This window comes from Microcoleus sp. D2_18a_B4, from assembly GCF_036702475.1.
Lineage (GTDB): Bacteria > Cyanobacteriota > Cyanobacteriia > Cyanobacteriales > Microcoleaceae > Microcoleus.
On record NZ_JAUBTL010000045.1, the window covers coordinates 1 to 57,671 of the forward strand.

At 45.0% G+C, this 57,671-nt stretch carries 48 protein-coding genes, 1 pseudogene and 2 riboswitches (1 of these 51 running past the window's edge); of the genes and pseudogenes, 23 read left to right on the forward strand and 26 right to left on the reverse strand.

Annotated features, from left to right (window positions below):
- Window positions 1–168: 168 nt before the first annotated feature.
- Both QUB04_RS22755 and QUB04_RS22760 read left to right on the forward strand, forming a co-directional pair.
- Complete coding sequence (locus QUB04_RS22755; RefSeq protein WP_333287838.1) at window positions 169–639, forward strand: tetratricopeptide repeat protein; 471 nt, start codon at window positions 169–171, stop codon at window positions 637–639.
- A 122-nt stretch (window positions 640–761) separates the two neighbouring features.
- Entirely contained in the window at window positions 762–1,718 is a 957-nt protein-coding gene (locus tag QUB04_RS22760) for a glycosyltransferase (protein ID WP_333287921.1), read from the forward strand.
- A gap of 232 nt (window positions 1,719–1,950) precedes the next feature.
- On the opposite strand, the gene QUB04_RS22765 is transcribed toward QUB04_RS22760, so the two are convergent.
- Both QUB04_RS22765 and QUB04_RS22770 read right to left on the reverse strand, forming a co-directional pair.
- Entirely contained in the window at window positions 1,951–2,457 is a 507-nt protein-coding gene (locus tag QUB04_RS22765) for a DinB family protein (RefSeq protein WP_333287840.1), read from the reverse strand.
- 53 nt (window positions 2,458–2,510) lie between these two features.
- Window positions 2,511–2,792, reverse strand: coding sequence for an antibiotic biosynthesis monooxygenase (locus QUB04_RS22770; RefSeq protein WP_333287842.1), 282 nt, complete (start codon window positions 2,790–2,792; stop codon window positions 2,511–2,513).
- A gap of 202 nt (window positions 2,793–2,994) precedes the next feature.
- On the opposite strand from QUB04_RS22770, the gene QUB04_RS22775 reads away from it, so the two are divergent.
- Window positions 2,995–3,693, forward strand: a complete 699-nt coding sequence (locus QUB04_RS22775) for a diacylglycerol/polyprenol kinase family protein (protein ID WP_333287844.1) — start codon at window positions 2,995–2,997, stop codon at window positions 3,691–3,693.
- A 155-nt stretch (window positions 3,694–3,848) separates the two neighbouring features.
- Here QUB04_RS22775 and QUB04_RS22780 read toward each other — a convergent pair whose 3' ends face one another.
- From QUB04_RS22780 to QUB04_RS22825, 10 genes are all read right to left on the reverse strand, one after another.
- On the reverse strand, window positions 3,849–4,727 hold the full coding sequence (locus QUB04_RS22780; RefSeq protein WP_333287846.1) for an ABC transporter ATP-binding protein: 879 nt from the start codon (window positions 4,725–4,727) through the stop codon (window positions 3,849–3,851).
- A 297-nt stretch (window positions 4,728–5,024) separates the two neighbouring features.
- The gene (locus QUB04_RS22785) at window positions 5,025–5,891 is read right to left on the reverse strand and encodes a methyltransferase domain-containing protein (protein WP_333287847.1); all 867 of its coding nucleotides are present in this window, start codon (window positions 5,889–5,891) and stop codon (window positions 5,025–5,027) included.
- Between the two features lie 19 nt (window positions 5,892–5,910).
- Window positions 5,911–6,351 (reverse strand): hypothetical protein, encoded by a 441-nt coding sequence (locus QUB04_RS22790; protein WP_333287849.1) that lies wholly within the window; start codon window positions 6,349–6,351, stop codon window positions 5,911–5,913.
- A gap of 156 nt (window positions 6,352–6,507) precedes the next feature.
- Window positions 6,508–6,652: riboswitch (cobalamin riboswitch) on the reverse strand.
- A 38-nt stretch (window positions 6,653–6,690) separates the two neighbouring features.
- Complete coding sequence (locus QUB04_RS22795) at window positions 6,691–7,269, reverse strand: Uma2 family endonuclease (protein ID WP_333287851.1); 579 nt, start codon at window positions 7,267–7,269, stop codon at window positions 6,691–6,693.
- A gap of 207 nt (window positions 7,270–7,476) precedes the next feature.
- On the reverse strand, window positions 7,477–8,889 hold the full coding sequence (locus tag QUB04_RS22800) for an ABC transporter substrate-binding protein (protein ID WP_333287853.1): 1,413 nt from the start codon (window positions 8,887–8,889) through the stop codon (window positions 7,477–7,479).
- 296 nt (window positions 8,890–9,185) lie between these two features.
- Entirely contained in the window at window positions 9,186–10,283 is a 1,098-nt protein-coding gene (locus QUB04_RS22805; RefSeq protein WP_333287855.1) for a DUF2207 domain-containing protein, read from the reverse strand.
- 377 nt (window positions 10,284–10,660) lie between these two features.
- On the reverse strand, window positions 10,661–11,656 hold the full coding sequence (locus QUB04_RS22810; protein WP_333287857.1) for a DUF2207 domain-containing protein: 996 nt from the start codon (window positions 11,654–11,656) through the stop codon (window positions 10,661–10,663).
- Window positions 11,657–11,964: 308 nt separating this feature from the next.
- A complete protein-coding gene (gene cbiQ, locus QUB04_RS22815; RefSeq protein ID WP_333287859.1) occupies window positions 11,965–12,765 on the reverse strand; it encodes a cobalt ECF transporter T component CbiQ in 801 nt (266 codons plus the stop codon).
- Complete coding sequence (locus QUB04_RS22820; RefSeq protein ID WP_333227820.1) at window positions 12,762–13,094, reverse strand: energy-coupling factor ABC transporter substrate-binding protein; 333 nt, start codon at window positions 13,092–13,094, stop codon at window positions 12,762–12,764. Before QUB04_RS22820 ends, cbiQ begins: the two co-directional genes overlap by 4 nt.
- Window positions 13,095–13,097: 3 nt before the next feature.
- Complete coding sequence (locus tag QUB04_RS22825; RefSeq protein WP_333047166.1) at window positions 13,098–13,817, reverse strand: energy-coupling factor ABC transporter permease; 720 nt, start codon at window positions 13,815–13,817, stop codon at window positions 13,098–13,100.
- A 61-nt stretch (window positions 13,818–13,878) separates the two neighbouring features.
- Window positions 13,879–14,025, reverse strand: a riboswitch (cobalamin riboswitch).
- Window positions 14,026–14,199: 174 nt separating this feature from the next.
- Here QUB04_RS22825 and QUB04_RS22830 point away from each other — a divergent pair.
- Both QUB04_RS22830 and QUB04_RS22835 read left to right on the forward strand, forming a co-directional pair.
- On the forward strand, window positions 14,200–14,940 hold the full coding sequence (locus QUB04_RS22830; protein WP_333287861.1) for a Uma2 family endonuclease: 741 nt from the start codon (window positions 14,200–14,202) through the stop codon (window positions 14,938–14,940).
- Between the two features lie 247 nt (window positions 14,941–15,187).
- Complete coding sequence (locus QUB04_RS22835; protein WP_333287863.1) at window positions 15,188–16,762, forward strand: FAD-dependent oxidoreductase; 1,575 nt, start codon at window positions 15,188–15,190, stop codon at window positions 16,760–16,762.
- A gap of 166 nt (window positions 16,763–16,928) precedes the next feature.
- On the opposite strand, the gene QUB04_RS22840 is transcribed toward QUB04_RS22835, so the two are convergent.
- Window positions 16,929–19,061, reverse strand: coding sequence for a pentapeptide repeat-containing protein (locus QUB04_RS22840; protein WP_333287865.1), 2,133 nt, complete (start codon window positions 19,059–19,061; stop codon window positions 16,929–16,931).
- A 500-nt stretch (window positions 19,062–19,561) separates the two neighbouring features.
- Window positions 19,562–19,864 (reverse strand): hypothetical protein, encoded by a 303-nt coding sequence (locus QUB04_RS22845; protein WP_333287867.1) that lies wholly within the window; start codon window positions 19,862–19,864, stop codon window positions 19,562–19,564.
- A 97-nt stretch (window positions 19,865–19,961) separates the two neighbouring features.
- Between QUB04_RS22845 and QUB04_RS22850 the strand changes: the two genes are divergently transcribed.
- Window positions 19,962–20,411, forward strand: a complete 450-nt coding sequence (locus tag QUB04_RS22850) for a hypothetical protein (protein WP_333287869.1) — start codon at window positions 19,962–19,964, stop codon at window positions 20,409–20,411.
- 23 nt (window positions 20,412–20,434) lie between these two features.
- Window positions 20,435–21,868, forward strand: a complete 1,434-nt coding sequence (locus QUB04_RS22855; RefSeq protein ID WP_333144534.1) for a serine hydrolase — start codon at window positions 20,435–20,437, stop codon at window positions 21,866–21,868.
- Between the two features lie 121 nt (window positions 21,869–21,989).
- Here QUB04_RS22855 and QUB04_RS22860 read toward each other — a convergent pair whose 3' ends face one another.
- From QUB04_RS22860 to folK, 4 genes are all read right to left on the reverse strand, one after another.
- A complete protein-coding gene (locus tag QUB04_RS22860; RefSeq protein WP_333287871.1) occupies window positions 21,990–22,637 on the reverse strand; it encodes a Uma2 family endonuclease in 648 nt (215 codons plus the stop codon).
- A gap of 114 nt (window positions 22,638–22,751) precedes the next feature.
- Entirely contained in the window at window positions 22,752–24,203 is a 1,452-nt protein-coding gene (locus tag QUB04_RS22865) for an FAD-binding domain-containing protein (protein WP_333287923.1), read from the reverse strand.
- A 150-nt stretch (window positions 24,204–24,353) separates the two neighbouring features.
- On the reverse strand, window positions 24,354–24,902 hold the full coding sequence (locus QUB04_RS22870; RefSeq protein WP_333287926.1) for an NUDIX hydrolase: 549 nt from the start codon (window positions 24,900–24,902) through the stop codon (window positions 24,354–24,356).
- Between the two features lie 180 nt (window positions 24,903–25,082).
- Window positions 25,083–25,571, reverse strand: a complete 489-nt coding sequence (gene folK, locus QUB04_RS22875; RefSeq protein WP_333287873.1) for a 2-amino-4-hydroxy-6-hydroxymethyldihydropteridine diphosphokinase — start codon at window positions 25,569–25,571, stop codon at window positions 25,083–25,085.
- A 394-nt stretch (window positions 25,572–25,965) separates the two neighbouring features.
- Here folK and QUB04_RS22880 point away from each other — a divergent pair, with 394 nt between their 5' ends.
- Together QUB04_RS22880 and QUB04_RS22885 are read left to right on the forward strand one after the other, a co-directional pair.
- Complete coding sequence (locus QUB04_RS22880; RefSeq protein WP_333287875.1) at window positions 25,966–26,433, forward strand: hypothetical protein; 468 nt, start codon at window positions 25,966–25,968, stop codon at window positions 26,431–26,433.
- A 289-nt stretch (window positions 26,434–26,722) separates the two neighbouring features.
- Window positions 26,723–29,071 carry a PhoX family phosphatase gene (locus QUB04_RS22885; protein WP_333287877.1) on the forward strand — a complete coding sequence of 783 codons (2,349 nt, stop codon included), beginning with the start codon at window positions 26,723–26,725 and terminating at the stop codon, window positions 29,069–29,071.
- A gap of 331 nt (window positions 29,072–29,402) precedes the next feature.
- Here the strand turns inward: QUB04_RS22885 and QUB04_RS22890 are convergent, their stop codons facing one another.
- Window positions 29,403–29,639, reverse strand: coding sequence for a Uma2 family endonuclease (locus QUB04_RS22890; protein ID WP_333287879.1), 237 nt, complete (start codon window positions 29,637–29,639; stop codon window positions 29,403–29,405).
- A 152-nt stretch (window positions 29,640–29,791) separates the two neighbouring features.
- A complete protein-coding gene (gene larC, locus QUB04_RS22895) occupies window positions 29,792–31,201 on the reverse strand; it encodes a nickel pincer cofactor biosynthesis protein LarC (RefSeq protein WP_333287881.1) in 1,410 nt (469 codons plus the stop codon).
- Window positions 31,202–31,276: 75 nt separating this feature from the next.
- Between larC and QUB04_RS22900 the strand changes: the two genes are divergently transcribed.
- Window positions 31,277–31,942, forward strand: a complete 666-nt coding sequence (locus tag QUB04_RS22900; RefSeq protein WP_333287883.1) for an L-threonylcarbamoyladenylate synthase — start codon at window positions 31,277–31,279, stop codon at window positions 31,940–31,942.
- 332 nt (window positions 31,943–32,274) lie between these two features.
- Here the strand turns inward: QUB04_RS22900 and QUB04_RS22905 are convergent, their stop codons facing one another.
- A complete protein-coding gene (locus tag QUB04_RS22905; protein ID WP_190738299.1) occupies window positions 32,275–32,559 on the reverse strand; it encodes a DUF427 domain-containing protein in 285 nt (94 codons plus the stop codon).
- 97 nt (window positions 32,560–32,656) lie between these two features.
- On the opposite strand from QUB04_RS22905, the gene recQ reads away from it, so the two are divergent.
- Window positions 32,657–34,852: a DNA helicase RecQ gene (gene recQ, locus QUB04_RS22910; RefSeq protein WP_333287885.1), complete on the forward strand. Its 2,196-nt coding sequence runs from the start codon at window positions 32,657–32,659 to the stop codon at window positions 34,850–34,852.
- 139 nt (window positions 34,853–34,991) lie between these two features.
- On the opposite strand, the gene QUB04_RS22915 is transcribed toward recQ, so the two are convergent.
- Entirely contained in the window at window positions 34,992–35,720 is a 729-nt protein-coding gene (locus tag QUB04_RS22915; protein ID WP_333287887.1) for a DUF72 domain-containing protein, read from the reverse strand.
- A gap of 185 nt (window positions 35,721–35,905) precedes the next feature.
- On the opposite strand from QUB04_RS22915, the gene QUB04_RS22920 reads away from it, so the two are divergent.
- The 7 genes from QUB04_RS22920 (at window position 35,906) to QUB04_RS22950 (ending at window position 43,734) form a co-directional block, all read left to right on the forward strand.
- The gene (locus QUB04_RS22920) at window positions 35,906–36,868 is read left to right on the forward strand and encodes a hypothetical protein (protein WP_333287889.1); all 963 of its coding nucleotides are present in this window, start codon (window positions 35,906–35,908) and stop codon (window positions 36,866–36,868) included.
- Window positions 36,869–37,122: 254 nt separating this feature from the next.
- Window positions 37,123–38,238: an AAA family ATPase gene (locus QUB04_RS22925; RefSeq protein ID WP_333287891.1), complete on the forward strand. Its 1,116-nt coding sequence runs from the start codon at window positions 37,123–37,125 to the stop codon at window positions 38,236–38,238.
- Entirely contained in the window at window positions 38,238–38,927 is a 690-nt protein-coding gene (locus QUB04_RS22930; protein ID WP_333287893.1) for a hypothetical protein, read from the forward strand. The genes QUB04_RS22925 and QUB04_RS22930 overlap by 1 nt, the downstream gene beginning before the upstream one ends.
- Window positions 38,928–39,070: 143 nt before the next feature.
- A complete protein-coding gene (locus QUB04_RS22935; RefSeq protein ID WP_333287895.1) occupies window positions 39,071–41,020 on the forward strand; it encodes a long-chain fatty acid--CoA ligase in 1,950 nt (649 codons plus the stop codon).
- A 154-nt stretch (window positions 41,021–41,174) separates the two neighbouring features.
- Complete coding sequence (locus QUB04_RS22940) at window positions 41,175–41,615, forward strand: YlqD family protein (protein ID WP_015179467.1); 441 nt, start codon at window positions 41,175–41,177, stop codon at window positions 41,613–41,615.
- Between the two features lie 173 nt (window positions 41,616–41,788).
- Window positions 41,789–43,084: a dihydrolipoamide acetyltransferase family protein gene (locus QUB04_RS22945; RefSeq protein WP_333287896.1), complete on the forward strand. Its 1,296-nt coding sequence runs from the start codon at window positions 41,789–41,791 to the stop codon at window positions 43,082–43,084.
- Window positions 43,085–43,377: 293 nt separating this feature from the next.
- Window positions 43,378–43,734: a hypothetical protein gene (locus QUB04_RS22950; RefSeq protein ID WP_333287898.1), complete on the forward strand. Its 357-nt coding sequence runs from the start codon at window positions 43,378–43,380 to the stop codon at window positions 43,732–43,734.
- Between the two features lie 69 nt (window positions 43,735–43,803).
- Here the strand turns inward: QUB04_RS22950 and QUB04_RS22955 are convergent, their stop codons facing one another.
- From QUB04_RS22955 to QUB04_RS22965, 3 genes are all read right to left on the reverse strand, one after another.
- Window positions 43,804–45,264, reverse strand: coding sequence for a DUF3370 domain-containing protein (locus tag QUB04_RS22955; RefSeq protein ID WP_333287900.1), 1,461 nt, complete (start codon window positions 45,262–45,264; stop codon window positions 43,804–43,806).
- 381 nt (window positions 45,265–45,645) lie between these two features.
- Window positions 45,646–50,946, reverse strand: a complete 5,301-nt coding sequence (locus QUB04_RS22960; protein WP_333287928.1) for an AAA family ATPase — start codon at window positions 50,944–50,946, stop codon at window positions 45,646–45,648.
- A 77-nt stretch (window positions 50,947–51,023) separates the two neighbouring features.
- Window positions 51,024–52,997: a carotenoid oxygenase family protein gene (locus QUB04_RS22965; RefSeq protein WP_333287901.1), complete on the reverse strand. Its 1,974-nt coding sequence runs from the start codon at window positions 52,995–52,997 to the stop codon at window positions 51,024–51,026.
- A 682-nt stretch (window positions 52,998–53,679) separates the two neighbouring features.
- Between QUB04_RS22965 and surE the strand changes: the two genes are divergently transcribed.
- The 5 genes and pseudogenes from surE to QUB04_RS22990 all read left to right on the forward strand — a co-directional run bounded on the left by surE (window position 53,680) and on the right by QUB04_RS22990 (window position 57,577).
- The gene (gene surE / locus QUB04_RS22970; RefSeq protein ID WP_333287903.1) at window positions 53,680–54,357 is read left to right on the forward strand and encodes a 5'/3'-nucleotidase SurE; all 678 of its coding nucleotides are present in this window, start codon (window positions 53,680–53,682) and stop codon (window positions 54,355–54,357) included.
- A gap of 156 nt (window positions 54,358–54,513) precedes the next feature.
- Window positions 54,514–54,762, forward strand: coding sequence for a hypothetical protein (locus QUB04_RS22975; RefSeq protein WP_333287905.1), 249 nt, complete (start codon window positions 54,514–54,516; stop codon window positions 54,760–54,762).
- A 386-nt stretch (window positions 54,763–55,148) separates the two neighbouring features.
- A pseudogene (locus tag QUB04_RS22980) lies at window positions 55,149–55,782 on the forward strand (IS607 family transposase).
- 45 nt (window positions 55,783–55,827) lie between these two features.
- Window positions 55,828–56,904: an RNA-guided endonuclease TnpB family protein gene (locus QUB04_RS22985; RefSeq protein WP_333287907.1), complete on the forward strand. Its 1,077-nt coding sequence runs from the start codon at window positions 55,828–55,830 to the stop codon at window positions 56,902–56,904.
- 61 nt (window positions 56,905–56,965) lie between these two features.
- Window positions 56,966–57,577: a DNA methyltransferase gene (locus QUB04_RS22990; RefSeq protein WP_333287909.1), complete on the forward strand. Its 612-nt coding sequence runs from the start codon at window positions 56,966–56,968 to the stop codon at window positions 57,575–57,577.
- Here QUB04_RS22990 and QUB04_RS22995 read toward each other — a convergent pair.
- Window positions 57,543–57,671: the 3' portion of a hypothetical protein gene (locus QUB04_RS22995; protein WP_333181587.1), read on the reverse strand. The gene runs 57 nt beyond the window's last position; 129 of the gene's 186 nt are visible here — the last part of the coding sequence; its start codon lies beyond the right edge, outside the window — the gene reads right to left on this strand; it ends in the stop codon at window positions 57,543–57,545. The genes QUB04_RS22990 and QUB04_RS22995 overlap by 35 nt on opposite strands.

Sequence of the window (57,671 nt, forward strand, 5' to 3'; positions counted from 1 at the left end):
TACTTGTTTAGGAACAGGCTTTTCGGCCTGTTCCACAAAGAGTGAATTTTCTTGTGGAACAGGCCGAAAAGCCTGTTAAGCGAGAATGGTGCAAGATGTGGAATAAATAAAGTTGCCGCTTGCGCGATAAAATTGATTGATAAAATCTTTTTAACAATCTTCGCACCTATGGACGAATTATCTCTTAAGGCGCTGCTCGAAGACTTGAAAAAGCCCGACCAAAGCGTGCGCGATCGGGCAACTACTGAACTCTGGCACACTTGGTTTAACCAGAAAGGTGACTATGGGATGCAAATTCTCAGGCGATCGCAAGTTTCGTTAGATGCAGGCGATGTTCACCACGCTTTGGATTTGCTGACGAATCTGATTGCGGAAGCGCCGGATTTTGCTGAAGCTTGGAACCGACGCGCCGTACTTCACTATACCCAAGGAAATTATAAAAAGTCGATCGACGACTGCGAAATCGTCCTCAAACTGAACCCGGTGCATTTTGGGGCGTTGCACGGTCTGGGTTTGTGCTACGCTGCCTTGGGAGAATACCTAAATGCTATTCAAGCTTTTCGTCGCGCTTTGGAAATTCAACCGTTTGCTTTGGTGAATCAAAAGTTAATTCTCGAATGTACGGCTCGTTTAAATTAAAATACATAGGGCATTGGGAATTGGGCATTGGGCATTGGGCATTGGGCATTGGGCATGGGTGGTTTATTTTCCTGGACTCAATTGCGAATTTTTTCCACAATCTAAAATTGAAAATAGTCGTAGTGCCGAAAATTAGTGTTTGCATTCCTACTTACAATCGAGTGAATTTGCTAGCTAGTGCGATCGCCAGCGTGCTAGATCAAACTTATACAGATTTTGAATTAATTATCTGTGATGACGGTTCTAATGACAGCACTCCTCTGTTGATGTCGGAATTTGTCGATCGCGGGATTCGCTACATTCGCCACCCGCAGAATATCGGCAAGAGTAATAATATGCGATCGGGCTTTGCGGCGGCAAGGGGCGAATATTTTATCAAGTTTGACGATGACGATCGCCTGAGCGCGCAATTTTTAGAGCGGACATCTGCTATTTTAGATAAAGACCCCAGCATCGATTTTGTCAGTACAGATCACTGGGTGATCGACATTAACAATTATATTGATGAAAACCAGACGAAACTGAATTCGCAGCGGTGGGGCCGCACCGAGTTGTCGGCTGGAATTATTGAAGATTTGCTCTCCGCAGTTTTTCTCAGACAAAGTTTGCAAATAGGGGCGACTCTGTTTCGGCGCCGCGCCCTGGAAGAAGTCGGATTTCTGCGGCCGAATTTGCAAAATTGCGAAGATAACGATTTGTTTGTGAGGCTTGCGATTGCTGGCAAAAAGTGCTATTACTTGCCGGAGCTGTTGATGGAGTATCGAGTTCATGCAGGACAGCAAGGAGTCGATCGGGCAATTCCGTATTTAAGCGATAAATTGCGCTATTTGCTCGGCTACGAATTTGATTCCGATAAGTTGGAGAAAGTCAGGCTCCAAAGGATTGCAGAAACTCAATTAGCGCTAGGTTTGCGACTGATTGAGGTTGGTGAAACTCAAAAAGGGCGCCTGATGGTGCGGGCTGGAAAGTCAGTTTCGGAGGCGAAAATGTGGGCTGCTTTGGGATTGTCGCTGCTGCCAGTGGAGTTACGTCCAAGGGCGTTTGAGTTTGTGCGGGAGTTGTTGAAACGGGAGTTGTGAAGGCGTAGGATTTCTACAGAATACCCGGCGGTTGAAACCGCGTCTATACACAGCAAACTCACAAGGCAAGGGTTGAAAAGTCGGGGGTTAAAATCACGTTTATACAGACAAAACCCACCGAAACAGGTTTAAATTCTTGATTTTCTTGAGTCCCCCTCTGCTGGGACGAGAGGCAAGTGTAGACCAGGTTTTAACCGCCGAGTTTTCTGGCGTGTCGGTTTACAACCAGAAATTATCCGATTGATATAGCGGGTAGCCACGGAATATCTGTAACCCCTGGGTCGTAGCCAAGTTGTTTGAGTAGTGTGGTAATTTGCCCTCTATGGTGAGTTTGATGATTGAACATATGTGTCACCAGAACCCAAGTCGGTAGCACGCGGCATTTACCATCTACATTGCTTGTGTACTCAAACGGTTGACTCAACCAGTCAGAATTAAGGTGTCTAGACCACTCTATAATTTGCCGATCCGTTGTCTCCCGTTCTGCTCTCAAAACCTCAAATTCAGCATACAGTTCTTGACCGATAACGGTACCCGAAAATGGGTGAAGAGTGAAACGACCCATCCATGCTTTGTCACCATAGAGTAAGTGATTCAAAGTGCCATGAATCGACTTGAAAAAAGCACCCATATCCTGTTTGCGCTGTTCATCAGGAATTGCCGAGCATACAGAATATATATTTTGATTCATCCAGAAATTGTACTCTGCCATTAGCTGGTAGTAGCCACCGTCGTACATACTCAAAACTTAACCACATAGTTTGAACAACTTACATTATACAAATATGTCTTTCACAATACTCCTGACTCTAATTGATCTAGATAAATAAACTCAGGAGCTTTAACTCCGGCTTCTTCTCTAATTTTAACCAGTCTAGGCGACTCAAAAAACGCCCTAGCATCTGCGATTGATGTCCACGCGGAGAAATGAACAATTTTGTTTGGTTCATTGTCATAATTCAAGAGCTGATAGGATCGCTCGCCAGCTTCTTTTCGGATGCTTTCAGCACGAGCGAATACCTGTTTCCAAGCGTCATAATTTTCTACTTCATGAATAATTAAGACATACTGCATAGTAATCAGATTCTCTGAGCCTCTCAAAACTTCAAACGACTAATTTTATTAGACTAACTCACTTTGTCTCCAAAGCCGACCACAGGAGAGCGAGTAAATTATACCGTAGCGACGGTTGAAAATCCTCGCAACACCGAACAGAGCGATCGCGCTTTCCACTAAAGTAGTAAACAGTGCTCCATCTAAGTTTTTCCTAAATATCGTGTCTATATTTGCTGAAATTCCGACTGTGTGGCTGCAAATTTCCCTCGTGGGAGTCTGGCTGGGTTTGATTTTACTGGTAGCTGAGGGCTTAAATCGCTTTACTTCTGTCGATGCTGAGGTATCGCGGAAGGTGGTTCACATGGGTAGTGGAAATGTGATTTTGCTGGCGTGGTGGCTGGAAATACCCGGTTGGGTGGGGATTTCGGCGGGAATTTTAGCAGGCGCGATCGCCCTAATTTCTTACCAAGTTCCGATTTTGCCCAGTCTTAACAGTATCAACCGGAAGAGTTTGGGGACTTTTTTCTATGCTGTTAGTATCAGCGTTCTCGTGGCTTGGTTTTGGCCGCTGCAACATCAGGAGTACGCTGCTTTGGGCATTTTAGTCATGACTTGGGGCGACGGATTGGCTGCTGTCATCGGCCAGAAATACGGCAAACATATTTATCGAGTTGGGGGAATTCAGAAGAGTTGGGAAGGTTCTGCAACTATGTATTTGGTGAGTTTTGCTGTTAGCAGTTTGATTTTGCTGGCGGTTCAAGGCAATATTTGGCAAACTTGGGCTGTGTCTGCTGTTGTAGCTTTAGTTGCTGCTACTTTGGAGTCGGTTTCCAAGCTGGGAATTGACAATCTCACTGTGCCGATCGGCAGTGGGGCGATCGCCTTTTTCCTAAATCAATTTTTAATTGGTAATGTGTAATCTGAACTTCCCCCACGGGCGGCGTTGCTGGGGACAGGTAGGAATTCAAGATTTCGCAATTGCTATAAAGCAAGTATGGTGAGTTTTGTAACTTCCATTCAAAGGTGATTCATACCGTGAATCAGCAACGCCAATTATCAATTGTCTAACTCTCGTTAAAGCAGCCGACGTGCTTGTAAAATTTGTTGTTGCCATTGCTCGAAAGCGGGGATTTTTGAGCGATCGTCTGTGGGAAACATCGCCCTTATTTGCTCGATTAGCTCGATCGCCAGTGGTACCCCAAGCTGCAATTGTTCCAAGACATCCCGCTGAGCAAAAACTGTTTCCGGTGTTCCTTCTAAAATCAATTTTCCTCGATCCATTACAAACACCCAATCTGCCCAGCGGTAGATGAAATCGAGGTCGTGACTTGCTAAAAGAATAGTGGTTCCGGCGCTGTGAATTTGTTGAAGTAAACCGATCAGTTGTCGGGTGTGACGCGGATCGAGATAGGCGGTAGGTTCATCTAGCAGCAGCAGTTTCGGCTTGAGAATCATGATATCGGCGATGGAAACCCGCTTTTTCTGCCCCAAACTGAGATTGTGAATTGGTTCGCGGGCGAGTTCGCTTAGATCGAATTGCTCGATCGCCTGCTGTACCTGTTGAGCAATTTCGGGTTCTCTCAAGCCTAAATTGTACAATCCATAGGAAATATCTTCTTCTACCGTCGAAGCTACTAATTGATGTTCGGGATTTTGAAAGACGAGTCCAATTTGTTGGCGCAGTTGCATCAAAGATTTGCGATCGTAGCGAAAGGGTTCACCTTGCCAGCTAATGATTCCCTGTTGCGGTTGATATAAGCCATTTGCTAACAGAAAAAAGGTAGTTTTGCCACAGCCATTTTGACCGATCAGCCCGCACCGTTTCCCAGCCGGGACTTTGAGATTTAAACCCTGAATTGCCACTCGCGAACCGCAGGGATAGGAGTAGGAAGTGCGATCGAATTCTAGAATTGGGCATTGGGCATTGGGCATTGGGCATTGGGCATTGGGCATTGGTTATTTGTTATTGGTTATTTGTTATTGGTTATATCAATTCCGGTTGCACTTTTTATGATATGTCGGACACGGGAGTGCCGTTTCCCTACCGGGATTAATTGTAGGGACATGGCACTGCCGTGTCCTGACTGGGGGTAACATTAATTCCGATGCTACCGGATTTGATATTATTTGTTATTTTTTAGAGCGTAGTCGGTGGATTACCATAATAAAATTGGTTCGTAGTAAGGACTTTAGTCCTGATTAAGAAAGGACTCTTCATCCTCACTACAAACTTATGAGGGTTAGTTTGTATCAGCGTTTATCTGGTTCTAGTAGCTGCCAAAGTTGCATTTCATAACAGAGATGTTGCTCAAAAAGTTGACTTGCCTCCAATCCTTCAACTACCAGCTTCTTGAACCAGCGACGAAATATCCAGCGCAGGAATTTGTGGACGGGGGGAACTGTGATCGCAATCAAATCTGCAACATAGATCATTGTATTTAGTCCATATCGGCGGAAAGTATCGACATACAAATCGATTGTTGGCAAAATATGGGCGGAAATATCCTCAGTTTTTACTAAAGTGAATCCAGCCTGCTTTAAGGCTGCATGAAGTTCCGTAACAACATGGCAATTAGAGAACATTCCCTCTTTATAATTAGCATCAGATCGCAGCATATCAGCCAGCAAAACGTAGCCGCCCTGATTGAGGATTTTAGCGGCACCGTTAGCAATATCAACAGCCGACATATACTGGCTACTTTCGCTAAAGAGAATAAGATCGTAGAAATGGGTTGCTTTGAAGTCTTCAAACCTCGTGAGGTGGAAGATTGCCCGATCGCGCGTACACTTAAGAAAGCGCTGTTGTTGGAACGGATCGGGTGCGAGCCCTTCGACTGCAAAACCTCGATCGAGCAAATAAGCCGCATTTCCGCCAATCCCGCAGCCCACATCGAGTATCGTATGAGTGCCTTTGGGGATTGCATCTAACAGTTTTACAGTATAAGCTTGCTGAGCGAGGCGCAATCGTGCGATCGTTAGTTCGTCAGCGGGCACAGGTAGGGTTTCCCAATAGCCGTAGTGAAGGTAGGGCGAATCTGTCAGGCCCAAATAGTAATTAAGCGCTGCATTTTGGTAGCGAGTTACCTTGGAAATTTCGATTGATTTTGGCTGCGACATTCGGAAAATTTAGTAAGTTTTAGGATTTCGGGCAGAGTTGAAATTCTTCCCAGCGCTTGCATACCTGTTCATAGCACTCAACAGGAGAAATTGCCAAGTTTTGCAACAAATTGATATCAATCTGACCGTTGGCGATCGACAAAAATATAATTGCTTCCTTGGGTTCGTAGCTATCAATGATAGAGAGCAGATTGGAAACAGTGTTTTCCTCTAGTTCTAGTTGTTGCAAATAAACGGTTGCCTCCAAGTCGGAAATAAATTGCAGATCGTACTTGATAGTATCTACGCTCCAATTCACAGAACCGTTAATGGGAGTATTGATTTTGCACGCAACCAAGCCTCGTCCTCGATTCAAAAAGCCATTCCAAGCAGTATGTCCGATCGGCAAAATATTCTGGTGAATAAACAAGTTTTGCCAGTACCCAAAACTACCCTGCCAAACACTATCTTCAATTCGCATTTCTTTTTCATTAAAATAATATACGCTTCAGAACACAGATCGAATTACATCAGCGTTCATCTGTGTTTATCTGCTGATATCTGCGGTTAAAAAAGCCCAATCCAATAATTTAAAAAATAATAAACTCACCATCATCCATACCTCGCAGATGAAAAACAACAGGTAAACAAATCGGCGGGCATCCTGACTCAGAGATGCAATGATCTCATTACAGTTGCGGGACAGCGCCGGATTCGCACCGAACTTTCCCCCTTGCGTCTGATGGCTGTTCTCCATCAGAGCCGATCGATATACGGGGATATTACCACTATTTGGGAGATTTGACAAAAAAGCGTCCGCCTATTCACCAAACTCAATATTTTCATACAAATCGGTCAGCGAAATTTCCACAGCAACAGATGTTAAACTCAGCCGATCGCCCATACAGCTATATTCCGAAAAAATCCACTTATTCGCATCAGTTTTAGAATATTGCTCCACCTGTAGCCGATATTGGTCGATTAATAAATACTCCTGAAAACTAGGAATACTGCGATAGGCAGCAAACTTTTCATCGCGGTCATAAGCTTTGGTTCCTTTAGACAGCACCTCAGCAATTAGCAGCGGATTGGTAATTGTATCCGTCCGTCCAGATTGCAGCTCGATCGGGCGCGCTACCACCATCACATCCGGGTAAGTATAATTATTAAGCTGCGGAACCCAAAGCCGCTGATCCGAACTAAAAGTCCGATATGGTTTCCCTTTTAACGCCAGTTTCAGCGCAACAACTAAATTAGTGGTAATTTCATTGTGATCCGGTGTGCCGCCAGCCATCAGAACAATCTCCCCATTGATAAATTCATGCCGATCCAGAGAATTGATTTCTAATTCTAGATATTCCTCAGCGGTGTAGGTTTTGGTTTCAACTTGCGCGATCATACACAACGATCTCCTTTAATCTACTCATTTCATTTTATATTAAAAATTTTGCTAATTCAACAGAAAATTAGATTTTAATCATGCTAAGAAACAGGCAAGATGCCTGTTCCACAAAGAGGGAATTTTATTGTGGGGCGGGCATCCTGCCCGCCCCTGAAAGGCTGATTGAGAATGTGCAAGATGTGAGTGCGATCGCACTTAACAAACTTACCGCAGCGGGACAAAGTTATAGCCAGTGCTTCCTCCTTGTTTAACTTGCACTAAAATCGGCTTACCAGCCCGATCGCCCGTGGGCAAAAACTTCACATCCTCGCTTGATCCTGCTGTCGAAAAACTCGCATTTCTGAGTGCTTGTTGCAATCCTTCCCGCGTATTGCTTTGCCGCAAGCCAGCGATCACAGCTTGAGTCGCGTCAAAACTCGTTGCAGTTCGCCAATTCACAATGCCTCCCCAACGCTGGCGGGCATTTTCTGGGAAACGGCTACCGGGATTAGTGTCAGGATGCCAGGGAACAGGCAAAACAAGCCCGTCAACGTCCTTTTGCCCATCTTTTAAACTTTGAAAAGTGTACATTGTTGTGCTGCCGTAGAGTGGCAATTTGCCTCGATTGCTGCGAGCCAGAGAGATTGCACGGTCAATGCGATCGATGTGGGGCGCTACCATCAATCCTTGTGCACCTTTGCTGACAGCATCGCCGATCGCACTTTCGGGATTAAAAGAGGGTAATGAAAAGTCGCAAACAGTGGGAACTAATTTGCCTCCAGCAGCAGTAAGAGATGCCACAAATTCATCTTTAAATGATATGTTATCCGGTGCTTGGGAGTCATAACAAACGGCAATATTAGTTTTGCCTGCTGTTTTGACTGCATATTCTGCTAAGGGAGCAGCCATTAAGCTAATATTGGGTACTGTCCGAAAGATGTAGCTGCCAAATCCTGATAGATTATTGGCAAAGCTCGTCGGTGTCACCATTACCAGTTTTTCTTGCTGATATATCGGAGCAGCTTCGAGAGATGCGTTGCTAGCATTGTGTCCAATTACTCCTAGTATACTCGGATCTTTTGTCAATGTCCTTGCAACTTCTCTGACAACCTCTTGACTGTTGTCATCGTTGACAATTTCTACTTGCAGTTTTGCGCCATTGATGCCACCGCTAGTATTGATTTCATCCTGAGCTTGGGCAACACCCCGGAGGATTTCTTGGGCAACATTGGGGTTGCTACCAATGGGCACGCTGACAGCAATTTTCAAGGAAGAACCATTGCTGGCTGTGGCATTATTCAAATAGATAAGGGTTTCCGGGTCGTTGCGATTTTGTTGCAGCGATTTCTGAAAATATTGGGCGGCAGCTTGGTAATTTCCCTCAGCAAAAGCTTGAACTCCTGCTTGTTTGTCAGGTGTTGTTTGGGATGTCACCAATATCTGATTTCCTAAACTGATACGATTGGCGATCGCTCCGGGTGCGATCGTTGCCGCTGTAGAGGTAGATGTAGGTGTATTTGAAGTTTTAGCTTTCAATAAACCGGGAATAAACTTGTATGCGCCCAACCCAATTAAGCCGATGGCAATAATAAAAACAATGGGCGGCGGGCTGTTTTTTTTGTTAGTATCTTGATACATGATTTTTTCTCTTTATTTTGATACTGTCATTATTCATTCAATTACTGTTCACGTCAATTCATATAATTCATTAATTAAGTTCATAAAAGTCATATTTGTAATAGCTGTTGCAGGAAGTGCGATCGCCCTTATTCAAATCCGGCCCGCTAAACTAACGAAAATACGAGAATTATCAACAATATTCCTGGAGGCGCGGGTGCTCAGAAACCGGGTTTGGTGCCAGAATACTTCGTTACAACCCGCAGATTCAGTAAAAACCCGGTTTCTTTGCTTGTGATGCGTAAGTCTCGTTGATATTAACCGCCACCACCACCGCCGCCACCGCCGCCACCGCCACCGCCACCACCGCCGCCACCGCCACCGCCGCCACCGCCACCATCATTGCTAATGATAATGATTGGAATTACTTCTTCGTACTCCTGATGGTAAGAGCAGTTTCCACAGTGATCCGTAACATACCTCTTTCCTGAAGTGCCAGTAGTTGCAGGAATCAAAACTTGATAAGTCCGTTTGAGATTAAGCGTTTTACACTCAGGGCAGCGTCGATTATTGATTGCTTTCTTGATTTCTTGGTAAATAATGACGCTGAAAGTCCACACAAAGAGAAGAATCATCAACGGAAAAAACACTAAGGATACAAAAAATCCCAAACAAACTAGCAAAAAAACGATTACACCCATTATGTTGTTTATGAAAGAGCCTTCTCCTCCTTGGTGTCCAGTTTGTTGCCAGCCAGGTTGAGGTATATTCAGAATCACCTGGGGAAATGCAATCTGCACTTCTAATTCTTGTTCGGGTGGAATAGGCTGACTTGCCACAAACTCAAATGTTTTAGGATCTACTTGACGCGGAACTGCGGCTGTACCAAAATTCGTAAACGAGAGAACTTGACCTGACAAAGCTTCTGGTAATTTCACCGTAACTTTTCCCGTATTAATCGGAGCTTTGCGACCTGCTGCAATAGCTTTCCAATAAACTAGAGTATTCTCACCATCTAGCTGCAATCCACCTACCACGCGATATTTGATGACAAAAGTATGTGTGTCTGGCGGTTTGAGTTCATGTTGCCAGCGAATCCAAAGTTCATTGTTTTCGGTTCCTGTGCTACTGGCAATTATTTGATTATTTTCGGCGACGGTGACATCTTTAATTGCATCGACCTTATCTAAAGGAATATAGCGGTAGCGTTCATTGTTGTAGGCTGCTGTAAATACATATTTTTGGGTTTCGGTAACTAACATATCTCCGTTTGTCTGAACGTCGATGATGACGTTGATGTTATCCCAGTAAAACGGTAGCGGTTGGGCCGCTGCATGAGTTACTGTGACTAAGAATAGGCTTAATGATGCTAGTAATAAAAAAACTATTTTTTTGAGGATGCGTTTATTTATCATAGGATTTCCACAAGATAAGTGTTGACTACAATTATTCAACAGGTTTCTTTTGAAGTCAATTCATTAAAGTCATTAATTATATTCATAAAAGTCATATTTGGAAGAGGATTGTGCATGAAGTGCGATCGTTTCATCTCAAAATGAGTGACTAAAATTTCCATCCAATATTTAAAAGCGATCGTACAATCTGTAAAAAAGTGCGATCGCCATTATTCAAATCCGACCCGCTAAACTAACGAGAATAGGAGAATTATCAACAATATTCCTGGACGCGCGGGTGCTCAGAAACCGGGTTTTTTGCCAGAATACTTCGTTACAACCCGCAGATTCAGTAAAAACCCGGTTTCTTTGATTGTGATGCGTAACTCCCGTTGATATTAACCACCACCACCACCGCCACCGCCACCACCGCCACCGCCACCGCCACCACCGCCACCGCCGCCACCACCACTATCGCTGCTAGTGCTAATGACTGAAATTACTTCTTCGTACTCGCGATGGTAAGAGCAGTTTCGACAGTGGTGGGTAACTTGCCGCTTTCCTAAACTGCTAGTAGTTGCAGGAATCAAAACTTGATGAGTCCGTTGGAGCTTGAATGTTTTGCACTCAGGGCAGCGTCGTTGTGCAATGAATATGGCAATTGCTATAATGGGGAAAAACAGGTACCAAGTCATATAAAAAAATTGAGATTGGTTGCCAGTTTGTTGCCAACCAGGTTGAGGTATATTCAAAATCGCCTGGGGAAATGCAATCTGCACTTCTAATTCTTGTTCGGGTGGAATAGGCTGACTTGCCACAAACTCAAATGTTTTAGGATCTACTTGACGCGGAACTGCGGCTGTACCAAAATTTGTAAACGAGAGAACTTTTCCTGACAAAGCATCTGGTAATTCCACCGTAACTTTTCCGCTATTAATCGGCGCTTTGCGACCCGCTGCAATCGCTTTCCAATAAACTAGAGTATTCTCACCATCTAGCTGCAATCCACCTACCACGCGATATTTGATGACAAAAGTATGTGAGTCTGGCGGTTTTAATCGATGTTGCCAACGAATCCAAAGTTCATTGTTTTCAATTCCCGTGCTACTCGGAATTATTTGATTATTTTCTTGAACGATGACATCTTTAATTTCATCTACCTTACCTAGAGGAATATAGCGATATCGTTCTGTGTTGTAGTCGGCTGTGAACACATATTTTTGGGTTTCTGTAACTAACATATCTCCGTTAGTCTGAACGTCGATTAGAACGTTAATATTCTCCCAGTAGAACGGTAGTTGTTGGGCGGATGAATGAGTTACTGTTACTAACAATAGGCTTAATGAAGCCATTAACAAAAAAAATATTTTTTTGAGGATTCGTTTATTTATCATAGGATTTCCACAAGATAAGTGTTGACTACAATTATTCAACACTTATCTTGTGGAGTCAATTCATTAAATTCATTAATTATGTTCATAAAAGTCATATTTTCCGTCCGGTAGTCCGGCAGGGAATGAATTCCCTGCCTCAAAGCTAAAGTCCTCTGAAGAGGACTGATGAGTTCTTGAGTCCTCTTCAGAGGACTTTAGCTATTAGACAGGGGTTTCAACCCCTGGCGGACTCACGGGATGACTAACGGACTTGGCCGGCTGACAGCTTAAGTTGACACCTATGGGCACTGCCGTCTCCTAATTTCTTTTCAACTTTGAAATACCGCACTTAACAAAGTTAAAAACGTACATCCAAACACCGCTTCCAATGTATATCTTCGCGAAGGTTTATAAGGGTAAGAATTCCAAACGCGCAGTTCTCCATTAAAGCCGCGCGACGCTAAACTCAACGAAACTTGACGGTAGTTTTCCAAAGTTCGCTGAAGCAATTGCCCGATTAAAATGCTTAAACTCTGCATTCCCCGCTTCCAAGTGCGATAGCCACAGCGCGAGTTTTGTGCTATCCAAAGTTCATCGGCGATCGCCAATAAGCTAAAAATAAACCGATACATTAGTAATAGCAGTTCTGTGACTAACTCTGGACAGCGTAATTGTCTGAGAATTTGCAAGATTTCGGTAAATGGAACCGTCAAGAGGATGAAATACATACAGCTTGTCGATGCGAAGGCGCGGGCAAATAGCAGGCTCACTTGGTATATTCCAGTGCGACTCACATACAGATAAAAAGTGCCGATGCTAATCCCCCAACCTTGCCAAATATCCCACTGAATTTCCTGGATTTGACTTAACTCAACCGCACCCAGCGCCAAAGCAGGCAAACTTGTCAGCAAAAACATCAACGGTAGCGACAGCAACCGCAAATACAGTTTCCCCGGAATACCCGCATAGACGACGATCCAGACGGCCAACCACAGGCCGATCGACAATTGGACGATCGCCCCAGAAACTAGAGACAGAATTAAAAGGGCGATCGCAAATAATAACTTGTGAGCTGGCGGCAAGCCGCGCAAGCGATTTGTATAAGCCAGACTATCAATCTGATGGTTCATTCCGACGATTTATGATCAGACTGCTGCCGAGATTGCGATCGGCCTTTATACAACCCAATGACGTACCCAACTACGCCAGCCCCGATCGCCGCTTGAGACGCAAACAATAGACTGGAAATTTCGCTGCTAGCCGGCTCAAACAAATGATTAAACCAAGGTTTATAACCCGGTTGAATTTCAGTAATTGCTTTCTTAGCTTGGTCATCGGCACCGCCATATTCACCCCGCACAAAAACGAGAGGAAACGCTGCCAGAACAATCACAGCGCCAGCCAACAGCCAATTTTGTCGCGAAGTAGATTGGTGATTTTTTGTAGTTTTTTGACTCACGGCTTATGACTCCTGTCTCAATAATTTCAAAGTTTCCAACTCCGGCTTCCCGTAAGAATGCAGCCAATTCCAGACCAATAGAGTCAGCAATCCCTCACTAATAGCTAGGGGTACTTGAGTGATAGCAAAGATGCCAGCAAACTTGAGAAACGAAGCCATAAAACCGCCACTTGCTGCCGGAAAAGCTAACGCTAATTGAATCGAAGTCGTTACATAAGTCAGCAAATCTGCCAAAGCCGCCGCACAAAAAATTGCCGCCCGCTGGCTACCCGTTCGCAACAGCAATTGATAGATAAAATAGGCAGCGAAAGGCCCGACAATCGCCATCGAAAACATATTCGCTCCCAGCGTTGTCAAGCCACCATGCGCTAACAGTAACGTTTGAAACAACAGGACTAAAGCCCCCAGTACCGCCATCACCGAAGGGCCGAACAAAATTGCGCCCAAACCTGTACCCGTCGGGTGAGAACAACTGCCCGTTACCGAGGGAATTTTTAAAGCAGAAAGCACAAAAGTAAACGCACCCGCTAAAGCAAGCAATAGTTTAAGTTCCGGGTGTTCTTTTGTAATGCGAGTAATCGATCGCAAACCTACTGCAAAAAAAGGCAACGCCACCATCCACCAAAATGCAGCCCATTGCACCGGCAAAAAACCTTCCGAAATGTGCATCGCTGCGGCGGGCGTTGCCGAACCCAGGACAATATAACAACTCAAGCCAGCCATCAATCCCAAGCTGACCAATTTCCGATTTCTGGTCTTCACACTGAACCTCGCAGATGAGACTATGTAAATTAACACATCGGCGGGCATCCTGACTCAGAAAGCGACATGACTCTCATTACAGTTGCGGGACAGCGCCGGACTTGCACCGAACTTTCCCCGTTTCCTCTAACGGCTGCTCCCCATTAGAACCGACTGGTTAGACATAGTTTAGTCGATCGCGTAAGTCTCAGCAAATCTTTTACAAAAATTACTTCAGATTAACTAAGTCAAAATTACCTATCATCTTCTCTTCCCTTCCTTCGCGTCTTCGCGGTTCGTTCAATAAATACTATTGCCAAACAAATCAAAGGTATAATGTTAGTGAGTTTTGAGGAAAGCCGCCATGTTAGATTACAAATTTCCGAGGCACTGGCCCTCAGCCGATGAACTACCAGACTCAGATGAAACGCCTGTGGATAACGAACTGCAAGAACTAATACCAGGGTTGTTAAAAGCAATATTGCTCATACTTTGGGCAGAACGCATGGACTGGTTTTTTGGCATAGATATGGGTATTTATCATCACCCTGACGAACCGCCCATTGTCCCAGATGCTTTCTTAAGTTTAGGAGTAGAACGATTTTACGACGAAGAATTGCGTCCGAGTTACGTGCTGTGGGATGAAAATGTCATGCCACTTTTCGTGCTAGAAGTTGTTTCCCCAACTTATCGCAAGGAATACAGCACAAAATTAGACACTTATCAAGCTTTAGGCGTACTTTATTACGTCATTTATTCTTCCCGCCGCCGTCGTAAACCTCATTTGGAAGTACACAAGCTAGTCAATGGGAAGTATGAATTACAGCCAGGACATCCTGTTTGGATGCCTGAAATTGGTTTAGGGATTGGTTGTGAAAGGGGAAGTTATTCTGGGGTGACAAGGGAGTGGTTGTATTGGTATGATGCCGATGGAAAACGTTATCTGACTCCTGAAGAACAGGTGAAAGAATCAGCGCAGCGCGCCCAACAGGAATCGCAGCGCGCCCAACAGGAATCGCAGCGCGCCGATCGATTGGCCCAACGTTCCGATCGACTAGCTCAGCGATTGCGGGAGTTGGGGATAGATCCTGATAATCTGGGCTGATGGCAATCAAGAGTACCTCAGTGTTGTACTCTAGACGCTCAGATACCGGGTTTTTCAACAGAGAGCGATCGTCCTCAAAGGAGGATTTTCGGGAAAAAACCCGGTTTCTGCCTCCAGAAATGTGTGAATATTATCGCCAAAATCAGGAAATATCTAGCTAGATTTGGGAAAAACAGAAAGTTGGACGGCAAACATTGAGATGCAGCTCGAAAACATGAAAATCAACAGAGGTTATTAAATAATGGTCATGAATCTGCGTTCTTACGATGTCATCTGTTTTGGTGATGAAGTTCCAGGAGTTCTAGCTGTTATCTCTGCCTCCAGAGAATATCTTCGCCGAACAAAGCGTTATCCGCGAATTCTACTGATGTCGAAAGCAAGCTTGCAAGAAGGAATTGGCGGGCATTTGGTAAGAGGCGGTCTTGCTTATTTAGATAGAAGTCAGATTAGTCAAGAACTTCAACAATCTTTAAAGTTAGATACCTTTGGTTCACCGGCGACAATCTATAAAGAATTCTTACAAAAATCCGGCGTTAAGGCAATTGCACTCGACCCCCGCAAAGCCAGTGCAGCGCTGAAAGAAATGCTGGTACAAGCTGGGGCCGATCTCCTCAGCAAAGTAGAAATTCAATCAGTCACTAAAGAAGGCCAAAAAATTGCCAGTATAACCACCTCTAAAGGCGTAGTTTATGCCGGCAAGCAATTTATTGATGCCACTGTCAATGCCGAATTAGCTCAAGCTGCCGGTGTGAAAAAGCTGAAGGGATTTGAAACATTTGGTCTGCCTAACTCAGAACTTCCAGTCACCCTCGTTTTTGAAACCCAAGGACTCAGTGCAAGAGCACTGAAAGAATTCGATTATATTTATCTAAAACGCTTTACCAACCTGGCCGATGCAGAGAGTCAAAAATTTTTGCTGTACGCTGCAGGCAAGGATGCCAAACTAGCAGAAGAACTCCGGCGAGAAATGAGGGACACTAGAGGCAATCTCAAAACTCTGTGGGCGGGTAACGATTACATCGATGTTCGCGCGCCGGCTCTGTCTGTAGCTTACCACTCCTTTAGAGGAAGAAAACTATCTTTTTCTGAAACTGGCATAATTTTAGATGAGGGAAATATAGCAATACTTCCAAATGACCGACTTTCGTGGAATGCGCTTTTATTTGCAGTCACAGCCAGCGAAGCCGAAGCCTTAGCCAGAAGCGGGAGCAAACCCACGGCTAATATGCAAAGAGAGATGTTATTTATTACAACTTGGCTGAGGAGTTTGGGGGCTACTTCTGTTACTTATGCCTCAGAACTTTATATCAGACACGCCGGCAATGTGACTGGAGTTGTAGAACCTTTAACTGGCGCACAAATGCTGTTAGGTGGCGTACCAGCTAATGAGGCACTGGCAACATTTAGCTATCATTTTGATGTCCGCGGAGGCATCGCGGGTATTGGCGATAAAGCAAACAGTCTAGGATGGTTTAAAAGTCTGAGTTTTAAACAGCCTATCTTTAATGTTGGCATCCGCCACGCATTAATTAAAAACGTTCCTAACCTGGCAGTGGTCAGTCCGTGTTCTGGATTTGAAGGGTTAGCCTGTTCTGTCGGCCGAATTGTTGAATTCAACGCTGCAGTTGGTCAAGGTGTGGGTATCGCTGCGGTTAATGCCATTCTAAATAACAAAAATCTCGCCGATGTATCTAACCGAGAAGTGAGACAAGTTCTCGCCCAAACAGGCCAGTTACCTAGAATTTTTGGAGTGGCAAATAATGGTGATGGAATGCTGTTGGCGCAATTCGAGACTCTTGTCACTTCGGATGCTATTGCATAATCTCAATCCCGGTTGCACTCCTCATGATTATTGATTGTTGACTAAGCTGTTGTGGCATTTAAATTGTATGTCAAAAAATAATCAAACTTTTTTGGGGTGTCCCACCCGCCGTGAATATACAATTTAAATGCTCAACTGTATTAGCCTACTCGTTAACAACCAATCCTTACTTCTTCTGCGGGCAGTTCGGATGAAGGCCCCCCTGCAAACAAATGTAAGCAATTTGACTTTTATCTAAATTCTTAGCCTCCGCAAAATCAACTCCTAGGAATCTACCGGATTTACTACCAGTCGGATTTTGAATAAATTGATCCGAAGCTGCCTTCCCCAGAAACACAGCGCCTTTAAAATCCGCTCCCGCTAAATTCGCGCCCCTAAAATCAACCGAACTCACCTCCGCATTCCGAAAATTCGCATCTTGCAACCGAGCATCTTTTAAATTCACGTTAGCGAGTTTAGTCGAAGTCAAATTGGCATTTTGTAAGTTGGCGCCGCTCAAATCAGCACCGGACAAATCAGCACCTTGCCATTCCGATTTAGACAAATTTGCCAATGACAACTGAGCGCCTTGAGCCTTCACTTTGGCCAAACGTGCACCTGACAAATCTGCTCCCGACAAATTCGCGCTTCCTATATCTGCTCCGGTAAAACTTGCATTTTTTAACAGTGCTTCCTGCAAATTAGCTCCAATTAAAATAGCACTGCTGAAATTAGCTGAATTCAAATTGCCGTTTGACAAATTAGCTTTGTTCATGACAGCGCGCACAAAAGTAGTGCGGTTCATTACAGCACTGTTCAAAGACGCCCCGGTCAAATTTACTCCTTCCAAATTAGCGCCGCTCAAGTCAGAAATCCAATCGTCAAAGGTAGCCGGACGCCTGTCTTCGCCGGTGCCGTAAAAGCGAGCTCCCTGCAAGCTGGCATTGGTTAAATTGGCATTTCTCAACTTAATTCCCGACAAGTCAACTTTGTTTAAAACTAAAGTAAACTGAGACGGGCCGGCAGGACTTTGAGCTAAATCCGTGCGGCTGAGATCGACACCGTTGAGTTGGCTGCTATACACTGTGAGAATTTTGCCGATCGCCCTTTGTACTGTTCGCTGGCGGGCGGCAGCTAACTCGCGTTCCGGGGCCTTGCCGCCAAACCGCAGGGAATCGAGGTCGTTGCTGAGGGCCTGATTCAACCGCTGCAAGTCAGGTAAAGCTTTCGGGCCGCTACTGACTAAAGCTTGCTGGATCGCGTCCAGCATGGCGCGGTTGTCTTCTTGAGCTAGCAAATCCGCTAGCAGGGGTACGGCGCGGGAGTCTTCCACCGCCCCCAAAGCCAAAATAGCCGATCGCCTGCCCGATGCCCCGCTAGCCGATGTGGGAGACAATTTGTTGACTAAAGCCACAAATAATTCGTCGTTCCGCTGCCGGGAATCCCGCAAATTTGCTTGACTTTGAGTGTAGATGAGAGTGCCGACAAACAAAGTTAAAATCAATCCCGCGCTGCCGATGATAACTATTACTAAAGTTGTGCCTGGGTGTTGGCGCATCCAATTCCACAAACTGGCATTTGTTTTCAGGCCGCTTTGTGGAGTCACAACCAAAGCCGCAATCTGCGCGTCTTCCTCAGTCCAATCTGGACTCTTGACAGGATTGTCAGACAGTTGATTCGATCGAGCGTTGACGACCAAAGTATTGGCGAGGCGATCGTGTCCAGATTGCCGTTTGTAGCGCCATGCAAAAGCCCCGTCTGCGAGCACTGCCAAGCCACTCAGCCCCCCTAAAATCAGCAAATCAGGAAACGCACCGCTCAAGCGCCAAATGCCGTAAGCGACGCCCAGAGGCACTCCCCAGCGCCCCAAACTTTCGCGAATTAGCACTTGCCCAAAACCCGGAGGAGTACCCGACGCTGTGACAACTTTGACGCCGAACCAGCGTTTGGGGATAGTTTGACCGGTTCTGGCGAGCAAAAACAGTTGCCACCCCGCTAAAACTGCCGGTGCCAGCAGCGCCCCTGACCAGAATAGATTAGTTAGGGGTGCAACTCTGGGGCTGCGATCGCGCACGGGTATGCCCAAAGTACGGGCGACGGTTTCGGATGCTGCTGCTATGGAGGAATTGAGCGGCACGGTTTGAGATTCCTGGTTGACTAATGCCCCGATACTGAAGGGAACGAGGGCGCTGGCCGCAATTAACGAAATTTCCACAGCCCAAGCGCCGCACCTGCGAACCAGCAGTGGCATTTGCTTGGATTGTGTTTGCCAAGACGGATCGGGTTGATTGATGCCGCTGGGCGCGGTGGGGTTAGCCATATTTATAATTTCCTATTGTTAGTCGTTAGTTGGAGGAATCAGGAGATATTGCCAATTTATCAGAAATTTGGGTTTAAAACCCCGTCCTTGGCTTGACGGCTTTCTATTGGATGAGCGTGAATTTACGCTTGGCAAAGCAACCCCAAACCAGGTTATAATTAAGTTGTCAGGGTGAAACTCCATTGCCATCGTGAAACAGTTGAGACACACTTTCAGGCATAAATTTAGGGGCAAAGAGCGGCGAAAACTCGCTATACAGCTAGGGATAAAAAAAATAATATCCCAATACCAGAGAACCAAATACTTTGTTGACTACTGAAGTAAGGCGGGGCACGCCTGAACTCTAGGTTCATATCCTAGTACGCTTGGGGAGATAGACCCTCTGGGATTAACTAAGTTAAGCTCGTCAATTGGTGGTATTCCACGGTTGAAAGGTTTAAGTATTGCCGTAAGGATAGTGAGTAGTAAGGTCAGTCGTGGAGCCAAGAATCACCTCGCCTTTAGGACGGTCGGTGAGTGTCAAACGCTATGTAGATTAGCACTCCGAGAACGGCAAGAGTCATCAGGGCGGAAATTAGCTTTACGATGCTATTGAAGACTGTCAGGACAATTATCGCTCCGACGGCAAAGGCTGCCACCTGCCCCGGTTTGGGGAGTCTTTGAAACTTGTCGAGTAATTGATTGTATAAGGTTCCGACGGCTTGATACCGGTCTGAATTTTGTGTGATGAGTGGCGATCGTTCTACTTTAGCTTTTAGTTCTCCGATCGCTTGCTGCCAATTGAAGTTATTTTGAGGATTCATAAAAAAATTCGGAAGTTAGTTTAGATTAAGGTGTTTGGAACCGCCATTATCCCCTACCGTCAAAGAACTAGAACCAAATGCCATTGTGTGAGGAAACATGAAGATCAATTATCCGGGCGATCGCGGCCAACTGTGGTTTAGCTCGATCGTGACCGTAGCCTTGGCAATGATTTTAGCGGATGCGGGTGCCCTTCGGAGCCAACCGCTACAAATTGCTCCGGGATTTCCCGAACCGCTGGGAGTTTCTGGAGTTTCCGGCGGCCCGAACAATAGCGGCGACTGCGGTTTTGTCTCCCAAGGGCCGAACCACGTCATCGAAGTAACGCAGGATTTGCCTTACTGGCGGATTGCAGTACAAACCGCTGGAGCTCCGAGTTTGATGATTCAGGGGCCGAGGGGGCGTTTCTGCGTCCTGCCGGCGAATGCTGCTGCGGGGAATGTAGAATTTTCCGGTTATGGGGACAAGGGGACTTATGTTATTTTTGTGGGCGATCGAGCTCAAGGTCAACACCCTTACTCTCTCTCTATTTCCCAAAAGCGAAATTAAAGTTATACCAATACTGAAAAGTCATGCAAGGTCTGAGTGAATTTATCAACAAGGCGATGCAAGAGTGGAAAATACCCGGGCTGGCGATCGCAATCGTTAAAGATAGCCAAATAATTTTTTGTGAAGGCTTTGGAAAGCGAGATGTAGAACAAAATTTAATTGTTACACCGCAAACTCTCTTTGCGATCGGTTCTTGTACGAAACCTTTTACCACAATGGCGATGGGTATTTTGGCAGACCGCGGCAAATTAGACTGGGATCGACCTGTCAGAAATTATCTGCCCACTTTTAAACTTTATGACTTCTATGCAACCGAACGTATGACACCCCGCGACCTCGTGACTCATCGGTCTGGCTTACCCCGTCACGATGCTATGTGGTATAAAAGTCCCTTCACCCGTAAAGAAATATTCGATCGCTTACAATATCTCGAACCCACTCACGAATTGCGTACTGTTTTTCAGTATCAAAGTTTGATGTACATGACCGCTGGCTACTTGGTTGGTGAAATTGCAGAGAGTAGCTGGGAAGAATTTGTGCAACAGGAAATTTTTAATCCTTTAGAAATGAGAGATAGTAATTTCTCTGTAGAGACATCCCAACAAGCTGATGATTTTGCACTTCCTTATCAAGAAAAATCCGACAAAGTTGAGAGATTACCCTTTTGTAATGTCGATGTTAGCGGCCCAGCCGGTTCGATAAATTCCAACGTTGCTGATATGGCTAAGTGGCTTTTACTCCATCTCGATCGGGGTAAGTATGGCGAGAAACAAATTATCTCGCCAAGTAATCTGAGCGAGATGCACGCTCCACAAATCGCGATCGGTCAACCGCTGGAATATAATGAACTTTTTTATTATTTTTATGGTTTGGGATGGGGTATTACCTCTTACCGAGGTCATAATTTAATTCAGCATGGCGGTAATATTGATGGATTTTCTGCACTGACAACTTTGCTGCCTCAAGACAATATTGGTATAGTAGTTCTGACTAATATGGCTCTAAACTCAGTACCAGATACTGTGACTTATTATATATGCGATCGCTGGCTCGGTCTAGACGAAGCTCCTTGGAATCAACGAATGAAGGAAAAATATGCTCAAAGCAAAGAATCTACTGCAAAAGCCAAAGAGCAAATAGCCGTTGACTCTCGTAAAACAGGAACCCAGCCTTCTCATCCTCTAGAAGATTACACAGGTTATTTTGAGCATCCAGCATACGGAATCTTATCAATTGAAATTAATGACGAGCGTTTGACAGCAACTCATAATTCAATTATTTATAAATTAGAACATTACCACTATGACATTTTTGTTGAATCTGAGTTGTGCGATCGACCAGAACTTATATCTTTCTTAACTGATACCAAAGGCAATATTGCTAGCCTTAGCTTTCCCCTAGAACCGACTGTGAAAGAGATTTTATTTACCCGGATGCCTGAGAGTAAATCTCATTAATTCGGGCAGCAGCGTAGAGGCACACCCCGAACAGAGCCCAATTTCTGATTTAATTAACCACCTCAAATGCTGCACACCTCCTCAGCCACAGCGGTCAAATTTGTAGTGAGGACTTCAGTCCTCAAAGCCTGATTTGTTCTCTAACCCACTTACGAAACAATCTGAGAGTTTGACTTGTACCCGCCGTTTGACTTTGTTCGCAATATTGGGAAATAGCTTCAATAATTGGCAAATTGGGAAATGTTGGACTAATTGCAGATTCAACATATTTCCCATCTTCAAGCAAATTAATCATCAGCTTGTTATTTTCGTAACGCCAGATTTCAGGTACTCCCAGAGCTTCGTAAGCATCGAGTTGAGTTTTGGAAGTTATATCGACTTCAATTGCTAAGTCAGGCGGCGGATCGACAGTTAAGTCGATCCGCTTTTTGCCAATCATTAGAGCATAATTCTGAATGTAAAAACATTCATCAGGTTCAATTCCTTGTAACATACTTTTTCGCTTGAAAGTCGTCGAACCAAATGGTTCAAAGTCGATTTCTAGTTCCTCAAACAGAATTTTCACTAAATAGCCAATAATGATTTTAGCTTTCTCATGTTCTGGTAGTGGCATCCTAATCTCCAAAGTTCCTTGACTGTAAGCTATTCTAGACCCACGGTGTTCTCCCAACTCTTCTAAAATTGCTTCAAATTCCTGCCAGTTGACATCATCTAACAGCACTCTATGTCCAGGTGGTACAATGATTTGTCTTAATTGCAGCGTTACCATTTCAACCTCCGATTTCTTTAAGTTTATTATAACTGATACAATCTTTTAAGTTGAGGGGTGTACAGCGCCCCCTCAACTTAATTTACTGGTAACTATCGCCCCAAGTCGAGCTGTCTAATCTGCGTTTTTTTGCTGCTTGAAAAGTTCCTTAAACTTGCGCTGCTGCTCGTTGTGATCTACGATCGGAGAGGGATAATGAAGAAGTCGGCGTTCTAAAGGTGAAAGATTTCCTGTTAGCAAAACTTTAGTATCAACGCGGCGCAATTCGGGAACCCAGTGCCGAATATATTCCCCCTCCGGGTCGAATTTTTGAGCTTGACTCGCCGGATTGAATATTCGCAAAGGTTTCGGGTCCATGCCGCTTGATGCACTCCACTGCCAGCCGCCGTTGTTAGCAGAAAGGTCGGCATCTATCAATTTTTGCATGAAGTATTTTTCACCCCACTGCCAGTTAATAATTAAATCTTTGGTGAGGAAACTGGCGACTATCATGCGGCAGCGATTGTGCATCCAACCTGTCTGATTTAACTGCCGCATTGCTGCATCGATAATAGGATAGCCAGTTTTGCCTTTACACCAAGCTTGAAAGAGCTTTTCATCGTTCTCCCAAGGAAAGTCTTTGAATGCTTGACGGTAGGGGCCGTCTGCTAATTCTGGGAAGTTATACATGGCGTGTTGGTAAAATTCCCGCCACGCTATTTCCTGTTGCCAAGTACGGATGCTTGTGCACGCTTCTTCGCTGCGGCAAGTGTCCATTACTATCTGGGTAGCTTGCCAAACAGTGCGGATGCCAATTGCACCAAATTTGAGGGCGGCGCTGAGTTGGGATGTGCCGTTAATGGCGGGGAAATTGCGCTGTCCTTGATATTGGTAAATTGCCCGATCGCAAAATTCTTCTAATTTTTGTTGCGCTGCATCTTCTCCGGGTTCTATTACTAATGGATTTTCCCAAATAAATCCCAAACTCAACGCTGTTGGCACTGTTTCCATTGCACCTGCTTGGTTGGCGATTGCTTGTTCTTCGGCGGTTAAGCCGGTCATTAATTCCAGATAAGTTATCGGCAGTGTCTCTACTGGTTGGGCTTTAGGTTTACTGTTCCATTTTTTCCAAAATGGTGTATAAACTGTGTAGGGAGTCCCTGTACCGCTGCGAATTTCATCTGGGGCGTGCAGGAGTTGATCCCAGAAATTGTGAACTTGAATTCCTGCTTGTTGGAGGGCGTTTGATACGGACTGATCGCGCTGTTTGGCGTAGGGTTCTACATCCCAGTTCCAAAATACTGCTTGAGCATTTATAGCTGTTGCTAATCTCGGTATTCCTAGAATCGGGTCATCTTGAATTATTAGCAATTGGCTACCTAATTCCCTGTAACGCGCGGAGAGTTTTTGCAAGCAGCCGATCATGTAGGTGACTCTAGCTGGCGCTACGTCATCCCGATTTAGGATATTGCGATCGAGACAAAAAATTCCGACTACTTTCGGGCTTTGCTGGCGCGCTGATGCCAGTCCGATGTTGTCAGAAATACGCAAGTCGCGGCGGTGCCAAAATAAAATTAGATTGGATATATCGGACATTCGATTTTAGATTTTAGATTTTAGATTTTAGATTTTACAGTCCTGGACACACGCGGGTTCAAAAACCCGGTTTCTAAGTTAAGATTTATCGGTGTTACGCACGATTTTTCTCAGAAACCGGGTTTTTTCCGTCAGTCCTATTTAAGTTAAAAATGGACGGGCTAAGAAAAAGCTAGAAATTGATTTTGAATCAATGGGTTCCCCAGCTAAGATAGCTTTTTCTAATTCTTCCGGGGTGAATAAAACTGTCTCCATGTCTTCGTCATCGTCTTGTGCTGGCGGCTTTTCCAGTTTTTCCAAATCTTGGGCTAAGAAAGCATAAATGATTTCGTCGGAATAACCGGGGGCGAGAAAAAATTGCCCTAATTTCTGCCATTTTCCAGCGCGATATCCGGTTTCTTCTTCGATTTCGCGTTTGATAGTTTCGGCGGGATTTTCATTGATTTCTACCGTACCAGCGGGAAATTCTAAAATTCGCCCTTTTGTGGCAAAGCGATATTGGCGTACCAAGACGAGTTTACCTTCGGGTGTGACGGGAACTGCAAGTGCTCCGCCTGGGTGGCGAATACATTCCCACTCGCCTTCGGAACCGTTGGGAAGACGGAGGGTGGCTACGTCAAAGTTGAATTTGCGCCCTTGGTAAAATAGGCGTTGTTTGAGGAGTTGGGGTAGTTCTTGACCGATCGACATAAGCGACAAGCGAATAATGTTAGGGTGCACCGATTTAAGACATCATAGGCGATCTTATAGGATTTTAGATTTTAGATTTTAGATTTTAGATTGGGAATGACTGATAACTATCACAGTTTGGAGCTTACTTACGGTTGCATTTTTTTTAAACTGGTACGATCCGTGAATTTTACTCAATTTTTACACTTGCAATTTTTGCACTCCAGAACAGTCTGCGGTTTGCAGCAGTTGGACGATCGCACTTTTCGTCACCGGATGCACCCAATCCGGGGCAATTTCTGCTAAAGGTACTAATACAAAAGCTCTTTCGGTCATCCGGGGATGAGGTAGAGTCAGTGTCGGAGTTTCTAGGATTAAATTGTCGTACAGCAGCAAATCTAGGTCGAGGGTTCTTGGCCCCCATTTTTCTCGGCGAATTCGATTAAATTTTATTTCAATTTCTAATAAAGCTGCTAGCAATTGTTCTGGTTCTAGTGCAACTTCTAGGATGGCACAGGCGTTGATGTAATCGGGTTGCGGCGGCCCAACGGGGGCGGTTTGATACCAGCTTGAATGAGATTTTACTGCTATTCCTGGGGTGTTGTTGAGGGTTACGATCGCGCTAGAGAGTGTGGCGAGGGAGTCGCCTAAGTTGCTACCGAGGGCGATCGCACATTTTGTTGATTTCATAAGGAAGGAAGAGGGAAGAAGGAAGAAGGAAGAGGGAAGAAGGAAGAGGGAAGGCACGACACGGATTTTGACACGGATACACGGATTAATTATCGAGGGTTCCTTCTGAGGTTGAAGGAAGAAGGAAGAAGATTAACGCGGGGGTTGGTTTATCGACATCCTTTGCTGCTGACAAGTATTTCGAGTAAAACTGAGATATTGCACCATTATCAATAACCATTCTATGGGCGGGCAGGATGCCCACTCCACAAGAAAAGGCACTTGTTTTGGAAAGGCCGGAAAGCCTGTTAAGCGGAAATATGGTGACACAAAATATTATTTTAATTTAAGCTTAACAGTCTGTTAAATTTTATTAACTATCATTGACAAGTGTTAGTATTTAGTCTCAAAGATAATGAATTTGTACCTACGCTTATTGTCGGCTGTCATTTTAGCAATTATCAGCTTAACAGCAAGTATATCAATAGGTTGGGCTGAAACAAAAGAGCGCTACCTTACCCTGGATTCGGAGGGCAGTCCATCTTTTGCGAGTTTAGTGCAGCAGGCGGAAGATTTAGCGAAAGAGTCGATCGCCCGCGAGTTTCAAGAAAATCCCGCATTAACAGAAGTTACAATCATAATTACAGCCGATCGCAGCCGACAAAGAGTTCCAGTTTTGCGATCGAGAGTATCCCGCCACGACTGGCAAAAAGATGCGAGAATCCAACAGTGGACTAGATATTTTGCGGATGCTCAATTGCTGCTGGGATTCAGAGACGGCAATATTTCGCGCGCAAATTCTGGGTTTTCGCAAGTGATTAATGTACCTGCACCTAGTCGATCGACATCCCGAGAAAATGATCCAGGTTTTCGAGATGATTGAAATATTGGTAATGGGGCATGGGGCGTGGGGCATGGGGCATTGGTAACAAATAACAAATAACAAATAACCAACAGCACGACACGGAAATCACGGATACACGGATAGATATTTTTTCCTGAATCTCTCTCTATATTCCCAATTACCAATTGCCAATTACAATATTTAACTTGTTGTTAACCTAAATATCTCCCACTTTTAATTAACCTTCAGGTTAACTTCCCTTAATTGAAAAGTGATAGAGTTTCATACGGAATCATCAGATTAGAGATGTTGGTTTGAAAAGGAATTTATGTCTAAAATAACTCGCCGACAACTGCTAATTTTCTTCGGCAGCAGTGCGGCTACCACTGTGCTTGCTCCTGGGCTAACTCAAAAACTGTTCAGCATCAATTCCAGCGCTGCTGAAGCTGTTGTTCCGACATCTTTCACTCCTGTAAGACTTCCCCACCCGCTGCCAATTTATCGAGAACTGCCCAGCTTCATGGCGATGGCGCCGGGGGGACAGGGAACCGTGATGGCTGCCTCGCAGGATACTAGATTAACGAGTTACAGCGTTGTTGACGATGTGGTTGTGCCGCCGGAATACGAACGTTATGTGATTGTCCGCTGGGGCGATCGAGTTTTTCCCAATCCGGCAGACTATTTCGGCTACAACTGCGACTACACCGGCTTTGTAGGCCTTCGCGGCAGCAATGACGACGGTTATCTCTGGGTTAACCACGAGTACGTATCCTTCCCGATGTCGAAAGAGGCACCCGATACCCCGTCTGATCTGGCACCATTTCCATCAACCGATCGCGCCGTCCTCGGTATAGACTTATCCGTAAAAAATCGGGCTACCCTCGGCGAATTTCTATACAATCTCGGCGGTTCGATCGTCCGCATCACCAAACAAGCCAACGGCAGATTTCAGGCGATCCCCCGCGATCCCCTCAACCGCCGTATTCACGGGCTTTCCGGCCTCGCAATCAACAGCCAGCGTACCGACGCATACAAAGATGTCACCTCCTGGGGAACCAGACAAGGCGACGACAACTACCTCACGGGCACGGGCCCCGCAGCTACCCAAGTCTTCGCACAAGTCAACACCGACGGGCTGGGAAACCGCATTATCGGCACAGCCTATAACTGTTCCGGCGGCACAAGCCCGTGGGGAACAATCCTCTCCGCCGAAGAAAATTTCCAAGGTAGCGAAGCATTTTTCGTCGGAGTTCAAGAAAACGTCAAACCCAACGGCGGCCAAACCAGCTACGCCAAGGGCACTATCGGTGAGGAATTCGGCTTAGTCGGCGAAAAATACGGCTGGATGGTAGAAGTCGATCCCCTAGATCCGAGTTTCCGCCCCCGCAAACACACTTGGTTGGGCCGTTTCCGCCACGAAAACGTCGCGATTCGCGCCGAAGCGGGTCGCAGATTAGTAGTGTACATGGGTGACGATCGGCGCGGCGGACACACCTGGAAATTTGTCAGCAACGGTACTGTCACCAATCCCGCAGATAAAAACAACAGCCGATTGTTTGAAGACGGCGTTTTGTACGTCGCCCAATACAACCGCAACGGTGCGGGAAGGTGGCTGCCGCTAACTATAAATAGCCAGACAAATCCAGTGCGTCCTTCTAGAGTTGGCGAGGCGGAATTAGCAAGTTTTGGCAAAGCTCAAAGAGATGCTGCTACTCGCTTGCCCAAACGCGCCGGAATTGCCGGTCAAACCGAAGACGGCGGTTCTTTTGTAGTAGATACAACCAATGAAGCAACAGCACTTCCGGGCTACCAAAATAAAACTCTGGCTAATTTCTACAGCAGCCAAGGTGCGGTTTTAGTTGATGCTTTTTTAGCTGCTAATTTGATCGGCGGCACTCCGACGGCGCGGCCTGAAGATTTGGAAGTGAATCCTACTACTAAGGAAGTTTTCATTGCCTATACAGACGGCGCACCGGGAAGCGACGGCTATCCAGATTCTCGCATTTTTAATGTTGCTAAATACGGTAGCGCAGTCAACAGCAATCAGCAGTCGGGAGGACTTTACAAAATAATTGAAGACAGTCCCGACGGTGCGGGTTTGACGTTCCGCTGGCAGCGTTTGGCTCAGGGTGGAGAAGCCGGTGCGGTAGATGGGGCGGGATTTGCTAATGTAGACAATTTGGCTTTTGACCCTCAAGGCAATGTTTGGGGCGTGACTGATATGTCTACGAGCACGCACAACGGTTTTGATGTGGGTGCGAGTGGAAAGCCAACGACGATCGACCATAAAAAGACGGGAAATGTGTCAGATTTTACTGGAGTTTTCGGCAACAATTGGCTGTTTTATATTCCCACTTCTGGGCCGAATGCAGGAACAGTAATTCCGTTTGCTTACGGCCCGAATCGGTGCGAAATGACGGGGCCGACTTTTGTGGGAGATACGCTGTTGCTTGCGGTGCAGCATCCTGGGGAAGATTGCCCGATCGATGATGGTACTGTACTGAGTCGGCAAATTGAAATGTTGGATTTGAACGGTGCTGTTTTCAATCAGACTCGGAGTGTGTCTCGCGGCAGTTTGTGGCCGAGTAATATTGAGAACGATCGCAGGCGTTCGCCGATGCCGTCGGTGATTGGAATTCGTCGGGTGCGATCGACTCCAACGGGCCAGTTTGTTTAAATCTCACATCTTGCACCATTCTCAAGAACAGGCAAGATGCCTGTTCCACAAAGAGTGAATTTTCTTGTGGAACAGGCATCTTGCCTGTTCATAAAAAGTTTATTGAGAATGGTGCAACATCTCAGTTTAAATTGGACTTACGCATCGGGGCCCAGAAACCGAGTTTTTACGAATCGGGAGTAAGATTAAATGAACCGCGAGGCACGCGGACGCGAAGAAGGAGAAAGAAGAAGATACTGTTCTTTCTTCGCGCTGTTCTCGTCTTCGCGGTTCGTTCAAATAATTAAAAAAATTGCTAGGATAATTAATATCATATCCCTTGAAAGCGAAATTATTCAGAGAATTGTACTTGGCGATATAAATCGGCGATCGCAATTTCTAGATTCACCGATTCAAGTTGCAAGGAATCGCCCAAACCATACTCGGAGAGAACCCATTGCCCCTGTGGATTGCGCCGAAATATCTCTACTCCGGGCTGTTCAACTTGCACCAAGACATACTCTTGCAGTGTTGAAAATTGGCGGTATTTAGCAAATAAGGGCGATCGTTGAACAAGACGATCGCTCAAAAATGCCCGCTTTCGAGGAATTGCAACAACAAATTTTACCAAGCCGCAGGCTATAGTTATTTGTTATTTCTTATTGGTTGAATTAAATTATTGTGGAACAGGCATCTTGCCTGTTCCTAAAAATGCTGCAAGATGTAAGTTCCTGTAATTGATTAAGTGCGATCGTACCAACTTTGCAGCGCCAAGCGGTGAACTTCCCGCCAACTAATATTTTTAAGTCGGGCAATTTCCGCGCAATCTTCGTATTCCGGCTGTACATTAACAATCGTTTCTCCAGACTTCGCAACTTTTATCTTGACTTCGCCGTATTCTGTTTTAACTGTCTGGATTTCTCGGTGTAAAATAGTTCTCTGTTGAGTCGAGATCCTAATTCCCAAAGTAGTAGTCTCGCGAAAGATAACTGCTTCGCAAGCATCCTCAAATTCTGGATGACAAATCGCAGTTAACAAAACCCCCAGCCGCGACTTTTTCATCACAATTGGGGCAGTAAAAACATCCAGAGCTCCGGCGGCAAACAAAGCATCAAAAACATAGCCGATCGCCTGCGGACTCAAATCATCAATTTGCGTTTCCAACACCGTAATAGTTTCTATGGAATTGGGCATTGGGAATGGGGCATTGGGCATCGGGAATGGGGAATTAGTAGCCGTCTTTCTCCCACTCTCCCCCTCTCCCACTCTCCCCCTCTCCCCCACTCCCTTCTCCCCAATCCAGAGGCGCAAAATATTAGGAATTGCCAGGTTTCGAGAACCTGCACCCAAACCGATCGCCTGAATTTGCATCGACGGTGGTGGCCCGAAACTAGCGGCGAGAGTACAGGCGATCGCAGTTCCCGTAGGAGTGCACAATTCGCGATCGATGCCATTGCTATAAACCGGCACTCGGTGCGTTTCCCACAACCGCATCACCGCCGGCGTCGGCACCGCTAATCGGCCGTGGGCCGCCTTCACCGTACCTGCACCAGTCGGCATCGCCGAAAAGTAAAACTCCTGAATATCCAACCAATCCAAACCCAAACAAGTACCGACAATATCAATAATTGCATCTGTCGCCCCCACCTCGTGAAAGTGAACCTCGCTTGCGGCGATACCGTGTACGGCACCTTCTGCCTCTGCTAATTTGCCAAATACGGCCAAACTCCAAGCTTCCACGCGCGGAGGCAATTTTGCAGAGACGATGATTTGCTCAATTTCGGGCAAATTGCGGTGATGACTGTGGCTAATTTCGGCCTCTGCTTCGCCGTGACTGTGAGAATGTTCTTCCCCGTGATGATGGTGGCGGCGGGCGTCGAAAGTCGGGGATTCCGTTTCCGAGGGATCGATTTCGGTACCGGGATTTTCTGGTTTTAACGACAAATCCGCAGCTAAATCGACATAAAATTTAGTTGCTTGTTGAGTATTCCGGTGGACTAATTCCGTCCGCAACTGGTACTCTGTCGAAATGCCGAGCAAATTGAGTTTTTCGATTAGGTATTCTAAAGGAACGCCGGCGTGGATGAGAGCTCCGATGCACATATCGCCAGCAATGCCGGTTGGACAGTCAAAATAAGCTATTTTATTCATTGTTAACAATTAATTTTTAGCATTGATTGTTTCACTCTATATTTCGATCGCCCACTTAGCCTGCAATATCTTAACATGGCAACTATTTACGAAGTGCATCCAGTTGCACCCCAAAGAGACCGGATCGAGAAAATTCAAAAAGCTCTGAAAGATGGGGCAGTGATGCTTTATCCGACAGATACAGTTTACGCGATCGGCTGCGATCTCAACTCCAAGTCTGCCGTAGAACGAGTCAGGCAGATCAAGCAACTATCCAATGATAAGCCTTTAACGTTCTTGTGTTCCTCTCTGTCAAATATCACCGACTATGCTGTCGTCAGCGATGAAGCATACAGAATTATCAAGCGGTTAATACCTGGGCCTTATACATTTCTGCTGCCAGCTACCAAGTTAGTGCCACGGTTGGTAATGAACCCAAAACGGAAAACCACTGGAATTCGCGTTCCCGACCAGCGGCTTTGTTTTACACTGTTGGAAGCCTTGGGAAATCCAATTATTTCAACATCCGCTAACATTACCACGGATGATGAAGGTGCTGCACCCGTGCCAGCAGGAAAAGGAGAAAGTTTTGGCAAAGCTGAACTTTTTGACTGTTTTTCAAAGTTAGTAGATGTCATTGTCGATGACGGTTCCGATCCGGGATATCAAGTTTCTACCATTCTCGATTTGACACAAAGCGAACCGATTGTTGTTCGCCGTGGTTTGGGTGCGGAAGCTGTCGCCGTTTGGGAAAAAGATTAAAATTTGAGGATGCTTTCGCTTCTCCAACAGTCCGCCGGGGGTTCAAAACCCCCGTCTCATAGCGAAAGTCCTCTCAAAGAGGACTGTTAAATATAGCGGTTATGGTATTGAATTTAATTAAGCTCTGTCCTATATTTTAAAGGATTGACAATTATCAGAGGAGCAATCGCTATCAGTAGATATTAGATATTATTTCTATTTGAACTCATCGCAACTTATGTTATTCATCCCTAATTTCCACAGTCGTCTTAAGACGACTTCAGCTATGAGCCAGGGAATTAATTCCCTGGCGGCCTGTCCGAATCGCCAGCTAACAAACCTGCGGAAAAAACCTAAGCTTCTACCTTAACTCCTTTCCAAAAAGCAATATATCCGGCAATATTTTTAGCAGCATCTTTCGGAGTAGGATAGTACCACGCAGCGTCTTTATTCACTTGTCCGCCGACTTCGACACTGTAGTAACTAGCAACACCTTTCCAACCGCAAGTAGTGTGAGTGCTGCTATCCTTGAAATACTCACGGTTGATGGCATCGGCGGGGAAATAATAGTTGTTGTCTACAATTTCGCACTTGTCGCTCTCGGCCAAAACGGCACCATTCCAAATTGCTTTCGGCATCAGTTTTTCTGCTTAAATTGAGATTCTCAATTATTGTAACTGTATTTGTGCTCAAAAGGCATAGAATAGTTGAGAAGCCAACAACCAACTACTGCAAATGTCAGCGTCTAATCCGCCAATATCTTCTGTGCCGCTGCCCCTGGAACAAGCACTCAAACATTTTTTTGGCTATGACTCTTTCCGCCCGGGACAGCAGGAAATTGTCGAAGCTGCTTTACAAAAACGGGATATGATGATTGTCATGCCGACGGGCGGTGGCAAGTCTTTGTGTTTTCAATTACCGGCACTGTTGAAACCGGGATTGACAGTGGTGGTTTCGCCGTTAATTGCTCTGATGCAAGACCAGGTGGAAGCTTTGCAGGATAATGGAATTGGGGCGACTTTTCTCAACAGCACTTTGAGCAGTCAGGAAACCCGATCGCGCGAAACTGCGATTCTCGAAGGTAAAATTAAATTGCTCTACGTTGCACCCGAACGCTTGCTCGGTGAGAGATTTTTACCGTTTTTAGATATAGTAGCAAATAAGTTAGGAATTTCGGCATTTGCGATCGACGAAGCCCACTGCGTTTCGGAATGGGGGCACGACTTTCGACCAGAATACAGGCAAATGCAGCGAGTGCGCGATCGATATCCCGACATTCCCATTATGGGACTAACCGCCACCGCCACCGAGCGCGTCCGCCAAGACATCATCCAGCAGTTAACTCTGCGAAATCCCTACATCCACGTCGCCAGCTTCAACCGCCCCAATTTATACTACGAAGTTCGCCCCAAAACCAAGCACAGTTTTGCCGAAGTTTTGCAAATTATCCAAAAAAAAGGCGGTTCGGGAATTATCTATTGCCTCAGCCGCAAAAAAGTTGACGAAGTTGCCTATAAATTGCAACAAAGTGGCATCCAAGCCTTACCATACCACGCCGGCATGAACGATGTCGATCGCGCAACCAATCAAACCCGCTTCATTCGCGACGACGTGCAAGTAATGGTAGCCACAATAGCCTTCGGTATGGGCATTAACAAACCCGACGTGAGGTTTGTAATTCACTACGACTTACCCAAGAATCTCGAAGGATACTATCAAGAATCCGGCCGCGCAGGCAGAGACAACGAACCCGCCCATTGCAGCTTATTTTTTGGCTACGGCGATGTCAAAATGATCGACTACATCATCGAGCAAAAACCCGATCCGCAAGAACAACGAATTGCCCGCCAACAGTTGCGGCGAGTAATCAACTATGCAGAATCCACCGAGTGCCGTCGCACAATCCAGTTAAGTTATTTTGGCGATTCATTCCCCGGAAACTGCGGTACTTGCGATAACTGTTGCAACCAAAAACCAGTAGAAGATTGGACGATTGAGGCAATGAAATTTCTTTCTTGCGTCGCGAGATGCCAAGAAAAATTCGGCATGAATCATATTATAGACGTGCTGCGCGGTTCAAAAAATCAAAAAATATTGCAATACCAACATAACCAACTTTCTACTTACGGAATTGGCAAAGATAGAAGTGCTGATGAATGGAAAAAGTTGAGTCGCTCGCTGTTAAATCAAGGTTTTTTAGAGGAAAGAACAGACGGGTTTCCCATTTTGAAACTGAATGAAAAAAGTTGGGAAATTATGAAACGTCAGCGCACAGTTGAAATCGCCATTGAACCGCAGCGGGAAGTACAGGCGAAAGTTCGTTCTTTGGCAGTAGAAGTCGAAGCTTTATTTACCATACTGCGGACGCTACGCAAACAAATTGCCGACGAACAATTTGTGCCACCTTACGTGGTTTTTGCTGATAAAAGCTTGCGAGATATGGCAGAAAAACGCCCGCAAAATCTCAGAGAATTCGAGGAAGTTTACGGGGTTGGTAGCAACAAGCGAGATAAATACGGCAAGGTTTTCTTGGAGGCAATTCGCAATTTTTGCCAAGAACAAGGATTGCCAAGTGCTGCTGCATCTTCTGATGTAGCTAATCTTCCCAATCTTTCCAACGTTGCGTCTTATTCGCAGATGCAAACCTGGGAATTATACCGACAAGGTTTGACTGTTCAAGGAATCGCCAATGCGCGGGGTATGAGTCCTAATACTATTTCTGGGCATCTGATAGAATTGATGGAAATGGGCAGGGAAGTTGATATAAATTTGTTGGTGGAATCGGAACGCCAGCAGGCGATAGTGTACGCTATTGAAGTTATGGGGGATGAAAAACTGAGAGCAATTTATGATTTTTTGGAAGAACGTTATACGTTTGAGGAGATTAAGTTTGTGCGGGCTTGGTGGCGACAAAATTATGTGGGTTTTTAACCGCAGATGTATCTTGATTAACGCAGATAATTGATGGGAGGGGAAATAAAAATTTAAAAAGTAGCTTTTTTGCGATCGTCAATTACAGTGGCGTTTTGAACCGATATATTTTTCTAATAAGTAGGGATGTACCGTTGCCCTACATATCCAAAAAAGTTTTTAGCTTAGAAGCGTTCCGAACGGCATTGCCATCTCCGTCGTTGTTGAAGTAGATGAACACGCTGAGCCCCTGACTTTCCCACTCGCGGGTGCGATCGGCCCACCAATGCAAATCCTCATCCGAGTACGAGCCGCCGTAGAGGTAGTTGGGGTCGGGGCCGTGAAGGCGCGCGTACACGAAGGACGTTGTTGCGCGCAGGATACAGGGGAGGTGCGCCCCACTCATCACGCAGTAAGCCGCTCCGAAGCGTTCCAGCAGCGAAAATACCTCTTCTGTATGCCAGCTTGGGTGTCGGAATTCGACAGCTACTCTTATCCAGGGGGGCACTTGTTCTAGAAAGTATGCTAGGCGGGCCGAGTCGCAACCGAACTGGGGAGAAAGCTGGACTAGCAGAATACCCAGCCGATCGCCCAACCCTTGAAGTCCCTCACTCATCCGTTCCACCCACTTTTCTGGTGAGTAAAGGCGCTTGGAGTGCGTTAGACCCCGGGGCGCTTTTACAGTCATCAGAAATCCTTGGGGGAGGCGCTGCTGCCAGTTAGCGAAGGTCGCGTTTGGTGGCCAGCGGTAGTAGGTGCTATTAACTTCCACGGTTTGATAGTGTTCGATGTAGCGATCGAGCCTGGATCGCAGCGGTAGGTGCTGAGGATAAAGCACACCTTCCCAATGGTCATAGCTCCAACCTGAAGTGCCAATATGAACACTCATCGCCTTTTTACTCCCAATACTTGACATATCTAACAGAGTCTACTTCACCATACTTCATGCCGTTTCCCCTGACTTCAAATCAGTCAAGCTAACTGCTACGAATTGAGCAGCCTGCACGTTACTCATTGCCGCTTCCCAAATGCCTCCTGCAGAATAGCTGTAAAAGTTACGAACAGGCAGAAACAATGAAAGCTACTGGTAAGGTGTATACAATTGATTTAGCTGGAAATCGCTATCAAAACCCTCGGTACTTGCAAAGTCGGGCGAGGATTAACTCCCTCATTGACCATTATATGTCATTGGAAGTTTTGAGCGATCGACTTTCCGATCTCCCCCAGCAATTTTCCAACCCGCATCCCCGCCCTTGGGAACCCATAGATTGGCAAGGAATCACTCGCGATCAAATTATTGGTGTCAAGCCAGAAATATTTTTACAAATTTTGGCAAGTGCGGCAGAAATTGAAGCTCCCATCCGCAGCTACGGTAGAGAAAGTTGGTGCTACTTACAGCATATTTACCCGCAGATGGCGCGGTTTATGGGAGGAATTTTTGATAACAATGGCAACATTTTAGAGATAGGTGTTTGGGAAAAAGAAGAACGCCAACATTGCCCGACATTTAGGAAAATTTACCAGCAACTTACAGGGGAAAAACTGCAAGTTAAACCCAACTCTGTGAATGGCTGTCAATCGACAGGTGACGCTTGGCAAGATACCTATAAACACGTGATTAGTCGCCTGAGTACCGAGTGGGGAGCTACTTCTGTTTATTTATGGTTGATGGTACACTCAACTGGAGCGTTGCAACAGGCAATTTCCCAGCCTTTACAGGATGAGATCAATCATTTGGCTAAGTTTTGGGGTTTCAGCCGCTGGGCCTTCTCCCAGAGTTATTTCAATCAACTGAAAGGCTCTACCAAAAACCTGATTGCTTTGCTGAAACACCATCAGATTGAACGCACGCACGGCAATGATGTGTTTAATACTTCACTCAGTCTCAAACAGCTTTCTTTGGTGTTGGAATTGACTTTTACATTCACGCGAGTGATGGTGCGTCTGCGGCGCTGGAACCGCGAACTCAGTCGCAGTTATCTCAGACATTTGTTTGGCACTGCGCCGATGGTTGATGCACCGCGCCATGTCGCTTAAATCTGAGATATTGCACGAGTTTCATGAACAGGCCAGATGCCTGTTCCACTCATAGTTCAATTTTATTGTGGGGGTAAGGTGTGCCCTAAGCACCCAGCTATGTTAAAGTGCGATCATCAATGTATGTACTCGTTTGCTCGGCATATAGTAGAATTGATGCAGATGGGGCGAGAATCGATTTTTGAGGGGAGTTTTTAACCGCAGATGCAGGCTGATGAATACTGAGGAACGCAGATGATTGAGGGGACGCGGACATGAGAATTAAAAAATTAGCTTTTTGGGATAATTTACGAGAGTGGCGTTTTGAACCGATATATTTTTCCAACTTGGCTTTATTAGTTGGTGTATCTGGTGTCGGCAAAACACAAATTTTGAAAGGAATTTTGAATTTACAGCGAATAGCTAATGGTGCTTCGTTAAACGGTTTAGCATGGGACGTTACATTCTCGACAGTAAACAATGTAGAATATCGCTGGCAAGGCGAATTTGAAACAAAAAAAAATCTGCCTATCATTTTTGAGGAACAAGACGAAACTAATGAATTTAGAATTGTTCGAGAACATTTATTAAGAGAGAAAAATGTAATTATAGAAAGAACACCTAATGAAATTATATTTCACGCAAATAAAACTCCTAAATTATCGCCATTTCAAAGCGTAGTAGAAATTTTAAACCAAGAGGAAGATATTTCACCTGTTCAACAGGGTTTTAATAAAATAGTTAGCTATGATTTAAGTTCATTTGATTTCTTTTACAATATGAGTGTAATGATGTCAACAACGTCAGTAAGCGATGTTTTATTATTAGATTATATTAAAGCAAGTGACTTACAAATCCAGATGAAACTGGTTCTTGTTTACCGCCATCATCCAGAAATTTTTAATAATATTAAGCGCCTATTTATACAGGCATTCCCTCAAGTGGAAGATATTAAAATAGAAGCGGTACAATATGATGACTCATCCCCCAACTTTCCCATTCAGATAAAAGAGAAAGGTGTCAAGGAGTGGATTTTTCAAGACAATATCTCGTCAGGGATGCTGAAAACCTTAATTCACATTAGCCAACTGTATTTGTCGCCAGAAGGCACTGTAATCCTGATCGACGAATTTGAAAACAGCTTGGGGATTAACTGTATTGATGTGGTGACAGATTTAATTGTAGAAAATAGAAATATTCAATTCATTCTTACCAGCCACCATCCCTACATAATCAATAATATTGGGATGGAGCACTGGAAAATAGTCACTCGCAAAGGTGGGGTTGTAACTGTGATAGATGCTAAAGATTTGAAGTTGGGAAAATCGAGGCATCAAGCTTTTACGCAACTGATTAATCTAGAAGAATACAGCGAGGGAATTAAAGTTTGATGAATCTGTATTTTTTAGTCGAAGGGAAGCAATCCGAGAGAAAAGTTTATCCTGCATGGCTGGCTCATCTTTTACCGGAATTGCAGCGAGTTGATAATTGCGATGATGTGAATGAAAAAAATTATTACTTGATTAGCGGTGAAGGATATCCTTCATTAATATACGATTTTATCCCGCGTTCGATCGCCGAAATTAACTCAAACGGAAAATACAGCTATTTTGTAGTATGTCTCGATGCCGAGGAAAATACTCTTGCCGAACTCACAACAGAAATTTATGACTTTTTAACTGACCAGAAATTGAAATTATACAATGCAGAACTTGTACTGATATTTCAGAATCGCTGCTTGGAAAGTTGGCTGTTGGGTAATCGGAAGATTTATTCCAGAAATCCTCAAAACAAACCTTTGCTAGATTATACTAAATATTACGATGTTTCAGTTAACTGTCCCGAAATTATGGGCAGATATCAAGACTTTAATACTCACGCTCAGTTTCACGGAGCTTATTTGAGAGCGTTATTTGAAGCTAAAAATATTACCTATTCAAAAAAACGACCGGGAGATGTACTCAAGCCATTTTATTTGGAACAACTATTGACAAGGATTCAAAGTCAGCCCGAACAACTGACTACTTTCCGTCAGTTCATCGATTTCTGTAACAAAATTAAACCCAAATTGTCAACTTAAAAGGCAACAAATAAGAGAAAATAAAAATTAAAAGGTAGAGACAGATTTGCAAACTGTCCCTACCCAAGCAGATACAGTTAGGATACATTTCATACTAGATTTAGATAAAACACTTTAATCTCGCACAACTCGCAAAAATAACTATGAACAGCCCAGCATCTTACACATCATCTCAACTGACCGATCGCGAACGCGCGAACCTCAGCAAGCTAATCGATTACAGTTCCATTCGATCGATACCCGAAATTTGGGCGATCGTCAAACAGCGATTTCCTCAAACCGTCGCCCTCCACGACCCCCACAGCCAGCCAGAAATCAAATTCACCTACACCGACCTCTACCAGCAAATCCAGCAATTCGCCGCCGGCTTACAAGCCCTAGGCATCGAACCAAATCCCGAAGAAGCAGTCCCTCCCCGCGTCGCCCTCTTCGCAGACAACAGCCCCCGCTGGCTGATAGCCGACCAAGGTATCATGATGGCCGGGGCCGCGAACGTGGTTCGAGGCGCCACCGCCGACCCTCAAGAACTCCTGTACATCATCCAAGACAGCGGCAGCACCGCCTTGGTAGTCGAAAACCTGGCATTACTGAAAAAACTGCAACACCGCCTCCCAGATTTGCCCATTCAACTCATCGTCCTCCTCTCCGACGAAGAACCGGAAACCAGCCAAACCCTAAGCACAGTCAAATTTTCCCAAGTGATGACCACAGGGGCCAACCGTTCCCTCAAACCCTCCAACCACAAGCCTCAAACCCTCGCCACTCTCCTCTACACCAGCGGCACCACCGGCAAACCCAAAGGCGTCATGCTGACTCACGGCAACCTGCTGCACCAACTCAACACCTTGGGCACAATTCTCCAGCCCGAAGGCGGCGACGGCGTCCTCAGCATTCTGCCCAGTTGGCACGCCTACGAACGCAGCGTCGAATACTTCCTGCTTTCCCAAGGATGCACGCAAATTTACACCAATATTCGCTATTTCAAACAAGACTTTAAAACTTACAAACCCCAGTACATGGTCAGCGTTCCGCGCATCTGGGAATCGATTTATGAGGCCGTACAAAAGCAATTTCGGGAACAGCCACCTAACAAACAAAAATTGGTGGATTTCCTGTTATCTGCCAGCCAGCAATACATCGAGAACCGCCGCATTTTCCAAGGATTAACTCTTAGTTTGAAACCGGCTTCTGCTTCCGAAAAACTAATCGCCCGCACCAAAAGCATTCTGTTGTCGCCCGTGCACGCCCTCGCCGAAAAACTGGTTTACCAAAAAGTCAGGGAAGCTACAGGGGGACGCTTAAAATGGGCGATTAGCGGTGGCGGTTCTTTGGCCGCGCATATAGACAATTTCTTTGAAATAGCGAATATCGGCTTGTTGGTGGGATACGGTTTAACCGAAACGTCCCCGGTTTTAACCGTCCGCCGCCCTTGGCACAATCTTAAAGGTTCCGCAGGACAGCCTCTAGCCCATACGGAAATTAAAATAGTAGACCCAGAAACCAGACAGCAACTGCCAACAGGCCAGCGCGGTTTAGTATTGGCGCGGGGGCCGCAAATTATGCAGGGCTATTATCTTAATCCCCAAGCGACTGCCAAGGCGATCGACTCCGAAGGCTGGTTCGACACCGGCGACTTGGGCTGGCTGACACCGGGAAACGACTTAATCTTGACCGGGCGGGCCAAAGATACGATCGTCCTCACCAACGGCGAAAACATCGAACCCCAGCCCATAGAAGACGCCTGCCTCCGCAGCCCCTACATCGACCAAATTATGCTAGTAGGTCAAGACCAGAAATCAGTCGGCGCCTTAATTGTCCCCAATGCAGAAGCCGTGCAGAAATGGGCAGAAACTCAGAATCCCCCATTACACGAAATTGACTGGAATAGCAAGACAATTCAAGATTTATTCCGTAAAGAATTGAACCGAGAGGTGCAAAATCGCCCTGGATACCGCGCGGACGATCGCATCGGCCCGTTCCGGTTGATTCAGGAGCCATTTTCGATCGAAAATGGAATGTTGACCCAGACCCTGAAAATTAAGCGCCCGGTTGTGACGCAACACTACCGCGATATGATTGACGGGATGTTTTGAAATATTCGCAGGACTTGGGAAATGGAAAAGAAAAAATTATCCCAACACCCGAGTCCCGAGTCCGAGTCCTCAGTCCTGGGCCATTAGTTCATATTTACCAACTAATGGCCCAGGACTAATGCCTAATTCCTAATTGACAAGCAACAACTTTTTTATGGAACCACAATTACTCTTGAAGCGATCGATTAACGTTAAAGTCGTCGTTACTCCCCGCTGGAAAGAAGAAGCTCAACAGCAACTCCAAGCCCAAATCAACCAAATAGACTCTCAGCTACAACAGTTAGAAATGCAAGGGCAGCGGATGATTTCAGAAATCCAAAAGCAAAATCTGCAGCCCCCAGGCCCGCAAGTAATGCAGCAAATAGAAAACATTCAAGTGCAGGTGAATCAAAGAAAAAGCGAACTGCTAGAACAGAAAAACCAAAACCTGCAACAGCTTCAGCAAGTGCAGGTGCTAGACCTGGAACAAGAAGTGAGTCAAGGTCAAATTGACGGCACATTCACTGTCGGGCTCGGAGAAAACTTGATTCAAAAAATGCAAGTAGAAATTCTCCTCCGCGACGGCATAGTCGAAGAAATTCGAGGTGATATTTAGAAATTGGTAAGTGGTAATTGGCGATCGGTAATTGGCAAGTGATTTTGAGTCAACAGTCACACATCAAGAATGCGAGAGACTGGCATAATAATAAGTATTGCCGGTGGCCGAGCGCCAATTATCAATTGCCAAATACCGATTACCTATTACCCACACAAAAGGACTTTTTACAGATGATTCGCGAAGTTTTCATGCCAGCCCTGAGTTCTACCATGACAGAGGGCAAAATTGTTTCCTGGGTCAAATCCGCCGGAGACAAAGTAGAAAAAGGCGAAACGGTGGTAGTGGTTGAATCCGACAAAGCCGACATGGATGTCGAGTCTTTCTACGAAGGCTATTTAGCAATAATTATCGTACCTGCGGGCGAAGTTGCTCCGGTGGGAGCGGCAATCGCCCTCGTAGCAGAAACAGAAGCCGAAATCGCCGTCGCTCAGCAGCAAGGAGCCGCCGCCCCAACCGCAGCAGCAGCCCCGGCTCCCAGCCCAGCTCCTGTGAGCGCTGCTACATCGTCAGCAGGTTTGCAGCAAAATGTCAGCCGCCAAAACGGCCGCAGCGTCGTTTCTCCCCGCGCTCGCAAGTTAGCCAAAGAGTTTAAAGTAGATTTGAATTCTATCAAAGGCAGCGGGCCCAACGGTCGCATTGTCGCAGAGGATGTGGAAGCAGCAGCCGGCAAAGCCCAACCCGCTCCGGTTCAACAACCGGTAACAGTCCCCGCAGCACCCGCCCCCGCCCCCGCAGCACCCGCCCCCGCAGCAGCCAAACCCGCACCCGCACCAGTCCCGGCGATCGCACTTTCGGGCCAAAGAGTACCGATGAACGCGCTGCAAAATGCGGTGGTGCGGAATATGGAAGCAAGTTTGAGCGTGCCGTCTTTCCGCGTGGGTTACACAATTACTACTGATAATCTGGACAAACTCTACAAACAAATTAAGTCCAAGGGCGTCACGATGACGGCTATGCTGGCGAAGGCTGTAGCAGTAACTTTACAAAAACATCCTCTGCTGAATGCTTGTTATGTGGAGTCGGGTATTCAACACCGCGCTGATATTAATGTGGCGGTAGCGGTGGCGATGGATGGCGGCGGTTTGATTACGCCGGTGTTGCAAAATGCCGATCGCCTCGATATTTATTCGCTCTCCCGCACGTGGAAGGATTTAGTCGATCGCGCCCGCACCAAGCAGTTGAAGCCGGATGAATACAGCACGGGAACTTTTACTCTTTCCAATTTGGGAATGTTTGGAGTAGACAAGTTTGACGCGATTTTGCCGCCGAATCAAGGCTCGATTTTGGCGATCGGCTCTTCGCGGCCGCAAGTAGTGGCAAACGAGGATGGTTTGATGGGAGTGAAGCGCCAAATGCAGGTGAATATTACTTGCGATCACCGGATTATTTACGGTGCTGATGCGGCGTCTTTCTTGCAAGATTTAGCGAAATTGATTGAGACAAATCCTCAATCTTTGACGCTTTAGCGATCGTCTAAATCCCCCTTTTACTCTTATTGGCAGGAAAGGGGGATTTAGACTTAGCTTTTAATGAGATGTCTAATTTCGGAATGATTTAACCGCAGAGACCGCAGAGGACACAGAGGAAGAGAAGAGAGAGATCAATAATTCCGATACCAACGGATTTGATATTACTCATTAAGACGATGAAAGTGCAAGTTTTGTCTGTTCAACCTGCGATTGGCTCTCATACTCACGAGGTTTTGGTGTCAGTTGGTACGGATACACACAAATTTATTTTTACAACAGAAGTCAATTAAGTGGGAGAACATTTACTTCAGACTACTCGCGGTGAGCGCACTTTTTCAGAAGTTTTCCGGTTTAATCAGCGGGTAGTGATGAATGTGACAAATCTCGTGGTTAAATATTACAATCAAGAAACTGTCGAACTTCCGGCAGATGTTGGCGTTTTTGTCACTCCAGAAACAGCTTTATCGAAGCAAAAGTCATTTGAAATTAGCAGTTTAGCAAACACTGACTCGCAGCAATCAAAAGCAGTCGATCGAGAAATCCGTCAAAGGGCGATCGCGATTGTTGAGAAGTTACCGGAAGCTGTGCTTGATGAAGCTGTTAAGTTTCTCGAATCTTTGTATGTTAAGGGCGAACCCGTGGAGTAGCGATCGTACTTTTTGTTGTGAGAAATTCAGCCAGGTTTCGCACAGTGTAAATATACAGTCAACCACCAACTAATTACTCGATCGCACAGTCAAAACTTGGGGCGGCGTCGCATCCGGCGGATACAAGAAATCCACCTGCACCAAACGGCGTTCCCCCGGCTTCATATTCACATTCACCAAAGGTTCCCCCTGCTGTCCCCTGCGCTGCACGATGTGAATGTAGCGCGTCAAAGTCTTGCCCGTATCATCCTTAAACATCACCCGCACCGTACCTCGGAAAAATATCCGATTTTCAGGAGGATCGTAAAACATCAATCCCCCCGCTTCTATATTTGCCTTGACGGGTGTTTGCATTTTAATGCTAACAGATTGAGACTCGCGAGATTTGTTGTAAAGCGGAAAAGTTAAGTTGTATTGAATCCCGTAATTACCGTGAGCAGAATAAGCAGTATCGGGATAGCGAGCTAACATTTTAGCACTTTGAATTTGGCCTGTGCCAAAAGTACCCGTATCCGTTGTGCTCAAAGCATAGGAAAATGACTCGCCGCGCTTGGGAATAGTTAAATAATCGGTTCTCGAATTGTCCGTAATTTTAGCTTGCCACTGGGAACCTTCAGCGACTCCTGCCACGCGGCCATAAATTTTTTGCACCGGATTTTCGCCTTTCGGAGTTGGTGCTAAATCTCTGGGCCCTGCTAAACCTTTGGTATTTAAAATATTTTCCCACTCTTCTAAAGTCGGATATTGTTCGACTCCTCCTTGACTTTGAGGAGCAAACATTGCTAATGACGCTACATAAACCGAATTGCTGCTCGACATTCGCATTAAGGTCGATCGACCGTTGGAAGAAGGCGTGACATTGCCAACAGGTATCGGCAAATTCATCAGCATTCGGCTCTGATTGCCCGGAATCTCGATCGCAGCGGGCAAAATGGCTTGTCTGAACCCCCGCAATACATCGCTCGTGATGCGGCTTCCAGGCCCCGCAAACACAGTACCGAATCTATTTTCTAAATACGACGGCAAATCGACAAACAAGGCATCCGGCCGAGTTAAATAAGTTGCTCCTTGCAAGACATTTAAAGTAACAGGTTCGGAGTTAGGATTGTGGACAATTATTCCTTGAAATAAGGTGCGAGTTTCTTCGCGATTTTTAGCTTTGGCGATGTGGTGGGCAAAGATGTCAAATCGACCTTTGAAGGGAAAGTTTAAGTGTGCAGAAGGTACTTGTTTTCCTTCCGGGGCAAATGTTGAGAGCAAAATGCCTTCGGTTTGCACAACTTCGGGGCTGTTGCTGTTGAAAACCGGGATGTTGTCGAGTTTTCCCGGTAAAACGCGCACTTGTTGGGCCACAGTTATCGTTTTTAGCAAGCTGCTGCTTGGCTGTGGTGGTAAATCCAGTTGGTTTTCGGGTAGGGGGGCTTCTGGCTGGATCAGCAGTTGTTGTTGGGCGGGAGGTGCGGCGATTGTTTGAGCTAGGGGGAAAATTGGCAAAAACATTGCTGTGAGCGCGTTTAACTGAACTTGCATTGATATTTGACCGATCCTCTGGGAGGACTCCGCTAACGGGCGATCGACACAAAACTTTACCACAAGTTGGTTGATGTGTTTGAGGAATTTTGGATTTTAGCACAGACGTGGCGCTCAGCTTTCGATCGCACCTTCCTGATACCAATTTAATGTGAAGTTGCACAGATATCGATCCCCCTAAATCCCCCTTAAAAAGGGGAGTAGGGGTTGACTTCAAGAAGCTTCCGGTCCCCCCCTTCTTAAGGGGGGCTAGGGGGGATCGAATTCTATGCAGCCTCATAAAAAATTGGTATGAGTCCGCGCACCATTTCCAAAATTGTTGGGCGTGAAGTCGGTTTCGATCGTCGGACGCTCAAACAATTTACCAATTACCAATTTGCGTTATTTCTGTTTTATGACTACCAACGTAATGTCGTCAAAAACTTTATGTTTGTCAATATGTTGCAGCAGATGATCAATTACTGCTTGTCGAATTTCTTCAGCCGTTTTGTGGCGATTTTCTTTGGTCACTTGGCACAATCTTTCTATGCCGTAATACACTTTATTTATATTTACAGCTTCGGTAATTCCATCTGTGTAAAGCACTACTACATCCCCTGGATTAAGATGCACTTCAACTTGGCAAACAAAATCAGCAATATCTTCCTCTAATCCCAGAGGAAAGCCGAGTTCCATTGTATCGATCCGTTCGATGTTACCATCAGTACGGACTACAATTATTTCTTCATGTTGACCGCTGAGGGTAAGGTTACTATCTTGATAATCTAACAAAGCCAAGGTCATGTTTCTAGACGAGTCGATGCGCTCGATATTGGCATAAAGGGTGCGGTTTAACACATCAAGAAACTTCACCGGATCGGTTTCGTTCATTTGTTGGAGAGTGCGGACGGCGGTTTGCGCCATAATCATTAATACGCCACTTTCTAAACCATGTCCCGTAACATCGCCGATGGTAATTTTTACCTTATCATTTTGGGTTAGCACGTCGTAGTAGTCGCCACCCACTTCATCGGCAGGTTCCATATATCCAGCTATTTCTAATCCTTTAATTTTATCAAGTTCTGATTGTTTGGGTAAGATCATTTGTTGCAGTCGTTTCGTGACTTCTAACTCAGCACTGAGGCGGATGTTTTCGGCTTTAAGTTTGTTGTTGAGGTCGCTAATTTCCTGGTTTGCTTGGGCGAGTTGGGCGGTGCGTTGTTGCACCTTTTCTTCTAAAGTTTGATAGAGACGGGCATTTTCGATGGAGATCGCAGCTTGGGCGGAAATGATGTTGAGGACTTCTAAGCGATCGCGCGTAAAAGCGCCCGCTGTTAAATTATTTTCTAGGTATAAGATGCCTACCAACTTACCTTGATTAATCAGGGGGCTACACAAAATAGATTTAGGTCGCTGCTGAATAATATACGGGTCAGAGGCAAACCTAGTTTCAGTGGTTGCATCATCGATCGCAAGAGTTTCTTGCGTGCGTTCTACATAATTAACCAGCGAGATAGGAATCTCTTGACTTTCAATCGCTGACTTGGAGATTATTTGACATCGTTCACCCGTACATTGAGCTTCAATTTTCCACTCACCTGCTGGGTCAGGTATGAGGAAATAAAATTTTTCTGCTCCCGCGTTTTCCAGCAAGACTAGCATCAAATTCGAGAGCAATTCATCCAGATGAACTTTTCCTGAGAGCACTTGGGAGGCTTTGATAATTGTTGATAAATCCAGAGCTTGTGCAGCACCTAAATTGGTAGAAGTGACAGTATTTCTGGTCTGAACAATCATTTCGTCTCCTCCACTCGTCAGGCTGTTTTTCCTACCGACGACTGGTGCGAGTAATTCAGCATGGCGCTCTTCTAAATCTTTAACTTTTGCCTGCGCTCCCCAGCGAATATAAGCATAGTAAGCGTCAATCAGGTAGGTACGCGCTACTTTCTGACGACCTAATGCTAAATAAAATTCTGCTGCTAGTTCATTGGCGAGGGCTTCGTGCTGGACGTATCCATTTTCCTTGGCTCCATCTATCGCCCGGTCGTAATATTCCATTGCTGTGAAAGATTGCCCCAATACGCGGGCTTTTTCGGCCTCTACTAAGTCATACTTATGCTGGTAATTCATTGGGCAATGGAACGCCCAATTTTTTATAGTTTTCTGAGTTTCTTCGACTTGGCTCAGGTATTCTTGTTTCTTTTCTTCCTCTCCTGAATCTTCCTGAACATACTGGGCTAAAAGAATCAGACAATAGTAAAAAGTCTGTTCAATAAAACTAATATTTGATTGAACGTAACCTGAATATTTCAACCCCTCTCTCGCAAACTCGATAGCTTCTTTATACTGCTTAAACAAATAGCAAACTACAGTTTTGGCAAAATAAAGCCTGAACAAGCAAATGAAATTCTTTACTTCTCTTAAATAAGAGATAGCTTTTTCCTCATTTAATATGCTGCCCATCAAGATCAGCTTATTATCTGTCATCCCCCTTAAATTTTCTACTAATTGACCGAGAATTTTGAGTAAATATAACTGGTGTTCTTGGGACAATCTCTCTGCCAAGTCAATATATAGTTTTTGCTGTTCTTGCACGTAGTCTAGATGCTCGCCATTAAAAAACAGATGAGCGCAGTAGTAATCAGCAGCATGACAAGCATATTCTATATCTCCAAACTCTAAGCCGCTATTAATTGCTTGACGAAGGGGTTCTATAGTTTCCCTAGTATGCTTTTTGAAGTGCGTAATACCGATGGAAACATTAACCAATATTTTAGAACGAAACTCTTTGGCATCTAACTGCTCTAATACTTGTAAAGAAAGTTTACCAAGTTGATAGGCAAAATCTAGATCTGGTATGAGCCAAGACACGAATATTCCGTAAATGGAATAGGCAAAAGTACACTGTGGCGAATTCCCATACTGACGAGAAAGTTCGATCATAGTATATAGAATTGGTAGCGATAGCGGGCTTTCTGCGAAGCAAGCTGGTGGGAAAATCAGAACTAAAAACTGCATAGCCGCCAGCTTGTAGGGCTCGGTCATTTCTGGCAGGTTAGCTAACTCCTCAATATTGAGTTCTTGCGGCGGTGATTGAGATATGGTCACTCCCAGCATTTCTAGAACTTGCAGTCCGGTATCTACCGCAGAATTGTTCTGGTTTTTAGCGAGGTTAAGCCTAATTTTCAGTTCGTATAAGTTGACTTGTTCGAGGATGGTTTTGGTTTTTTGGAGAGTGCGATCGCACAAAATTACTGCTCGTTCTAAATTGGCATTGAGATATTCGGCTTCCGCCACTTCCAGATAAAAATTAAAGGTCAAATCGTATCTACTTTCCCAGCTATCTTGGCTCAGGAGTTCTATACCTACATTCAAATAATTAACAGCGGCTTCATATGCAGTAGCTGCCTTTGCTTTCTGTCCAGCAACCAGGTTTAATTGGGCTAATTCATCTTTTTCTGACTGATTAGTTAGCAAATCTGTGCCAAAATTCAGTTGGTTAACCAGAGCAAAAATATTATCTTTTCGCTCTTGCTCTGTTGTATTATTCAGCAACAGTTGACCAATTTTCAGGTGAGTGGCTTTTTTTTCCGATTCTGGAATCAAAGAATAAGCTGCTTGCTGCACTCGATCGTGCAAAAATTTGTAGTCAACTTTGATATCGCGTATAGATGCCAAATCTTCCTGGGCAAACACTAGAGGAATTTTGTAATTTTCAGACAGCGGCAGAATCAAACCCGCTTGCAGTGCTTCCCACAAATGAGCAGCCGTCGCTATGTTTGATTCTTCATTGACAATTGATAAAACTTCTAAGTTAAATTGGTTGCCGATACAAGCCGCTAATTTTAATGATTTCTGGGTTATTTCTGGGAGTTTGCGAATATTTCTGGCAACCAGTTCAACAATATTGAAATCTGCGATACCAATTGCTTGGATTTGTTGAATATCCCACTCCCAGCGGTCTGTATCTACTTGATAAACCAGCAGATTTTCTGAGTACAGGGTTTTGAGTAGCTGCGTTAAGAAAAACGGATTGCCTTGGGTTTTATTAAAAAGTAATTCCGAAAAAACTTTAATTTTGTCTGAGTTTACGCTGGCATCGAGAGTGTCGGCGATTAATTGGTTGACGCTATCCAAAGCCAGCGCTTGAATGGTGATATTATTCACCACCGTTTCATTTCCTTGAATTTTTTCTATGGTCTGAATTAAAGGATGAACGGGACTGACTTCGTTATCTCGATAAGCTCCAATCGTTAACAAATATTTGTTATCTGGATCGGTTACCAAGAGTTGGATTAACTTTAGAGATGCCGAATCAGCCCACTGTAAATCGTCTAGGAATATGACGAGCGGGTGTTCTGGTTGACAAAAAACGCGAATAAATTGTTGAAATACCCGATTAAATCTGTTTTGGGATTCCGATGAACCCAGTTGAGGAACTTCAGGCTGTTTACCGATAATTAGTTCGACTTCGGGGATAACATCAATAATAACTTGACCGTTATTATCGAGCGCATTTAATAAGTTTTCTTTCCCAATAGCAATCTGTTGGGAACTTTCAGTTAATAGCTGACGAACTAATTCTTGAAATGCTTGGATTAACGCCGCATAGGGAATGTTGCGCTTAAATTGGTCAAACTTACCCGCAATAAAGTATCCCCTAGCTGCTACAATTGGTTTATGAACTTCATTGACGATTGAAGTTTTACCAATCCCGGAATAACCGGAAACCAACATCATCTCGGTGGCACCGAGGCTGACTCGTCTAAAGGCATCTAGAAGAATTTGGACTTCGGTTTCTCTACCATAAAGCTTCTGGGGAATGAGTAATTGGTTGCCGCGATCGCGTTGACCGATGGGAAAACTTTCAATCTTGCCAGTTGTCTGCAATTGCTGCAAACAAGTTTCCAGGTCAAATTTTAATCCCGCCGCACTTTGATATCGGTCTTCCGCATTTTTTGCTAACAGTTTCATCACAATATCTGAAACCGCTTGAGGAATTTCTGCTACCTCTTTAGGTGGGACTGGTTGTTTGGCAATATGACAGTAAACCAACTCCATCGGATCGGTGGTAGTAAATGGCAACTGGTTGGTCAGCAGTTCATAGAAAGTCACTCCTAAAGAATAGAAGTCGGTGCGGTAGTCAATTGCTCGATTCATCCTCCCCGTTTGTTCGGGTGACATATAAGCGAGAGTCCCTTCTAGCAAGTTGGGATTGCTAATGCTTTGGTTTTTCAATTCCAAGCGCGATGAAATACTAAAGTCAGTCAGTTTTACTTTTCCTGTCGCTGGATTGATAATGATATTTGAGGGCTTAATGTCTTTGTGAATGATCGGTACTTGATGGAGATAGATCAAAGTTTCGGATAGAGCGATTGCGCCTCTTAGAAAATCGGTTATTGACAGTTTATTAGCCGCTATAAAAATATCAAGTGATTGACCGCCAAAATCTTCTAAGATTAGAGCAAAGCTATTATAATAATTGTCAAAGCTGTAGGTTTTGACAATTCCTTCAAAATCTAAATTTTGAGAAATTATAAATTCTTGCCTTAAATTGGTAATTTGTTCAAGCGTAGGATGTTCATTTTTTATTATTTTAACGATAACAAGCTGTCGATCCCGATTTCGTATCCCTCGATAAACAACGGTTCTGGCTCCTTCGTAAATATTTTCTATAATTTCGTATCCTGAAAGAACGATCATCTTTTTCACTTTACCCTTTTCATTAACTCTTCTAAATCACAGGCAGATTCATGGATAATCTGCCTGTTAGTAAATTTTTACTCGCTTTCAAAGCGCGGGTACAACTCTTTAGCCAACAACTCCTGAATCTGAATCTCTTTCTCGCATTCCGGCCGAGATTGGAACTTCTTTGCTAATTCCTTGTAATCTTCCCGCAACGAGATTTTGTATTTAGCTGAACGAGGCCCTATTTGTTGTAACCAAGCTGTATGCAATGTGAATGTAAAGTCAAGGGATTTATGGCTGAGTTTGCATTTCGGCCCGCCAGACAAATTGTCAGCCTCGAAAATCCAAATTTCATTTCTTTGGGGAGTGAAAACGGTGCAAACTATATAACCGTCGGTTGAACTACCTTGATTACCGCGACGCGGCATAAACTGCGGTGAACTCACGATGTAGCCAGGATCGAACTGATAGCGATCGGCAATTTCCATCGACTGCGTTTCCAGTCGCAGCAAGCAAGCTGGTACGCCCTTTTCAGCCAGAGCCAAAACATCTGACTGCGGTACTGCCTGATACTTATAATCCCGGTATAAGCGGCGCAAAAACTCGGTGGTTAAATCCTTCCACAGTCCGAAAGAAATCCAGTAGATATTATCTAGCTTTCTGGGAGTTTTACCTGACGGTAATCGGTCAAGGTAGGCGTATAATCCAAGCCCCCATGTATATTCGATATCCCAGATAACTTTTGGCTCGATGGTTGGATCTGGGTGGTTTAGGTCAATTACGTAGCGTCCCAAACGGCTGATGTCCATCTCATTCAGTTCCATCCCAGGCAAGTTTTTAGGCACGGGATTGTGAGGTTGATAAGCGGAAAGATCGTATTTACGCAGCCATTCAGCAACGTCCCAAGCACAAATATGAGCTACGTGGAGCGTAATTTTATCGTTAGGATTTTCATAGTCCACCAAAAAGTGAGCTGCTTCGAGGGGAATTACCACTTTCCGCGCGACAACTTTAACTTCTGGTTCGTTCAAGGCTGGACGCTGCCTCTTTTGCAGATCGCTGCGGCTAACGATATAAATAATAGAATCGGGTGAAGGTGGACTTGCTAATAAGTTCCTTAAAATTATTTCTAGCTCTTTGTTGTCTGGAAAAGGATTGGTGAGCAACTGATCCAGTCCAGTGCTAAAGGCTGTGTCCATCAAAATTACATAATTTTCGGTTACTCCAATCTGATGGATAGTTTGCTTAATGCTGACTGGTGAACCATCAGCATTTACCAGCGTCCACCGATCTAAAAGATTTACGCCATCCCAACGAATCAGATAGACGAAATCTTCTAAACCCTTAAATTTTCCCCAAAGTTGACGAACTTCTGGAAAGCATTCGTCTATCTCTTTAATGAAAGGTATAGTATCAACAAAATTCTCTAACGATCTACCATAATTAACTGCGAACATCTCGCCCGTGTCGGTATCAAAGGCAGGATGGGCGGTACTAAAAATGGGTGGAAAAAGATAGGGCAGAGGAGCTTCAGGACGCCACTCTTTATTTGACCCGACTGGAGTCACCACCTTAAGGGTATTTGTATCAATCTCATAAGGACGACCTGCATCATAAGTTACTAACAACCGTTCCTGTTCGTCTTGAGAGAATTTTACGGGCAGAAAAGCTGTATTTAACTCGTTGCGAGCGCCCAGAAGTAAGGAAAACCTTAAGATCCCATGATTGCGAAATCCCCACTTAGTGCCTTTAGTTGCCTCGTCAAAATGGTAATCTAGAGGCTTGGCAATCCGCGTTTTCAAAATTACTTTACCCTTTTGATTAAAATCAAGTCGGTAAATCATGCCGTCGCCATTCAAAAATGAGTCTCCGTCGGCAAAAGGAAGACCTCCTGATTCAACGGTTCCTACTGGCGCAACAATGAAGATATAACCCTGTACGTCGTCTGGTAGTTTCCCCTCAATCTTCAATGGGGCATTACGTAGTTCTTTCCGACTGGCGGTCATAATTGACTGAGGCACTGGGGGACAGCCTGTTTTGGCATTGCTTTGAGGGGGTTCGCTCATGTGGCTCTCCGGGGTGAGATGTAATAATGGTAACAGTGTAGATGAGTATTTGATTTATGAATTGGGGCTGAGGACTGGAACTTAGATACTCTGCTTGGTAAGGATTTCCTATTCTGCCATCCCCTGCGTCAAAGCGCAATTGGAATCGACATTAACCTATTATTGGCTCTCTCGTACTTATGGTAATAACGTAAGCTAATAATTTAGCACGATCGAGGGTTTCAACGTTCAGTCTCAGATACTTAGTATCATCTGCTACTTTTAACACTAAGCATCCGGGAGAGCCGAGGAAGGCGTTGCTTAATCAGGGTATGAAAAAAAATAAGTTGAAAATCCCGAAGCTTTGTAGATACTGGTTTCTATGACTTGCATATTTAGCCTTTCATACCATAAATCAGCAACGCCAAAATGATGTGATTAGATGTTTGCATCGAGACTGATGTCATGAATGCTGCACTGGGCCAAGCGTAACAAGTCGCTTTAGCTGTCATATCAAGATGCGGCTGACCTAAAATGTGGCGCGCCACATTTCTGCGGCAACTGTTCAATTAATGCCATGATATAAATGTGTGGCAATGCTCATACTGACGATCGCCACCAATCAACAACCAATTTGGGCTAGAACTATCAGAAGGTTGCCAGCCTCTGCGCTCTCAAATCGGTTCTATAAAACCGACACATAATGACAATAATTTTAACCAACGACGACGGCATCGATGCTCCCGGCATTCAAGCACTTTTGCAAGCAGTAAGCGGCAAGACGATTGTGGTGGCTCCCCAAGGGCAATTGTCGGGCTGCGGGCATCAGGTGACGGCTCACAGTCCGATTCATGTCGATCGGCGATCGGAATTTGAGTATGCTGTAGGGGGAACACCGGCCGATTGCGTGCGTATTGCTCTTCATCACGTTTGTGCGAAGCCGGATTTGGTGCTTTCGGGTATTAACGCGGGTGGCAATTTGGGGGTTGACGTGTATATTTCGGGTACGGTGGCGGCTGTGCGGGAAGCAGCCATGCACGGTATTCCGGGCATCGCAATTTCCCACCGGATTAAAAGGCCGCTCGAAATTGACTGGGATGTCGCTACTCGTTGGACATCGCGGGTGTTGGCGGATTTGCTCAACCGGGAACCAAAGTCGGGGTGTTTCTGGAATGTGAATTTGCCGCATTTAGCGCCCGGAAGTGCGGAACCGGAAATTGTGTTTTGCCAGCCCTCGACGCAGCCGCTGCCAGTGGTTTACCGGATGGAGGGAGAATACTTTTATTATGCCGGAGAATATGGATCGCGCGATCGGGCGGCGGGGACTGATGTTGACGTGTGTTTTGAGGGTAATATTGCGGTGACTGAGATATCGTTGTGATAGATTTGATGGGATTTGATGGGATTGGGCGATCGAACTATTTTTTTTGTCAACAAAGCGGAAGTAGGTAGGTTAACTTTGGTATTACTTAGCCTCAATATCCCAAATCAGGATAAAATATTTGTACTTAATTTTTAGAGTCACGTAAGTCAACAAATGAGTCCTAACGCAGAAGCGAATTCTCCCAGCATCTTAAAACGCAAAGCGAGCAGCACTGTTGGTCGTGGCAAAGTAGCTAATCTCAATACCAATTTTAATTTTTCTACATGGAGTGACGAATACGTTACTTTATATCTCGGCGATAGTCTCCAGCACTACGACAATTGGGAGCAACCTACTGTCATAGTTTCAGATGGAGCTTACGGTATTCTTGGGTTTGAAGGAGATAAGCTGTTCACCATTTAAAACTCAGAGGCTATCTAAGCAAGTATTGGGTTTCAGTCTCTAAAATACGCAGTTTAAATGCTAAACAGCTTACCTCAGATCACATTGATTTACCTAATTGGTATAAACCTCATATCGAGGCCTGGTCAAAAGCAGCCATACCCTGTACAACACTCTGGTTTTGGAATTCAGAGATTGGTTGGGCTATTGTGCATCCACTTCTAGAAAAATATGGTTGGCGCTATGTCAATTCCAATATTTGGAACAAGGGAAAAGGTCATATCGCAGGGAATGTTAACACACAGAAAATTCGCAGGTTCCCCGTCGTTACAGAAGTCTGCGTTCAATACGTTAGAGCTAGTCCCTAGGTAGCAAATAAATAGACAAAATGATACACTTATAGACAAATATGCGGTGTACCATTTTGTTTAAGCTCGCGCGTTTTCGCAAAAAAGCTGGGATTGTCAGTAAAAACACTCCAACGTTGGGACGTTTCAGGGAAGTTGCAAGCCTTGCGCACCCTGTCAGGTCATCGGTTCTACACCGAAGATGATCTCTTGATAGCCAACGGATTGAAGCCCATAGAAGCCAACCGAAAAACGGTCGTCTACCGCCCTTGTTTCGTCCAGTGGACAGAAACCGGAACTCAAAAATCAGATGCTGGCAATGGAAGCTTTCTGCCCTTGTCGAGGATTAACAGTCGATGATTGGGTGTCAGAAATTGGGGGCGGACTAAATTTTAAAAGGAAAAAGTTTCTAGCAATCATGCTGTCAATGCTCAAAGGTGAAATATCAATAATTGTAATTGCACACAAAGACAGAATGTGTCGCTTTGCTTTTGAATTCATCCAAGAGCTTGCCACGTCGGTTGGATGCGAAATTGTAGTCGCCAATCAATTATCGTTGTCCCCCCAGCATGAATTAGTAGAAGATTTGATGGCGAGAATCCACTGCTTCTCTTGCCGTCTATACGGTCTAGGAAATTACTCCAAAGAGCTCAAAGAAAACCTAAAAGATGCTATTGACAAGCCCGTACAATAACTGGCAAAATTGAGCAATCAAGAAATACAGTGTTGAGGTCGAACAATGCTTCTGTCCATCAAAACAAAGCTAAAGAACCGCAAAAGTCAAGCCACAATAATGAGCAAGCACGCTGGAATAGCAAGGTTTACTTATAATTGGGGCTTGGCTACTTGGAGTAATCTTTATCAAGATGGACTGAAGCCAAATAAATACCTCCTCAAGAAATTCTTTAACAACCATGTAAAACCTGAGTTTACGTGGATTAAAGAGGCAGGTATTTGCCAAAAAATTACCCAGTATGCGTTTGATAACCTTGGGGATTCTTTCTCTAGATTCTTCTCAAAAAAAGGTGGCTATCCCAAATTCAAGAAGAAGGGGCATCACGATTCTTTCACTATTGATGCGAGTGGTAAGCCTATCCCTGTGGGCGGTACATCTATAAAGTTGCCGACAATCGGCTGGGTAAAAACTCACGAGGGATTGCCTCATACAACTTGCAAGTCAATTACCATTTCGCGCACTGCCGATAGTTGGTTTATCGCATTTGCCTACGAACAAGAGCATGAACCTACAATCAAAAGTCATGATGTTGTAGGAGTTGATTTGGGAGTCAAAGAGTTAGCTACACTTTCAACTGGCGTAGTATTTCCTCACCCAAAGCACTACAAAGCACATCTCGCAAAACTCAAGAGGTTGTCAAGGGTTCTTGCCAGAAAAGTCAAGGGTTCCGAGAATAGATACAAAGCCAAAATTCAATTAGCAAAGCATCACGCTAAGGTAGCAAATCTTAGAAAAAATACTCGGCATCAAATCACTACTTACTTATGCAAAAACCACGCAAAAATAGTAGTAGAAAATTTGAACGTTTCCGGGATGTTGGCCAATTATAAACTAGCTCAAGTAATAGCTGATTGTGGATTCCATGAATTCAAACGCCAGTTAGAGTACAAGGCTAAAAAGTTTGGCTGTGAAATAATCGTTGCCGACCGATGGTTCCCGTCGAGCAAGACCTGTTCAAACTGTGGACACATCCAAGATATGCCACTCAAAGAAAGGACTTATAACTGTGGAAGTTGTGGTCATTCGATGGACAGAGATTTAAACGCAGCAATTATGTTATCGCGGTTGGCTAAACCGTGAAAGCTTACTGAGGGATAACCGCTCCCATGCTCCCGATGAAGTAAGAAGCAAATGTCTAGACTTGTCTAGTATTTGTGTAGCAGAAGTAACAGTTAATGAACTTACCTTAAAGGCGTGGTTATTGCGAGAGTGGAAACGCTCTGGGTTGCCGTTACGACGGGCCAACGATGCTTGCGGGGTGGTGGATGCAGCAACCAGGAAATACTTCGATCAAGGGCATTTGTGGTATTTCCCTCCGACCGAGATGTTTGAAAGGCTAGTGAACTATGCAAATGAGTATGGTAGTCCTCAAGGAAAACCATACTTTTCGCTGGATGGCAATCAGCCTTTAACGGGACAAGAATGGAGCAAGATGCGATCGAAATTTAGATGCCCTCACGGTTTTACAAACGTTTGGGAGCGTCAAGCTTTACGGGGCGATGAGAGAGTTAAAACTCTCTCTGGAAAAGCATTACATCTCAACCAAAAACCTTTGGATCTGATGAACCTTATTGTTGAGGCATCGAGCGATGAAAACGATGTGATATGGGAACCTTTTGGTGGACTTTTCAGTGCAGCTTTGTCACCACGTAAACTAAAACGAAAAGCCTTTTCTTGCGAGATAGACCCCGACTATTTCTACTATGGTGTACAGAGATTTAATCAAGAATCTCATCAATACTCTCTTCTCTAATCTGTAGATAATCTTGTAGGGATTTCTTGATGCTGCCTTCTAGGCGACTTGATAAAAGCTTATTCCACCGACCCACGGTCATACCAGAAACTTC

What these genes read in the sequence shown, in the direction of transcription:
- QUB04_RS22965 (WP_333287901.1), bottom strand. Translation starts at nt 52,997, where the DNA reads ATGAGCGAACCCCCTCAAAGCAATGCCAAAACAGGCTGTCCCCCAGTG.
- QUB04_RS22940 (WP_015179467.1), top strand. Translation starts at nt 41,175, where the DNA reads ATGGAACCACAATTACTCTTGAAGCGATCGATTAACGTTAAAGTCGTC.
- QUB04_RS22900 (WP_333287883.1), top strand. Translation starts at nt 31,277, where the DNA reads ATGGCAACTATTTACGAAGTGCATCCAGTTGCACCCCAAAGAGACCGG.
- folK (WP_333287873.1), bottom strand. Translation starts at nt 25,571, where the DNA reads ATGAAATCAACAAAATGTGCGATCGCCCTCGGTAGCAACTTAGGCGAC.
- QUB04_RS22790 (WP_333287849.1), bottom strand. Translation starts at nt 6,351, where the DNA reads ATGCGAATTGAAGATAGTGTTTGGCAGGGTAGTTTTGGGTACTGGCAA.
- QUB04_RS22765 (WP_333287840.1), bottom strand. Translation starts at nt 2,457, where the DNA reads ATGTACGACGGTGGCTACTACCAGCTAATGGCAGAGTACAATTTCTGG.
- QUB04_RS22835 (WP_333287863.1), top strand. Translation starts at nt 15,188, where the DNA reads ATGAATCTGCGTTCTTACGATGTCATCTGTTTTGGTGATGAAGTTCCA.
- QUB04_RS22920 (WP_333287889.1), top strand. Translation starts at nt 35,906, where the DNA reads ATGAAAGCTACTGGTAAGGTGTATACAATTGATTTAGCTGGAAATCGC.
- QUB04_RS22975 (WP_333287905.1), top strand. Translation starts at nt 54,514, where the DNA reads ATGAGTCCTAACGCAGAAGCGAATTCTCCCAGCATCTTAAAACGCAAA.
- QUB04_RS22810 (WP_333287857.1), bottom strand. Translation starts at nt 11,656, where the DNA reads ATGATAAATAAACGAATCCTCAAAAAAATATTTTTTTTGTTAATGGCT.
- surE (WP_333287903.1), top strand. Translation starts at nt 53,680, where the DNA reads ATGACAATAATTTTAACCAACGACGACGGCATCGATGCTCCCGGCATT.
- QUB04_RS22885 (WP_333287877.1), top strand. Translation starts at nt 26,723, where the DNA reads ATGTCTAAAATAACTCGCCGACAACTGCTAATTTTCTTCGGCAGCAGT.
- QUB04_RS22945 (WP_333287896.1), top strand. Translation starts at nt 41,789, where the DNA reads ATGATTCGCGAAGTTTTCATGCCAGCCCTGAGTTCTACCATGACAGAG.
- QUB04_RS22955 (WP_333287900.1), bottom strand. Translation starts at nt 45,264, where the DNA reads ATGCAAGTTCAGTTAAACGCGCTCACAGCAATGTTTTTGCCAATTTTC.
- QUB04_RS22860 (WP_333287871.1), bottom strand. Translation starts at nt 22,637, where the DNA reads ATGGTAACGCTGCAATTAAGACAAATCATTGTACCACCTGGACATAGA.
- QUB04_RS22925 (WP_333287891.1), top strand. Translation starts at nt 37,123, where the DNA reads ATGAGAATTAAAAAATTAGCTTTTTGGGATAATTTACGAGAGTGGCGT.
- QUB04_RS22825 (WP_333047166.1), bottom strand. Translation starts at nt 13,817, where the DNA reads ATGGCTGGCTTGAGTTGTTATATTGTCCTGGGTTCGGCAACGCCCGCC.
- QUB04_RS22935 (WP_333287895.1), top strand. Translation starts at nt 39,071, where the DNA reads ATGAACAGCCCAGCATCTTACACATCATCTCAACTGACCGATCGCGAA.
- QUB04_RS22905 (WP_190738299.1), bottom strand. Translation starts at nt 32,559, where the DNA reads ATGCCGAAAGCAATTTGGAATGGTGCCGTTTTGGCCGAGAGCGACAAG.
- QUB04_RS22915 (WP_333287887.1), bottom strand. Translation starts at nt 35,720, where the DNA reads ATGAGTGTTCATATTGGCACTTCAGGTTGGAGCTATGACCATTGGGAA.
- QUB04_RS22985 (WP_333287907.1), top strand. Translation starts at nt 55,828, where the DNA reads ATGCTTCTGTCCATCAAAACAAAGCTAAAGAACCGCAAAAGTCAAGCC.
- QUB04_RS22855 (WP_333144534.1), top strand. Translation starts at nt 20,435, where the DNA reads ATGCAAGGTCTGAGTGAATTTATCAACAAGGCGATGCAAGAGTGGAAA.
- QUB04_RS22800 (WP_333287853.1), bottom strand. Translation starts at nt 8,889, where the DNA reads ATGTATCAAGATACTAACAAAAAAAACAGCCCGCCGCCCATTGTTTTT.
- QUB04_RS22930 (WP_333287893.1), top strand. Translation starts at nt 38,238, where the DNA reads ATGAATCTGTATTTTTTAGTCGAAGGGAAGCAATCCGAGAGAAAAGTT.
- QUB04_RS22795 (WP_333287851.1), bottom strand. Translation starts at nt 7,269, where the DNA reads ATGATCGCGCAAGTTGAAACCAAAACCTACACCGCTGAGGAATATCTA.
- QUB04_RS22870 (WP_333287926.1), bottom strand. Translation starts at nt 24,902, where the DNA reads ATGTCGATCGGTCAAGAACTACCCCAACTCCTCAAACAACGCCTATTT.
- QUB04_RS22780 (WP_333287846.1), bottom strand. Translation starts at nt 4,727, where the DNA reads ATGCCCAATGCCCAATGCCCAATGCCCAATGCCCAATGCCCAATTCTA.
- QUB04_RS22755 (WP_333287838.1), top strand. Translation starts at nt 169, where the DNA reads ATGGACGAATTATCTCTTAAGGCGCTGCTCGAAGACTTGAAAAAGCCC.
- QUB04_RS22850 (WP_333287869.1), top strand. Translation starts at nt 19,962, where the DNA reads ATGAAGATCAATTATCCGGGCGATCGCGGCCAACTGTGGTTTAGCTCG.
- QUB04_RS22830 (WP_333287861.1), top strand. Translation starts at nt 14,200, where the DNA reads ATGTTAGATTACAAATTTCCGAGGCACTGGCCCTCAGCCGATGAACTA.
- QUB04_RS22770 (WP_333287842.1), bottom strand. Translation starts at nt 2,792, where the DNA reads ATGCAGTATGTCTTAATTATTCATGAAGTAGAAAATTATGACGCTTGG.
- QUB04_RS22840 (WP_333287865.1), bottom strand. Translation starts at nt 19,061, where the DNA reads ATGGCTAACCCCACCGCGCCCAGCGGCATCAATCAACCCGATCCGTCT.
- recQ (WP_333287885.1), top strand. Translation starts at nt 32,657, where the DNA reads ATGTCAGCGTCTAATCCGCCAATATCTTCTGTGCCGCTGCCCCTGGAA.
- QUB04_RS22805 (WP_333287855.1), bottom strand. Translation starts at nt 10,283, where the DNA reads ATGATAAATAAACGCATCCTCAAAAAAATAGTTTTTTTATTACTAGCA.
- QUB04_RS22845 (WP_333287867.1), bottom strand. Translation starts at nt 19,864, where the DNA reads ATGAATCCTCAAAATAACTTCAATTGGCAGCAAGCGATCGGAGAACTA.
- cbiQ (WP_333287859.1), bottom strand. Translation starts at nt 12,765, where the DNA reads ATGAACCATCAGATTGATAGTCTGGCTTATACAAATCGCTTGCGCGGC.
- larC (WP_333287881.1), bottom strand. Translation starts at nt 31,201, where the DNA reads ATGAATAAAATAGCTTATTTTGACTGTCCAACCGGCATTGCTGGCGAT.
- QUB04_RS22880 (WP_333287875.1), top strand. Translation starts at nt 25,966, where the DNA reads ATGAATTTGTACCTACGCTTATTGTCGGCTGTCATTTTAGCAATTATC.
- QUB04_RS22785 (WP_333287847.1), bottom strand. Translation starts at nt 5,891, where the DNA reads ATGTCGCAGCCAAAATCAATCGAAATTTCCAAGGTAACTCGCTACCAA.
- QUB04_RS22960 (WP_333287928.1), bottom strand. Translation starts at nt 50,946, where the DNA reads ATGATCGTTCTTTCAGGATACGAAATTATAGAAAATATTTACGAAGGA.